Here is a 56,598-nt window from a genome sequence, read left to right as displayed (position 1 = left end):
GACGGAGCCAGGAGCCTTCGACCCTAAGCAAAATGGCCTTCGGCTGCTTTGCCTGCGCCGTCTCCTATCTGATCATGGCGGTGGCGGCCTGGCAGTCGGGTGGAGACAAGGCGAACTGGCTGTGGCTCCTTGCCTATTTCGTGATCATCACCATGGGCGAGCTTTACCTCTCGCCGATTGGGCTCTCGCTAGTCTCTAAACTATCCCCTGCCCGCATGGTCTCGGCGATGATGGGCTTGTGGCTCACCACAAACTTCGTTGGCAACCTCCTCGCCGGTTGGCTCGGGAGCTTTTGGAGCACCATGGACAAGATGAGCTTCTTTCTGATGATCGCTGCGCTCGCCAGCATCACGGGGATTGTGTTCCTGATCTTTAGGAAGCCGCTGCGGACGATGCTAAACGTCGAAGCATTTTAGGGCTCGATTTCGGAGTTCCACTGATCTTGGGCAGCTCAGCCTTAGCCTCAAACGGCCGCCGATCCTCAGCAGGCGTCCGACCAGCCCTTCGCCGAATCCGACGATCGCGCGAATGACTCCAGCGCCGTCATCAAGCCGAGTACGCCGGCCAGCGCGCCGAGAATGCCCGCTTGCTGGCAGCTCGGCTGCCGTGCCCGCCGGCGGCGGTTCGGCAAACAAACAACGGTAGGTCGGATTGAACTCGCCATCAGCATTTTTTCGTGGGCGCGGATCGTCGTCAGAAAATCCGTCGAACACTCCAAGCGCGGCAGTCACCAGCGGCTTCGTCGCCAGAAAGCACACATCCACCAGACAGCGCGTGGTGAAATTATCCGAGCCGTCGGCGATGTGCGCGGCGTTGACAAATTAGGTCATGTAGCGTCGGTTTGATGCGGGCGCGAGCGGAGTAAAAACCGTCCAGTGGCCAGGCTGGTTCCTTTTGGGGGTCGGCCGGGATGTTTGCTGTGGAAGTCTACGCCGCCGTCCGGCACTTCGTCTTCATCGAAGGCCACAGCCGTCGTGAGGCGGCACGGGTATTCGGGCTGAGCCGCGAGACGGTCTTGAAGATGTGCCGGTTCTCGCTGCCGCCTGGCTACACGCGCATGAAGCCGGTCGCGAAGCCGAACTGGGTGCGCTGTTGCCGGTGATTGATGCGATCCTGGAGGCGGACCGGGCTGGTCCGGTGAAGCAGCGGCACACGGCGAAGCGGATCTTCGAACGGCTGCGCGACGAGCATGGGTTCGGCGGCGGCTACACGGTGGTGAAGGACTATGTCCGGATCGCGCGGGCCCGAGGCCGCGAGCCCGGATTGAGCGCCGTCCGGCGCCGCTCGATCTCAGTGCCTATCCGCATCTGCCGAAGACCCACGTGAAGACGACATCGGCGGCCGATTACGCCGTCCTCGTTCCCGGGAGAGCGGCATGAATGGGAAGGCGAACGGCACCAGGCAGCGGTTGTCTGCGCCGAGCCACCGCTTCCAATGGGCGCTTGAGATGTTTCTGATGTTCGTGGTCCCGCTGTCCGGCTCCATACGTAGCAGTTCCTTGAAGTCGACAGTCTTGCCCTTGGCCTGCAGTTTCTCTGCGCGCTTTTTGGTGGCATCCATCAGCGCCTTTTGCGACGATGGCATGCCCCAGCGCGCCATCGCAATCTCGCGTCCAGAGGCGCCGTTGCGAACGATCGGCGCGGAATAGTCAGGGTAGATGCCGGGCATCGCCGGCAGATTGCCGGACGTGTCGTTCGAAGCGTCGACCTGAAACAGTCGCCGGATGGCTTCGATATTCGTGGTCATTGAGTAGAGATTGCAGATGTGGACGGCCCCCCACTTGTCAGTATTGTAGCAGACTTCTGGCCAGATCGCTTGCTATCAGATGTCCGGCCTGTTTGCGCGGACAAAGTCCGCTGGCCGAGATGGTGTTCGCTACGCACGCTCCAAGCACATGGGCGACACTCGTGGTGCCAGTGTAATCTTCGGAAGCTCGCGCGTATCGACCGATCGGTCCTTCCATCTACTGCGTCCTGCAAGTTCGTGGGCAATCCGCCGAGCAACCTTGCTCGCGGGCCGATTTCAGATCAAGTCGGTATGGCGACTACCGGCCGGTTGTACACGCCGCCCGATATCATCAAGCGCCAAGCGATGCGGGCAAACTTGTTGGCCAAGGCCACCGCGACCAACTTCGGCGGCTTTCGCTCCAGCAGCGAAGCGAGCCACGGTGTGGGCTTATGGCGACCCTTTCGGACATGCCTCAGCAGCGCGGTCGCACCGACGATCAACGTCGATCGCAGTGCAGAATCTCCGGCCTTTGTGATGCCGCCGAGTCTTTGCCGACCGCCCGTTGAATGATCCTTGGGCGTCAGTCCGAGCCATGCCGCAAAGTCGCGACCCGATCTGAACGTCTCAGGCGGCGGAGCCTTCATGCTGAGCATCGACGACCCAATCGGACCGATGCCGGGAATTGTCGCAATACGCCTGCTGATGTCATCCTCGCGATGCCACTTCATTAGCTTGGCTTCGATCTTCGCTAGGCGAGCTTGGACCGCGGCATACTCGTCCGCCTGAAGGCGGAAGAGATCCCGCGCCATTTCCGGAAGGCTATCGTCTTCGAGCACACGTTTGATGAGTGCCGCGACGTTCTGCCGGCCGGCGGGGCCGACGATACCAAACTCAGCGGCATAGCTCCTGAAAGCATTGGAGAGCTGCGACTTCACGCTGACCAGGCGTTCCCGCACGGTCATCAACATGCAGGCCGCTTGCCGTTCCTTCGATTTTACCGGTACGAACCGCATGCTAGGTCGGGTGACCGCCTCGCACAGCGCCTCGGCGTCGGCCGCGTCGTTCTTGCCACGCTTCACGTAGGCTTTCACATATTGAGGCGGGATTAGCTTTACCTCGTGTCCAAACGACTGCAGCAGGCGGCCCCAATGGTGCGAGCTGCCGCAAGACTCTATGGCGACGAGAACTGGCGGAAGCCGCTCGAAGTAGCGGATCATCTCGGCTCGCCGAAACTGGCGCCGGACGACCACTACCTCATTCTCATCAACACCGTGAAGCTGGAACACCGACTTCGAAGTATCCATGCCGATACGAATGGGAATATTCACTAGACTTTCCTCTCATCTATCTCTGACGCCGAGAGCGCCATAAAACCGTGGGGATGAGAGGCCGTCCACACCAGCACACCCGAAAAACTCCTACCGCCACATCCCGCGCATGCGGGCGCCGACGTCGATGCGCGCACCCTGGCCTGTGGCCCGCGCTGCGGCTGCGGTTCCGGCAATCGCAAGCGGCCACGTGGTCTTCTCGAACAATCCGAGCAGGCGGTCCGGTATAAACCGCGTCCTCGAGGCATAAACATGCCGGTCGCCCTGCGCATGCTGCCCGTGCGTGAAGAAGCGTTGCGGCACGACAAGATGCAGGTCGTCCTTCGCGCGCGTCATGGAGACATAAAGAAGCCGGCGCTCTTCCTCGATCTCTGCCGAAGTTCCGGCACCGAGGTCCGACGGTATGCAACCGTCGACGACATTAAGCACGAATACCGATTTCCATTCCTGTCCCTTTGCTGAGTGAATCGTTGACAGGATCAGGTAGTCCTCATCAAGGAGCGGCACGCCGGCCTGGTCGCTGGTGGCATCCGGAGGATCAAGCGTTAGTTCGGTGAGAAATTTTTCACGGGACGAGTAGCCGCTGGCAATTTGCTCGAGCTGGATCAAATCGGCACGCCGGGTCTCCGCATCTTCGTGGATGCGGTCAAGATGCGGTTCGTACCAGAGCCGCGCACGCTCAAGGTCGGAGGGCCATTCCGAATAGCGCAGTTCGCCAACGGCCTGTATAAAAGCCTTCCAGTCGTCGCCGGCGCGGGGCGGAGCGAGGATACTAGAGAGCGCGGCGATCGGATCCGCCGCTTCCGCCATGTGGTCGAGCACGCGTTGCGCCGATGCCGGTCCGACACCGGGTAGCAGATGCAGCAGGCGGAATCCGGCGACGCGATCCCGCGGATTCTCGATGAACCGCAGCAACGCCAGCATGTCCTTGATGTGAGCAGCGTCGAGGAACTTCAGTCCCCCAAACTTGACGAAAGGGATGTTTCGCCGGGTCAGCTCGACTTCGAGCGGACCGCTGTGGCTCGAGGTCCGAAACAGCACCGCTTGCTCCTTAAGCAGAGTGCCGGACTCGCGGTTTTCCAAAATGCGCTCGACGATGAAGCGCGCCTGGTCGGCTTCGTCACGTACCGTGACAAGTTGAGGTCTCGAGCCCGATGCCCGTTCGGTCCAGAGGTTTTTGGTAAAGCGCTCCTTCGCCAGATCGATCACGCCGTTTGCAGCGGCGAGGATGGTCTGCGTCGAACGGTAATTGCGATCGAGTGTGATGACGCTGGCAGGCGGCGAGAATTGCGTCGGGAAATCCAGGATGTTGCGCACCGTGGCCGCGCGGAACGAATAGATCGATTGTGCGTCGTCACCGACCACCGTGAGGCCATGGCCGCCAGGCTTTAGCGCCAGCAGGATCGACGACTGCAGTCGGTTGGTGTCCTGGTACTCATCAACGAGAACATGGTCGAAGCGGCCACCAATATCATCAGCCAGCGCCGGATCGCTCATGGTTTGCGCCCAGTATAGCAGCAGGTCGTCGTAATCGAGCACGTTCTGCTTTTGCTTGGCCTCGACGTAGGCCGCGAACAATTCCTTCAGTTCAGTCGCCCATCCGGAGCACCACGGATAGGATGCACCAAGCACCTGCTCGATCGCAGTCTCGGCATTGACGCAACGCGAATAGATCGAGAGACACGTGCCCTTGGTCGGAAACCGGCTCTCCGTTTTCGAGAATCCTTTCTCATGCCTGATGAGATTCATCAGGTCGGCGGAATCCTCGCGGTCGTGAATCGTGAACTGGGGATCGAGTCCGATCTGGTCTGAATAATCACGCAGCAGCCGGGCCCCGATACCGTGGAAGGTGCCAGACCAGGTCAACGCGTCGGTCAAAACGCCGGCATTGTCGCCCATCACTTTGCGGGCGATCCGTTCGACTCGCCTGGTCATTTCGGAGGCGGCGCGGCGCGAGAACGTCATCAGCAAGATGCGCCGCGGGTCGGCGCCATTGACGATCAGGTGCGCGACCCGATGCGCCAGCGTGTTGGTCTTGCCGGATCCAGCACCGGCTATCACCAGCAAGGGCGCGAAGGGACCCGGTCCCGCGGTGCCATGCTCCACGGCCCTGCGCTGTTCCGGATTGAGACTGTCGAGATAGGGGGCCGCCGGCTGCACGAGTTCGATCGTCCTTTAATGAAAAAACAGACTCCGCGATTCTTTTCGTCGTCACAACGACTTCCGCTTTTTTTTGCGCGAACTCGTCGCTTCGGAACCGGAACGGCCGGTTGACTCTTATCGAGCAATACGAACAAATCAAGAACAATACCGTCTCGAGAACGTTTGAAGAGGGCATGAGTGCTTTGGTCCAACCCGCCGTTCTGCGGCTTCGCGAGCAGATTCAACGTCTTGAGGGTGTGCCGTTGCGCGCCAGGACAGTGCTTCCGTTCGGCGTGGAGGCAATCGACAGCCGGCTACCGGGTGGCGGCCTTGCGCTCGGGGCGCTGCACGAAGTGGCGGGAGGTGGCAATGCCGCCATCAACGGCGCCGCGGCCGCCTTGTTCGCCGCCCGAATCGCCGCGCGCACCAAGGGCAAGATCCTGTGGTGCATCACCCGGCAGGATCTGTTCGCGCCGGCCCTGGCTCAGGTGGGTCTTCATGCGGACCGTGTCATCTACGTCGACGCCTGTGACGAGAAAACCGTGCTCGCGTGTTTTGAGGAAGGCGTCCGTCATGGCGGGCTGGGTGCCGTGGTCGCGGAGGTCGCGCGGCTTTCGATGACGTCGTCGCGGCGGTTGTCGCTCGCAGCCGAAGCATCGGGTTCGATCGCGATCGCGGTGAGACGGTGGCGACGGCAGACCGAAGCGGCGGATTTCGGACAGCCGACGGCGTCGGCGACGAGATGGCGGGTGTCGACGCTGCCATCGAGTCCATTGCCGGTGCCGGGCGTTGGCCGCGCCCGATGGCTGCTTGAGTTGATCCGATGCCGCGCCGGCGAAAGCGCGGACTTTGTAATGGATGCGTGTGATGTCCAGGGTCGTCTCGCTTTACCTGCCGACGTGGCCGACCGATCGGCTACGACGCAACATGGGCGCCGCAGCGCCTGATCCAGCGATGCCGCTTGTGCTGGTAGGCCAGGCCGGACGACGGCGCGAGGTTGTTGCGGCGAATGCCGTCGCGATACGGATCGGCCTGCGCGTCGGAATGCCCGCGACAAAGGCGCAGGCCCTGGTGAAGGAGCTGGTCATCCATCACGCGGATCCCGCTGCAGATGGCGAGGCGCTCGAACGTCTCGCTGTCTGGGCGCTGCGCTACTCACCGGTCGTCGCCATCGACGGTCCGGACGGCCTCGTCATCGATGCGACAGGTGCCAGCCACCTCCACGGTGGCGAGGACGCCATACTGGCCGACATGATTTCGCGCCTGGAAGGTGTCGGCATAACAGCGCGCGCGGCGATGGCGGACACACGAGGTGCTGCACACGCACTGGCTCGGTTTGCGGCCCAGTCGAGTTTGGTTATTCCCGAATGTGAAAGCGCCGAGAGGATCAAGCCGCTGCCGATCGCGGCGCTCCGGCTGACTGCCGACATCGTCGACGATCTTGGCCGGCTTGGTTTCGAACGGGTATCCGATCTGCTGGCGACGCCGCGTGCACCACTCACGTTAAGGTTCGGTCCCGAGCTCGGCCGCAGGATGGACCAAGCCACGGGCCGGACCGGCGATCCCATCGAACCCGTGCGGCCTCCAGACATCATCGAGACGCAGCAGCTTTTCGCCGAACCGATCGGCGCACCAGAGACCATCGCGCGCTATGTCGCCAAACTGACCATAAAACTCTGCCAGGAAATGGAGTTGCGGGGTCTCGGAGCCCGGCGCCTCGACCTTCTATTTGGGCTGGTCGACAACCGGGTGCAGGCGATCAGGATCGGGACTGCCCAGCCGGTGCGTGATGCGAAGCGGCTGACGCGATTGCTCTGTGACAAGATCGAGAAGGTCGACCCCGGCTTCGGCATCGAGATCATGCGGCTCGCGGCAACCGCAGCCGATCCGTTCAATACCAAGCAGACGATCTCGTCGCTGGTCGACGAGCCGGAAGCGGATATATCCGGGCTGATCGACATCCTCTCAAACCGGGTCGGTGAGACCCGGCTTTATCGGTTCGAACCTGTGGCGAGTGATGTTCCGGAACGATCATTCCGGCGAGTCGCCGCAGCCGCCCCGGCTTCCAAAGAGGGTTGGCCCGCGCATTGGCCCCGTCCTGCCCGGTTATTAGCCCCGCCCGAGCTCATCGAGACTGTCGCGCTGCTTCCTGACCATCCGCCGGTCAATTTCACCTGGCGGGGCTCGCGGCGGCGCGTCAGGAAAGCCGACGGTCCCGAGCGAGTATTCGGCGAGTGGTGGAAGCGCGACACCGAGCTGATCGCGGTCCGGGACTACTTCCAGGTCGAGGACGATGCCGGTGAACGTTTCTGGATTTTTCGCGCTGGCGACGGCGAGGACGCGGCGACCGGGTCCCACAAGTGGTTTCTGCACGGGATTTTCGGATGACGTCCCGTTATGCCGAGCTCCAGGTCACGTCGCACTTCTCGTTCCTGCGGGGAGCGTCGTCCTGCGAGGAATTGTTCGCGCATGCCGCGTCGCTCGGCATCGAAGCGCTGGCGATCGTGGACCACAACAGCCTCGCCGGCATCGTGCGCGCCCATGAGGCCGCCAAGGTGACCGGCGTGCGCCTGATCGTCGGCTGCCGCCTCGATCTCGCCGACGGCATGTCCGTCCTGGTCTACCCGACTGACCGGCCGGCGTACTCACGGCTTTGCCGGTTGCTTTCAATCGGCAAGACGCGCGGCGGTAAAGCGAAATGCATCTTGAACTGGGAAGATGTCGTCGACTGGTCCGAAGGTTTGATCGCCGCGCTTGTTCCGGACGTGGCTGACGATGCCTGCGCGCAGCGGATCCGCCGCCTGCGCGACACGTTCGGCGATCGCGCCCACATGGCACTGACGCTGCGCCGCCGCCCGAACGATCAGATGCGGATCCACGAACTGAACAATATGGCACAGCGTTTTCGGGTAGCGACGGTCGTCACCAACGACGTGCTTTTCCATGAGCCGGCGCGACGGATCCTGCAGGACGTCGTCACTTGCATCCGGCACAACGTCACGATCGACGAAGCCGGCTTTCGCCGTGAGCGCCACGCAGATCGTTATCTCAAGCCTCCGGACGAGATGACGCGACTGTTTGCGCGTTACCCGGAAGCCCTCGCCCGCACGGTCGCGATCGCCGGCCGGTGCACCTTCAGCATGGACGAACTCGCCTATCAGTATCCGGAAGAACGGACCATGCCGGGCCTGACACCGCAGCAGGCGCTGGAGAAGCTGACATGGGAGGGCGCGGCGGAGCGTTACCCGGAGGGCCTGCCCGACGAGGTCAGGCCCACGCTCGAGCACGAACTGAGATTGATCGAGCGGCTGCAATATGCCCCTTACTTCCTGACGGTGAATTCCATCGTCCGTTTCGCCCGCAGCAGGGACATTTTGTGTCAGGGCAGGGGGTCTGCCGCGAACTCTGCCGTCTGCTACGTGCTCGGCATCACTTCGATCGATCCGGAACGCAACGACCTCCTGTTCGAGCGCTTCGTTTCCGAGGAGCGCCGCGAGCCGCCCGACATCGACGTCGACTTCGAGCACGAACGCCGCGAGATCGTGATGCAGTGGGTGTTCGAGACCTACGGCCGCAACCATGCGGCGCTCTGCTCGACCGTCATCCGGTATCGCGCAAAAGGTGCGCTGCGCGACGTCGGCAAGGCGCTCGGACTGACCGAGGACCTGATCAAGCTGCTATCGTCGCAGATCTGGGGTTGGTCGGAGGAGGGGGTAGAGCCGAAGCACGCTGAAGAACTCAATCTGAATCTCGACGACCGACGGCTCAAGCTGGCAATCGTTCTCGCCCGTGAACTGATCGGGACGCCACGGCATCTCTCGCAGCATCCGGGCGGCTTCGTTTTGACCCATGACCGCCTGGACGAACTGGTGCCTATCGAACCGGCCGCGATGCCCAACCGCCAAGTGATCGAATGGGACAAGGATGACATCGATGCGCTGAAGTTCATGAAGGTCGACTGCCTGGCACTTGGCATGCTCACCTGCATGAAGCGCGCCTTCAACTTCCTGGCCGAAGCCAAGGGTACCGAACTCGATCTTGCGACCATCCCTTCCGAGGATCCTCGGACTTACGCCATGATCCGGAAGGCCGACACGCTTGGCACCTTCCAGATCGAGAGCCGCGCCCAGATGGCGATGCTGCCACGGATGAAGCCCCGGACGTTCTACGATCTTGTCATCGAGGTCGCGATCGTGCGACCCGGGCCGATCCAGGGCGACATGGTCCATCCCTATCTGCGCCGACGCGAGGGCAAGGAACCGGTCGTGTTTCCGAAGCCCGAGCTCGAGAAAGTGCTCGGCAAGACGCTGGGTGTGCCTCTCTTCCAGGAGCAGGCGATGCGGGTCGCCATCGAATGCGCCGGCTTCACGCCGGGCGAAGCCGACCAGCTTCGCCGCGCCATGGCGACCTTTAAGTTCACCGGTGGCGTGTCCAAATTCAAGGACAAGCTCATCAACGGGATGGTGGATCGCGGCTACGACAGGGAATTTGCCGAAAAGACTTTCAGCCAGCTCGAAGGTTTCGGGAGCTACGGATTTCCCGAGAGCCATGCTGCGTCTTTCGCGCTCATCGCCTACGCATCATCATGGATGAAGTGTTGGCATCCGGACGTGTTCTGCGCCGCGCTCTTGAACGCCCAGCCGATGGGATTCTACGCGCCGGCGCAAATTGTTCGTGATGCGCGCGACCATGGCGTCGAAGTCCGGCCGGTCTGCATCAACGCCTCGCGATGGGATTGCACGCTGGAGCCGATCAACGACGACGGATTCGCGGTCCGTCTGGGTTTCCGGCTGATCCGTGGGCTATCCAACAAGAACGGCGCGGAAATTGTCGCCGCCCGGGCCGACCAGCCATTCGAATCCGTCGACGATCTCTGGCGCCGTGCGGATATCCCGGTTGCATCGCTGGTGCAGTTGGCGAAAGCCGATGCGATGAATGAATCGCTAGGGCTGGCACGGCGGGAGGCGCTGTGGGCGCTCAAAGCGCTGCGGGATGAACCGCTGGAATTGTTCGCCGCCGCCACGCAGCGGGAGGCCCGGACCATCGAGGAAGTTCGCGAGCCGGCCGTGTCGTTGCGGCTGATGACGTCCGGAGGCGAGGTCGTCGAGGATTACCGGCACGTGGGCCTCACGCTGCGGCAACACCCGGCGAGCTTCCTGCGGGCGGACCTCTCAAGCCGTCGCATCGTTACCTGCGCCGACGCGATGAATGCCTGCGACGGCAAGTGGCTGACGACCGCCGGCCTAGTGCTGGTGCGTCAGAAGCCAGGGTCAGCCAAGGGCGTCATGTTCATCACGATTGAGGACGAGACCGGCGTGGCCAACCTGGTGATCTGGCCGTCGCTCTATGAACGCCAGCGCCGCATCATCCTCGCCGCAAGGATGATTGCCGTTCAGGGACGCATTCAGCGCGAGGGCGAGGTCGTGCACCTCGTCGCCAATCATCTGACCGACCTGTCGGCGGACCTCGCCGGCGTTGGAGACCGCGATGACGCATTCCCGCTATCCCTCGAGCGCGGCGACGAATTCCATCACGGCAGTTCCGGTATTGACCCGCGCAGCGTGCCGAAGGGGCCGAGCTCCCGGGACATCTACGTGCCGGACCTGCGCACCGACAGCATCAAGGTGAAGTCGCGGGATTTCCGGTAGCGGTGAGACGCCCTCGGCCTTGAATGGTCGAGAGTCTATGCGGCCCGTTGACATGAAGGGCGGCATGCGAATTGCGCAAAGTATCTCTCAAGACGGCTATTGCGCATTCAAAGGTACGTTGTCGCGGCGCGGGATTGGCTGTCGCGGAGTCCATCACACTCGTTCTTGGAGTGGCGATCGGCCTGGCTTTCGTCGCAAGTTTCGTCCTGTTTCGCGACGCTCATTCGAACGGGAAATCAATCGGCAAAACGGTCGCTAAGGCATTGGTCGAGCGCATTATCATCGCCGAGTCCAATGGTGACCCGAATTCAAGGAACAAGCGGTCGAGCGCGACCGGCGCCGCTCAGTTTCTCGACGACGCGTGGCTCGAAGCCGTTCGAAAGCACCGACGCGATCTGATCCAAGGGCGCAGCGACAAGGAAGTGTTGGACTTGCGGCGAGATCCCGAGCTTGCGCGAGAGATCGCCGTGAGGCTGCTCAAGGAATATGCCGCGATGCTAAACAAGCGCGATCTGCCGATTACGCCCGGTTCTCTCTACCTTGCCCATTTCGCGGGACCCGCGGGCGCCGTGGCGTTATTGTCCAGCGCAGAAAATGCCGAAGCTGCTTCCCTTATGGCAGCCGCTGACGCGACGGCTCGGACCACACGCGAAAAGCTGGTCAAAGCCAATCCGTTCCTCCACGTGCTAACGGTCGATGGCATCAGGAGTGGGCCGATCGCAAGATGGCAGCAAAATTCGCCGGGGCACTTGGAAAAGGAGCGCTTCGCCAGATTGCTGATCGAGCAATATTGGTCAAAGGCCGCAATTATGTCCTTCTTTGCCGACTCCGGTCTTGAAGTGCCCGAATTCGTTGCGGACCTGCCGGCGTGGCCGGGCCCCAGCTGTTTGTTTTGACGCGTTTTCTTGACGGGAACCGGTGCCCGTCCTCGGGTCAAGCCCAAGTGCTTTGCTCGAAAACGAGACCTGAAGAAGGCGTGCGCGAAAGTACGCGGGTCTGTTCCAATCCTCGCGGTTAGGGATGAGCGCACGTGGAGTAAGCCATTTTCAAACGTCGCGTTCTTGGACATAATCGGCCGGGTTGAACTGGCGCAAGCGGTCCAACAAGAATTTACGGTCGAGTCCCCTTCGAGCTGGAACCTTAGGCCCGCAATCTTATTACGCGGTGCCGCCTGTTGAAGCGAGAAGGCGAGGCATCTCACCGGCACGACCCAGTTCGCGGAGCTGAAGGTTTGGATCAGTCGGCCCATGCCAGGCAAGCTTGCCCGGATTCACAAGATAGAAACCATAGAAAATTATTCGAAGATTTTAGCGGAACGACCCGGGCATTTGAGCGTCGGTTTGCCAGAGGGCAGACGCGATGACAGAGAGCGCCAGTTCTGAGAATCTAGGATCGCGCGTTGTAGGTTCTTGGAGCAGGAGGTGACCGATCCGTTTGCTGCTTGTCTGGTACACCTCATGAATCTTAGAGGTTGAGGCTGATCTCAGTATCGTACGGCCAATCAGGCAACCACGGGGCAGAGGCACGCCGCAACTAAGTAACTCCAACCCAAGCTGATGAACGGGCTCGCACATAGAAGCAAACTAAAGGGCAACGTGTTGCTATAACGACGCTTAGTGCAACGTTGCTTTCTCGGCGACGATCACTTCTCAAGCTGGAGGCGCACCGAGTTCGCCGCGCTGGTTCTCGGCACCCGGCCGGATCACTTCGTGCCGTCCCAACCTGCCGCTGCTGGCGAGCGGATCGCGGCCGGTGAGCTGGCTGCAGCCTATGTCGTCGCCATGGTTGCCGGTCTGGCAGGCCGAAGTCCGGGCGCTGACGACGCTGGCGCGAATGGCGGGCCTATCGTCCGGCGCCGGGCGTCTTCGGACTTAAAGGACTGACCTCCTGACTTGTCTTCGAGGACCGAGACCTCTGCCTGAATGACGGCCACCACAAGCACGAAATGGGAGGTGCCTCATGCCCCGCTTCATCGTCCGATTCCTGAAGGAAATACTCGGCGAAAACGGCCGGATATCCGAGGTCTGCCAGACCACCGTCGAACTAGAGGCCCAGGACGAGAGCGACGCGGAACGGAAGGCCAAGCTGAGGTTCTGCGATATCCATGGGATTCATGATTGGTCTCTGCATGCGGATCGCCTTAAGATCGACCCGGCCGACTTTCCCTCGTAGTCCCGGGTATCGCGGATCCAACCGACTACATCCGCTCGTTCAAGTGAAGGGCCGGGCTATCCCGATGAAGACGCGTGGCTCTTCGTCATGGCGGGTAGCCTTCAGTCGGCCGTTTCGCTTGCGCCAGTGACTTGTCGATCGGATGTGGACTATGGTCATAGCCGCGTTTGAGGGCGCCGATCACGTTGGGCGATGCACTCCGGGCCGTAGCAACGTTGGGGCGGCGGCTACTCGACGACGAACGTCACGGGCGTCCCCTTGGATACCCGTTGGGCCACGCGTTCGGCGTCCCAGTTCGTAAGACGGACGCAGCCGTGCGACTCCGACTTGGACACCTTTCCGGGGAATGGGGTACCATGGATGCCGTATCCCTCGATGGAAAGGTTGATCCATATCGTACCAACGGGATTGTTCGGCCCCGGTCTGATGGTGAACGGCTTGCGGGAATGGACGCCCTTGAAGTGGTAGGCCGGATTATAGCGGTAGGTCGGATTGCGGTTGATTTCCGTCACTTTCACTGTGCCGGTGGAGACGGCTTCTCCTCGCTGCCGACCGTCGCGGGGTAGAATCCGATAAGCGCGTTTGATTCGTCGAAGAGCTGCACGGTCTGCCGGTTCTTGTCGACTTCCACCTTGGCCGCCTTCTCGGACTTTTGATCGGCACCGGTGTCCACCACTGCGATGGTTTCCCCGGCGCGATCGAAGTGCCTTCCCGGGTTCAAGGCCGACAGCAGATCCTCGCTCATGTGAAACTTTTCGGCTAGACCCTCGCGCGCGCTGGTGTAGGCCAGCCTGGGGATGTCCTTCATATCTTCCAGCTTGGCCGGGAGCTTGCGAAGGAACGGCCCTGCGACGTCGTTGTCCGAGATGGTGTAGCTCGTGATCACTGGGCGGTCGTCCTTCGCAAGCTTCGCCCAGACGTCGGTGCTGACCTCGTCCGAACTCGGCAACTGCTCTGCCTCTTCGTATGCCCGCAGCGCCTTTTTCGCATTCTCTCCGAACCTGCCGTCGATCTCCCCCGGCGAGAAGTGCGCGCGGTCCAGCAGGACCTGCAGCCTGATCCCTACCGGGGTCGGCTTTGCGTTCGACAGGGTCTTCTTCGAGGGTTTGGCGGAATTGATCGCCGCGGGGTTGATTTCGGCACCGAGCGCGGCGCCAGCCACGGATGCCAGGACAAAACCGATGAAGATGCACTTCAAAGGAAAAAACGTTGGCAGGATCGCACATGAGATGGGTTTTGACAGCGGCTTGCGCCACCCTGCTTTCGTTCGCTCTTGCGCCCGCTGCGGACGCCAAAGGCTGCATCAAAGGGGCCATCGTCGGCGGCGTCGCGGGCCATGTGGCCGGACATGGCAAGCTGGGTGCCGCGGCAGGCTGCGTCGTCGGCCATCACGAAGCGAACAAGGCTGGCAAGGCGAAAGCCCAGGCGCCCTCGGGTCAGAAGTGATCCGGAAGCCGTCAGGTACCGGCGGTTGACGGGGCGCGTTCTTAGGATTGATGGAATCGCGGACAATCCGCTTCGGGTCTGGACCTACGAAGCGGTGCGCGACGTTCTGAAGGATCGCCACGGCATCATATTCCTCTATCCGAACAAGGCGCACGGCGAAGACGTGACGCTGAAGAATTGAAACGCGCCGGCCGACTAGCCCGGTGGTCGTGCTTCCTTCTTGGCCTTTGCCTCCCGCAGGCTTTCCAGCCAATCCAGCTTGATGACCCGTCGCACGTTCTGAACCTCTGCGGGGTCGGCCGTCGGCACCGGGCTCTTGCCGGAAGCCGCATTGGCGCGGGCGTAATGCTTGCTCGCCGTGTCGTCGCTTCCGTGCCCGGAGAGCGCGGCGACGACCGCCAAGGCCTCCAGCCGTTCGGCAGGGCCTTGACCTTTGCGCACATAGAACGCCTTCCAACCGGCGATAGCGACGTGGCGGGCCGAGTACAGGGTCGGCCATTCCTTGCGGCGAGGCCACAGCGCCCGCGTGATTTCCCAGAGTTGATGCCCGATCGTGTTGAGGCGGCGATCGTAGTCGCCGTCCTGCGCGATCGTGATCCAGGTGAGGATATCCTCCACGACGTCCAGCGCCAGCTCTTCCCAGTGCAAGGTCCGGACCGGTCCGTGGGCACGGCCGTTCGTGGCCTTGGCGTTTTCGACGACGAGCATCCAGCGATAGCCGTCGCGGGTGGACTCGCCGAAGCGCGCGCGAGGCCATTCGCAGGGTCTCAAACCCGTCGGCAGGCTCGCTTTGAAGTATCGCACCAGCTCGATCGCGCTCTGCGTCTGCCTAGCCAACGCCGCGTGCTCGATCCGCACCAGGTCATTCGCTGCCGGCGATTTGTCCTTGGTGCGCGACGTCACCGGCTTCTTCTCCCCTTCGGGGGCCGGTTTCTCCTGCTTGAGCCGTTCGATCGCGGTCTTGATCTCCTTGGCGACGGGTTCGTCGACCAAGGCAGCGGTCTGCTCCAGCGTGCTGATTACGGCGCTGCGGACGACACGCCACGAGTTTGCCAGATAGTCGCCCTTCTTGCCGATGACGAAGGAGACGAGCATGCTCGGCGTCAGGTCGATGGTATCCGCCCGCTGTCCCGTCGCTTTCGCGAGTTCGCGTTGCGCCGCCGCTGCAAGCTGCCGGCAGCGACGCGCATAATCCTTTTTGGTGCGGAGAGATTGCGGCGGCGAGGGAGTGGCTTTCGGCTCGGACATGTTCACCTACCAGTGCAGCCGGTCGCGCACGGCCGCGGCATGACGACGGAGCGCGACGAGGCGCAGAAGCAGGGGTGCGAGCCCGAGCCGATGCTCGAGCTCGCAGAGGAAGATCAGCGCGTAGACGCGGCGCCGCGGAAGCAGGCAGGTCACAGCGGCGTGCGGCGGCCGGCGATGGACGCGGTAGTGGCCGCGGATCCGCTCTTCGGCCCCGCGCCGCAGCGCCGGCGCCTGGGACTCGATCGCGGCCAGACGCTTCAGGAATCTAGCTCGTCGGGTCCGCATCCGCGCCCGCCAGAACCCGCAGCATCTCGCTCTCGGCGGCCCTCCAGAACGCCGCAACGTGCATCTGGAAGGCCGTCACCAGATAGCGGCTCTCACTCCCGAACCGCTGCCTGAGCACGGTCGGCTTCATCTCGATGACCTCGTGCATGGTAAGACCGGCGGCCTGGCACGCCTGCCAGCTTTCTCCGGAGACCGCCGGCACTTTGATGACAGGCAGGCCTTTCGCCGCTTTCATGAGATCCCTGAAAACGCGCTTCTCTTCAGTTCCGTCCACGAAGGCGAAGTTGCCGGTCCGGCGATTGAGCAGCAGCGCCACGTCGATACCGGGTACGATGTCTCGGGTCAGTTCGATCAGCTCGCGCGCCTGAGCCATCCGGTCGCTCAGGCAGGTCGTAGTCACGACGCTGAGACCGCGCATGCCCAGCTCCGAGAGCTGGGAGTCGAACTGCGTCGCCGCGTAAATCTGGGCACGCAGCGAAGAAAGGCCGCCGCCCCAATCGAGAACGATCACCGGACGCGCCTCGTCGAGAGCCGCCGCCTCGATGATCTCGAAGACCGGCCGAAGCACGGCCGCCTCCGCGCCGGGGAGGCGGGCCGCCGCCGCGAAATTCTCCGTGTCGATGTGGACGACGTCGCCCGACTGTCGCGACCGAGCCGCTTTGGACTCGATCCGGATCGCCTTGATCGGGATGCCGAACTGGACGAGCAGCTGCGTCGTGAAGTCGGCGAGCGTCGACTTGCCGACATGGGAGGCGACTGAGACGAACTCGAGGAAGCGATACGCGGGAACGAACTCGGCGACGGCGGCGGTCGAAGTCTTGGGGGCGGCGATCGTGATGGGGTCGGTCATCTAGTCCTCCATGGAAGCGCGAGCGAGAAAATCGATCAGCCGCGTCTTGTGGTCGGAGCGGCGGACTTCGGGGGCCTCATGGCCCGAAGAGGAAACCTGCGTGCCGAACACCAGGTCGATGTCGTTCGGCGCGACGGTCCGCGGGGGCGCGGATTGGCTCGCAAAGACGAGGTCGGGCTTTGGATCACCGACATCGGCATGCCGGCGATGGAGCCTCGATACGGAGGAGGGGGCGGCGGTACGAGCAGGGAGCGCGATCTGGGCGCGGCGCTTGGAGCCGCGGGAGCGGACATCGGCCCGGGCGCGGGCCCGGCTGATCGCCGACGACAGCGTGGCTGCGGTCAGCGCGGCGCCGTCCGGTCCTGTGATGCCGTAAAGGCCGAGCACCTCGACCATGTCGGCGTGGGTGGCGTGGTACTCGCGCCGGAGCCGGAGCAGCAGGGCCAAATGATCGTCGACGATCTGCTGGGTTTGAGCGCGGCCGAATGGGCCGCGGCCGATCTCCCGGATCTCATCGAACTCCCGCCGGATGTCCGGGGGCAGCGCGTCCAGGCACGCCCGAAGCTCCAGCGCGGTCATGACCTGACCTCGCCGAAACGGTCTGCCGGCTTATGCACGGCCGAATGGGAGCAGCGGCGCCCATGATCGGCTTTTGCACGCAATCTGCACGCAGGGCAGTTCTGGCGCCCGAATTTCGGAAATTCGAGGTAGTCTGAAGTCGTCTTAAGTCGTTGAAAATCCGGGGAGTAGAGATCCGGCCGGTGCGTTCGGGACGCAGGGGTCGCAGGTTCGAATCCTGCCACTCCGACCATTATTTCAACGACTTATAATTTCGATGCGTCGGCCGCGCAACGCAGCGCGCGACGAATTGACCCGTCACGCGTGCCTGGGCCGTATGCTAGAGCGGGATGAGGAGTGTGTAGCGGTTTTCCGCCCGCATCCCACTCTAAAATATTGGAATCGATCACGTTCATGCATTGGAAGCGTTGACCGAGCGAGCGCGTTTTGCGGGATCATCGATCAATGGCCGATAGCGAACGGCACGAGCTCAAAAGGCGCCGGAGCAATTCATTTAACCGGCGCGGGCCTTGGGTCGGTCCAAGCGGCGCCAGTCGGCGTTTGCGGCAAGAACTGCTTGCCGTTGGCGACCAGAAAGTCGAGCATTTCCTGCGCCGGAGGAAGCAAGACCTTGTCTTTCCTCCGGACAACGAACCACTGTCGCACGATCGGAAGACCGGCGACATCGAGCGTGATCAGCCGGCCCTCCTTCAGTTCGACGGCCACCGTGTGCGCGGAGATGAAGGCGATCCCGAGACCGGCGATGACCGCTTGCTTGATGGTCTCGTTGCTGCCCATCTCCATGCCGATCTGGGGTTCAAGATAGCTGTTCTCAAAAAACTGTTCCATCAGGAACCGGGTGCCGGAACCCGGTTCGCGGGACATGAACGTTTCCTGCGCCAGATCGACCGCCGCAAGTTCGGAAGCGTTTGCAAGCCGATGTCCTGCCGGCGCGATGACGACATGCGGATGGTCGCCGACCAGATGGATGTCCAGTTCGATGTCGGGAGGCGGGTGACCCATGATCGCGAAATCGAGCGCATAGCCGCGCAATGCCTGACGTATCTCCTGGCGGTTGACGATCGTCAGGCTGATGTCGGTTCCCGGATGGAGCTTCGAGAAGGCGGCGATCGCAGACGGGACGAAATACTTTGCGGTGCTGACCGCGCCGATCGATATGCGCCCGCCGGTTCGACCTACGATCATGTCGAGCGATGTCGCGCAACTGTCGATCGCAGCTTCAATGCGTTCGTAGAGAGCGTACAGTTCTTGTCCGGCCGGCGTAAGGATCATCCCGTCGCTGGTCCGCTGAAGCAAAGGCAAACCGCAAAGTTGCTGAAGGTTTCGGATCTGGAGCGTGACCGCGGGTTGGGTCAAATGAAGCTTGTTGGCGGCAGCCGTTACGCTGCCGCCGGCGGCGACCGACGCCAGTGCGCGAAGCTGACGAAAAGTAACGTCTCGAAGATTCGAGATCATATAAGAAAAATTTTGGTTCGATGAAGCATATTGAAATTGTACTTATTACGTGTAACGAGTCAATGATCATCAACGCTCTAGAAAACGGCAAATCGGCATTCTGCCGATCGTGGCCGAGGGGAGGCAACTGAATGAGCCGAGAGCTGACACTGCAGGAGAGGTTGGACGGAGAAGCGGGACCGGATCCGCTTCGCCAAGCAGTGAAGAAAGCCGTAGCTGCGCTTGCGCAGGCTGCGATCGATATTTCCGATCTGACGTGCCGCGGCGCGTTGGCCGGGATCACCGGAGAGGCACAAGGACGCAACACCGACGGGGATGTTCAGAAGGATCTCGATGTTCGCGCCGATCAAATCATCCGCGACGCTCTCGGCGCTCTGCCGATCGCCGTGCTTGCCTCGGAGGAAATGGCGGAACTGGACATTCTGAATCCGGGCGCGCCGATTAGCGTTGCGTTCGATCCGCTGGACGGCTCGTCGAACATCAACACGAACATATCGGTGGGTACGATTTTCTCAATCATGCCCACTCCACCCGATGCCAGCGCCGCCTTTACCCAACCTGGCAGCGCGCAGCTTGCGGCTGGTTTCGTTGTCTACGGCCCGCAAACCTCTCTCATCCTCACCCTCGGGCAGGGTGTCGATATCTTTACGCTCGATCGCGTCGAGAGGGTGTTCAAGCTCACGGGATCGATGATGCAGATCCCGGCGGATGCAACCGAGTTCGCTATCAACACCTCGAACAGGCGGCACTGGGATTTACCGGTTCGCGCCTATATCGATGAATGCCTCATGGGAGCCGATGGGCCGAGCGGCAAGAATTTCAACATGCGTTGGATCGGCTCGCTGGTCGCGGAGGCTTTCCGCATTCTCGTTCGCGGCGGCATATTCCTGTATCCCGGAGACGCCCGGGATGGCTACGAAGATGGCCGCCTGCGCCTGGTCTATGAGGCGCACCCGATGGCGTTCATCATCGAGCAAGCGGGCGGTGGCGCCTCCACCGGACGAAAACGAATTCTCGATATCGTGCCCGGCAGCCTCCATCAGCGAGTTCCGCTGATCATGGGTTCGATCAAGAACGTCCGGCGGCTCGAAGATATGCACACGGGACCTAACGTCGCTTTGGAAGCGAATGCACCGTTGTTCGGGCATCGCGGCCTGTTTCGCGTTTGAATTGAGGGGCTGTCGCAATCGTGTCCAGAAAGTATCCTATCATATCAATCACGGGTTCGTCGGGCGCCGGCACGACATCCGTCAAGCGGACTTTCGAGCAGATTTTCCGCCGCGAGAATGTCGTGGCTGCGTACATCGAAGGAGACGCGTTCCACCGTTACAACCGTGCCGACATGCGCACGCGCATGGCCGAGGAGTCGGATCGGGGCAACAAGCATTTCAGTCACTTCAGTCCCGAGACCAATTTGTTCGACGAACTGGAGGCTGTGTTCCGGAGCTATAGCGAAAGCGGAACCGGCAATACGCGTTACTATGTCCACGACGATGTGGAATCCGCGAAGCACGGTGTCCCTCCCGGGACGTTCACCGACTGGCAGGCGCTGCCGGAGAACTCGGACCTGTTATTTTACGAAGGTCTGCACGGGGCGGTCGTGACCGACAAGGTGAATGTTGCCCAATACGCGGATCTCAAGATCGGCGTCGTTCCCGTGATCAACCTCGAATGGATCCAGAAGCTGCATCGGGATCGCAGTGCGCGGGGCTATTCCACGGAGGCGGTCACCGACACCATCCTTCGGAGGATGCCGGATTACGTCAACTATATCTGTCCTCAGTTCGCCGAGACGGACATCAACTTCCAGCGCGTGCCGACGGTGGATACTTCAAATCCGTTCATCGCCCGGTGGATACCCACGCCCGACGAATCGATGGTCGTGATCCGTCTCAAGAACCCGCGCGGCATCGACTTCCCGTACCTGCTGTCGATGATTCCGAACAGCTTCATGTCGCGCGCGAACTCGATTGTCATTCACGGGTCCAAGATGGATCTCGCGATGCAGTTGATCCTGACGCCGCTGATCCTTCAGCTTATCGACCGGAAGAGGCGGGCATGAGTGAACTGATCGCATTTCCGCAAGCGGCAGCCTCGGCCGCGTCGAAACGGGGCGTGACCAAAAATATGATCGCGCGAAGCGCGACGTCTTATCAGGGCAGCCAAATGGGGAGGGAACCGACATGGCGCGCATAACACTGAGACAGTTGCTGGATCATGCCGCGGAGCACGGCTACGGCGTACCGGCGTTCAATATCAACAATATGGAGCAGGGGCTTGCCATCATGGAGGCCGCGGCCGCCGTCGACGCGCCGGTCATCCTCCAGGCCTCGCGCGGCGCGCGCTCCTACGCCAACGACATCATGCTGGCGAAAATGATCGACGCGCTGGAGCAGATGTATCCGCAGATTCCGCTGTGCATGCATCAGGATCACGGCAACGAAGAAGCGACTTGCGCCACCGCGATCAAGTACGGCTTCACCTCGGTGATGATGGACGGCTCGCTCAAGGCCGACGCCAAGTCCGCCGCCGACTACGAGTACAACGTCGATATCACCCGCCGCGTCGTCGACATGGCGCACTGGGTCGGCGCTTCGGTGGAAGGCGAACTGGGTGTGCTCGGCTCGCTCGAACACGGCGGCGGCGAGCAGGAGGACGGGCATGGTATCGAAGGCCCGGTCAGCCACGATCAATTGCTGACCGATCCGGATCAGGCCGTCGATTTTGTTCGCGCGACCAAGGTCGACGCCCTGGCGATCGCGATGGGCACCTCGCACGGCGCCTACAAGTTCTCGCGCAAGCCGGACGGCGACATTCTCGCCATGAAAGTGGTCGAGGAGATTCACCGCCGCCTTCCGAATACGCATCTGGTGATGCACGGCTCATCCTCGGTGCCGCAACATCTGCAGGATGAATTCAATAAGTTCGGCGGCGAGATGCCGCAGACTTGGGGCGTGCCGGTCGAGGAGATCGTTCGCGGCATCAAGCATGGCGTCCGCAAGGTCAATATCGATACCGACTGCCGCCTGGCGATGACGGCTGTATTTCGGAAGATCGCGACCAGCAACAGAAGCGAATTCGATCCACGCAAGTTCCTAAAACCGGCGATGGATGCGATGCGCGACCTCTGCCGCGAGCGCTTCGAACAGTTCGGCACTGCCGGAAATGCCGCGAAGATCAGGGTGATCCCATTGTCTGAAATGGCCAAGCTCTATCGCGCCGGCAAACTTGATCCGCGTATCGGCGAAACAGCCGTCGCCGCGGAGTGAAATACGATCCGAATCTGTCGCGGATCACACAAAGAGAGACAGAAAAGAGAAGGAGAACAACATGAACGTCCTTAACGAGAAGTCGCTGACGGTTCGCGGCAAGGACCGTTATAAATCCGGTGTCATGTCCTACAAGAAGATGGGCTATTGGGAGCCCGACTATACGCCGAAGGACACGGACATCATTTGTCTGTTTCGGGTTACGCCGCAGGACGGCGTCGACCCGATCGAAGCGGCTGCGGCGGTGGCCGGCGAATCCTCGACCGCGACCTGGACCGTGGTGTGGACGGATCGTCTGACGGCGGCGGAAAAGTATCGCGCCAAGTGCTACCGCGTCGATCCGGTCCCGGGGGCGGAAGGCCAGTACTTCGCCTATATCGCCTACGATCTCGACCTGTTCGAATCCGGCTCGATCTCCAACCTCACCGCGTCGGTCATCGGTAACGTGTTCGGCTTCAAGCCGCTTAAGGCCCTGCGCCTCGAGGACATGAGGCTGCCGGTCGCCTACGTCAAGACGTTCAAAGGACCGCCCACCGGCATCGTCGTCGAGCGCGAGCGTCTCGACAAGTTCGGCCGGCCGCTGCTCGGCGCCACCGTCAAGCCGAAGCTCGGCCTGTCCGGCCGCAATTACGGCCGCGTGGTCTATGAGGCGCTGAAGGGCGGTCTCGACTTCACCAAGGACGACGAGAACATCAACTCGCAGCCGTTCATGCACTGGCGTGAACGTTTCCTCTACTGCATGGAAGCGGTCAACCGCGCCCAGGCAGCGACCGGCGAAGTCAAGGGCAGCTACCTCAACGTCACCGCGGCGACGATGGAGGACATGTACGAGCGTGCCGAGTTCGCCAAGGAGCTAGGGTCGGTGGTCGTCATGATCGATCTGGTGATCGGCTACACCGCGATCCAGTCGATGTCGAACTGGGCGCGCAAAAACGACATGATCCTGCATCTGCATCGCGCCGGTCATTCGACCTACACGCGGCAGCGCAATCACGGCGTGTCGTTCCGCGTCATCTCCAAATGGATGCGGCTCGCCGGTGTCGATCACATCCACGCCGGAACCGTGGTCGGCAAGCTGGAAGGCGATCCGCTGACCACGCGCGGCTACTACGATATCTGCCGCGAAGAGCACAATCCGATGCAGCTCGAGCATGGCATCTTCTTCGACCAGAACTGGGCGAGCCTCAACAAGATGATGCCGGTTGCTTCCGGCGGCATTCATGCCGGCCAGATGCACCAGCTCATCCAGCATCTCGGTGAGGACGTAGTGTTGCAGTTCGGCGGCGGCACCATCGGTCACCCGATGGGCATCCAGGCCGGCGCGATCGCCAATCGCGTGGCGCTGGAGGCGATGATCCTCGCCCGCAACGAGGGCCGCGATTACGTCAGCGAAGGTCCGGATATCCTGGCCAAGGCAGCCGCAAGCTGCACGCCGTTGAAGCAGGCGCTCGAAGTGTGGAAGGACGTCACCTTCAACTACCAATCCACCGACGCGCCCGATTATGTAACGACCCCGGCCGTAGCGTAAAGGAGGACATTATATGCGTATTACTCAAGGTTGTTTTTCGTTCCTGCCCGATCTGACCGACGAGCAGATTTCCAAGCAGATCCAGTACTGCCTCACCCAGGGCTGGGCGGTGAACATCGAGTTCACCGACGATCCGCATCCCCGCAACACGTATTGGGACATGTGGAATCTGCCGATGTTCGACCTGAAGGACGCGGCAGGCGTGCTGATGGAACTGAACGAGTGCCGGAAGGTCTATGGCGACCGCTACATCCGGATGTCTGCATTCGATTCCAGCCATGGCTGGGAGTCGGTGAAGATTTCGTTCATCGTCAACAGGCCCAAGGATGAGCCGGGCTTCCGGCTCGAGCGCCAGGAGTCCGACAACCGCAACATCCGGTACACCACGACGTCGTATGCGGTGACCGCACGTCCCGAGGGTCAGCGTTACTCCTCGTGACATGATTCCATCCGGTTCAAACTAGGGCGATCCATCCTCCCGATCGTCCAGTTCCGGATGTACTGCTCCGTCGTCTCGCATGGCGACGGAGCTTTTCTCCCCCGAGCGGTTTCAAAAGAAGCCACCGACCGAGGCTATCAGGACCACCGTCGATGCAAGAAAAAGTCAACATTCGCGAGGAACTCGAAGCCGTCGGAATCGGAGAGATTCTCGCGCAACTCGATCGAGAGCTTATCGGTCTCAAACCCGTCAAGACGCGTCTCCAGGAAATTTCCTCTCTGTTGCTTGTCGAACGGATACGCAAGAAAATGGAACTGACGTCGGAGACTCCGACGTTGCATATGTCGTTCACCGGGAATCCCGGCACCGGCAAAACCACCGTTGCCTTACGGATGGCCGATATTCTCCATCGCCTCGGTTATGTGCGCCGTGGTCATGTCGTGTCGGTCACGCGCGACGAATTGGTCGGACAGTATATCGGTCACACCGCGCCGAAGACCAAAGAGATATTGAAAAAGGCGATGGGCGGCGTGCTGTTCATCGACGAGGCCTATTACCTCCACCGGCCCGACAACGAGCGCGACTACGGCCAGGAAGCCATCGAGATCCTGCTTCAGGTCATGGAGTCGCAGCGCGAGGACCTGGTGGTGATTCTCGCGGGCTACGCCGACCGTATGGAAAAATTCTTCTCCAGCAATCCCGGCTTCCGCTCGCGCATCGCGCATCACATCGACTTCCCCGACTACAGCAACGACGAACTGCTCGCGATCGCGGAAGTCATGCTGAGCAAGATGAACTATAAATTCAACCCCGAAGCCCGCGAGGCGTTTGTACGCTACATCGCCTTGCGCAAGGCCCAGCCCTTGTTCTCCAACGCGCGTTCGATCCGCAACGCGTTGGACCGTATCCGCCTGCGTCAGGCCAATCGCCTGGTCGCGGACCAGAACGCCGTTCTCTCTGTCGAGGATGTCAAGTCGATCACAGCGTCCGACGTTCTTGCCAGTCGCGTGTTTGAGACGTCGCAGCCTGCCGTCGTCGAGCAACTGATGGACAAGAGGAAGCGGTAGCCAATTGCGGGACCGGCCATTGCGGCCGCGTCCCGTCTTGCCGCAGATGTCGCACATCTCGGAGAAGTGAGACGAGAGATCGATGCCGCCGGCGTCGATCGGCCCATTGCGGCACGATAAATCGCGGCCGCGCCGGCAACGCAACTGATGCCCGGCATAAATCCGGCATGGCGATTCAATCGAAGTCCTTTAGAAGGAGATGCTCCGTAAGAACAAGACCGCCACCCTTGAAATGGGGGCCGCATCCCGTGAGAATGAATAAACGGGAGAAATGCCATGAGCATTCAGGAGAAGAGCCGCTACCGCGAGGTCTACGCCCGCGCGCTTAGCGATCCCGACGGGTTCTGGGCCGACGCCGCGCGCGACATCGACTGGATCGAGCCGGCGAAAAAGACCTTCGACCCCGCGATGGGGCTTTATGGCCGCTGGTTCGCCGGCGCCGTGGTCAATACCTGCTACAACGCGCTGGACCGCCATGTCGCCGCCGGCCGGGCCGATCAGGTCGCGCTGATCCATGATTCGCCGCTGGCCAATCCGGGCGGGCCGAGCGTCATTACCACCTTCACCTATGCCGAACTGCTCAAGGAGGTGCAGACGCTCGCCGCGGTCATGCAGGATTTCGGCGTCGCCAAGGGCGACCGCGTCGTACTTTACATGCCGATGGTGCCCGAGGCGGTGGTGGCGATGCTGGCCTGCGCGCGGATAGGCGCGGTGCACTCCGTGGTGTTTGGCGGCTTTGCGGCCAAGGAGCTTGCGACCCGGATCGACGATGCCAAGCCGAAGCTGATCTTTTCAGCGAGTTGCGGCCTGGAGCCGGGCCGCATCGTGCAGTACAAGCCGCTGCTCGACGAGGCACTGAAACTTGCCACCGCCGGGCCCGGCGCGTGCATCATCCTGCAACGGCCGCAGCAGCGCTGCGACTTGATCGCGGGCCGCGATCACGACTGGACGACGCTGCGCGATGCCGCGATGGCGGCGAAGAAGTCCGCGCCTTGCGTGCCGGTGCTCGCCACCGATCCGCTCTATATTCTCTACACTTCCGGCACCACCGGGGTGCCGAAAGGCGTGGTGCGCGACAATGGCGGCCATCTGGTCGCGCTGAAATGGTCGATGTTCAACCTCTATGGCGTCAAGCCCGGCGAGGTCTGGTGGTGCGGCTCCGATATCGGCTGGGTGGTCGGCCACAGCTACATCGTCTACGGGCCGCTGATTCACGGCACGACCACGATCATGTACGAAGGCAAGCCGATCGGCACGCCCGATGCCGGGGCGTTCTGGCGCGTTATCGCGCAGCACAAGGTGGTGGCGTTCTTCACCGCGCCGACCGCGTTCCGCGCCATCAAAAAGGAGGACCCGGACGGGGCCTTCATCCGCAAATATGATCTGTCCGAATTCCGCACGCTGTTTTTGGCTGGTGAGCGCGCCGATCCGCCGACGGTGGAATGGGCGGAGAAGCAGTTGAAGGTGCCGGTGATCGATCACTGGTGGCAGACCGAAACCGGCTGGGGCATCGTCGGCAACCCGGTCGGGCTCGGGCAACTGCCGGTCAAACACGGCTCGCCCACGGTCGCGATGCCGGGCTATCAGGTCGATATCGTCGATGAGGCTGCGAAGCCGCTGCCGGCCGGCACCATGGGTTCGATCGTTATCAAGCTGCCGCTGCCGCCGGGCTGCCTGCCGACCTTGTGGCAGCAGGACGAACGCTGCAAGGAAGCCTATTTCAACGAGTTTCCCGGCTACTACAAAACCTCCGACGCGGGCTACAAGGACGAGGACGGCTACATCTTCGTCATGGGCCGCACCGACGACATCATCAATGTCGCCGGTCATAGGCTGTCCACCGGCGGCATGGAGGAAATTCTCGCCTCGCATCCCGATGTCGCGGAATGCGCGGTGCTCGGCATCAGTGACACCATCAAGGGCGAGGTGCCGTGCGGCCTCTTGGTGTTGAAGGCCGGCGTGACGCGCGACGGCGCCGAGATCGAGAAGGAGGTCGTGGCGCTGGTGCGCGAGAAGCTCGGTCCGGTCGCGGCATTCAAGCTCGCGATCACGGTGAACAGGCTGCCGAAGACGCGCTCCGGAAAAATCCTGCGCGGCACCATCAAGAAGATCGCGGATGGCGAGGCATGGACGATGCCCGCGACCATCGAGGATCCGAAGGTGCTCGACGAGATTCAAAGCGCGTTAAAGAGCAGGATGTAGCAACGTCATGCCGGGGCGCCGCTGATGCGGCCTCGAGAACGACAGCGAGCGTTTTTTACAGCGAGCGTTTTTTAATGACCTGCCGGGTTTATCGGGACTTACAATCCCCGCAATTGGGTTCGAACAGTCGTCAAAGCCTTCCACTTCTGATGAAACCAGAAGTGGGGCTCTATGATTTTGATTTGACGCGTTTTCCTTACGCGAACCGGTATCCGATTCGCTCGAAAACGCTATAATCTGCGGCAGTCCGGGGACGATCATGCGACCGAAGACATTCTTGCACCTCGCGGCTCTCGCCCTGACCGCGCTGTCGCTCAGTGGCTGCGCCAATCTTGAGCGGCACAATCCGAGCGCGGTATCGCAGACCGATGACGACGCCTATTGCCAGGCGCACGGTGGCCCGCAGGGTTCCGCGGCCTATACCGCCTGCCGCAAGGATCGCGACGTCGCCGCCACCCGGTCGGACCGGATGGAGCGCACCCACCGCGATCTCGCCGAGCGGATGCTGAACGGGCAGTAGGCATTCAGCGATGCGCTTATAGCGTTTTCGAGAGAAGTGGATACCGGTTCGTGTGAAGAAAACGCGTCAGATCAAAATCATAGAGCCCCGCTTCTGATTCCATCAGAAGCGGAAAGGCTCTGGCGCATATTTGGCCGTCATGCCCGCGAAAGCGGATATCCGGTACGTCGCAGTGTTCGGATTGTATCGCCGACGTTTCCGGTAGTGGGTCCCCCGGATGCGCGGGACGACAACAAAGTCTGACCGGCTTTACTCGTTTTCCCCTTCGTCCTCGGCTTTCTTGCCGCCGATGGTTTTCAGCTTGGCGAACACGGCGTCGACGTTGAGATCGTCGCGCTGTTTTTCCGTCGGCTCGAATTCGGCGTCCTTGCGCGTGGTCTCGGACGCCGGCAGCAGGGTGGCGCCGCCATACTGCTGATCGGTTGGCTTTTCCTTGGCCGCGCGCTGCACCTCGAAGTCGAGTTCGATCTGCGAGCAGAGGCCGAGCGTCACCGGGTCCATCGGCGTCAGGGTCGAGGCGTTCCAGTGAGTGCGGTCGCGGACCGCGGCGATCGTGGTCTTGGTGGTGCCGACCAGACGCATGATCTGCGCGTCCTTCAATTCCGGGTGGTTGCGGACCAGCCAGAGGATCGCGCTCGGCCGCTCGTGACGGCGCGACACCGGGGTGTAGCGCGGACCCTTCTTCTTGGCGGCGGGCGGCAGTACCACCCGGCTCTCGCTGAGCCTGAGGCGGTAGTCCTGGTCCTTCTCGCCCTTCTCGATCTCGTCACGGGTGAGCTGGCCGGTCGAGATCGGGTCCATACCCTTGATGCCCTGGGCGGCGTCGCCGTCGGCGATGGCACGGACTTCCAGTGGGTGCATTTTGGTGAAATCGGCGACCTGATCGAACGACAGGGCGGTATTTTCGACGAGCCACACGGCAGTGGCCTTTGGCATCAGCGGTGCATTGCTCATGGCAAATCTCCTTTGCGCTTCGCCAATCCCTCAGGGACAAAGCTTGTTGGTTATCGACGATGACGGGAATTCGGGTTTATATAAGCCTGCGGGGGCCGGCCGCGCAATGGTTTGCTCTTGTTCCCTTTGGCTTCCGGAACAGCCTTGACAGCGTCTGAAAGCCGTCCAAAGTCGTTACCCTTATTGGCCGTTCCCGCCCTGCCGGTGTGGGGTGATTCGGTCCCCGGATCGCCTTATGAATGCCACCATGAATGCCAAACCGAAGCTTAAAATCGTGCTTTGTTCGCCCCGCGGCTTTTGCGCCGGAGTGGTCAGGGCGATCGATACCGTGGAACGTGCGCTGACGCTGTACGGCGCGCCGGTCTATGTGCGCCACGAGATCGTCCATAACCGCTATGTGGTCGACAGCCTGCGTGCGAAGGGGGCGATTTTCGTCGAGGAACTGGCGGAAATCCCCGATGACACCAAGGCGCCGGTGGTGTTCTCCGCCCATGGCGTACCGAAATCGGTGCCGGCCGACGCGCAGAAGCGCAATTTCTTTTCGCTGGATGCGACCTGCCCGCTGGTGACCAAGGTTCACCGCGAGGCGGCGATCCATTTCAAGCGCGGGCGGGAGATCCTGCTGATCGGCCATTCCCATCACCCGGAAGTCGTCGGCACGGTCGGGCAATTGCCGGCGGGCGCGGTGACGCTGATCGAGACCGCCGAAGATGCCGCCACATTCATGCCGAAGAATCCCGAAAACCTCGCGTTCGTGACCCAGACGACGCTGTCGATCGACGACACCGCCGAGATCGTTGCGATGCTGAAGCAGCGGTTCCCGAACATTTCCGGCCCGCACAAGGAGGACATCTGCTACGCCACCACCAACCGCCAACTCGCGGTCAAGAAAGTGGCGCCGGTGGTGGATGCGCTGATCGTGGTCGGCGCGCCGAACTCGTCGAACTCGCAGCGGCTGCGCGAGGTCGCCGAGCGCGAGGGCTGCAGGGTGTCGGTGCTGGCGCAGCGCGCCAGCGATCTCGACTGGAACAGCTTCGAGGGCATTAAGAGCCTCGGCATCACCGCAGGCGCCTCGGCACCGGAAGTGATCGTCGAGGAAATCATGGGTGCGTTCGCTGCGCGCTATGACCTCGATGTCGAGACGGTCTCGGCTGCGGAAGAGAACGAGTTTTTCCCGCTGCCGCGCTCGCTGCGGCCCGACGCGGCCTAGTGGAATGAATTTGACATTTGCTACCCACTTTGCGGCAAATCCGGCAAGCGAATGTCAAATTCAAAACTCCACTAGAAACCTATATTTGCTAGTGGTCCTGTGATTCTAACATTTGCAAGAGTGCCTGCCGCAACGGGATGCAAATGTTAGAATCGGACCACGGTGGCGCGATCAGCAAACGTGGATTCCGGTTTTGCGTCGAATCGCGCTCTGAAATATATCGCGCTCTGAAATATCGAGAATGCGCATGATCTTTTCGCCAAACCGCTCACACATTGGCGGATCATGCGCGAATGGGGACACGAGATGGCGGTCTATACCGACGTCGCCGCCGATGAGCTTGCGGATTTTCTGAAGGCCTATGACATCGGCGAACTGCTGTCCTACAAGGGCATCGCCGAAGGCGTCGAGAATTCCAACTATCTGTTGCACACCACCGCCGGGTCGTTCTTCCTGACGCTTTATGAAAAGCGCGTCGCGGTTGACGATCTGCCGTTCTTTCTCGGTCTCATGGGCCATCTCGCGACGCACGGCATCGTGTGCCCGCAGCCGGTCAAGGCCCGCAACGGCGAAGCCCTCGGCTGCCTCGCAGGGCGACCCGCCGCCATCATCGATTTCCTCGAGGGCGTGTGGCCGCGCAAGCCGAACGTCACCCATTGCGCCGCTGTCGGCGCAGCGCTGGCGAAACTGCATCTCGCCGGCCGCGATTTCCCCATGCGGCGCGCCAACGCGCTGTCGGTGTCCAGTTGGCGGCCGCTGTTCGAACAGGCCACGCCTTGCATCGATACCGTGCAGCATGGGTTGCACGATTTTCTCAAGGCCGAACTCGATCACCTCGAACGGCACTGGCCGCAAAATCTGCCGGCCGGCGTCATCCACGCCGACCTGTTTCCGGATAACGTTTTATTTCTCGGCGACAGGCTGTCGGGGCTGATCGATTTCTATTTCGCGTGCAATGATTTTTTTGCCTACGACGTCGCGATCTGCCTCAACGCCTGGTGTTTCGAGCCGGATCATTCCTTCAACGTCACCAAGGCGCGGGCGCTGCTCGGTGCCTATAATCGCGAGCGCGCGCTGTCCGAAGCCGAACAGGCGGCGCTGCCGCTGCTGGCGCGCGGCGCCGCGCTGCGGTTTCTGCTGACGCGGCTGGTCGATTTTCTCAACGTGCCCGCCGGCGCGCTGGTGAAGCCGAAGGACCCGCTCGAATACGTCCGCAAGCTGCGCTTCCAGCAAAGCGTTGGCAACATCCGCGAGTATGGCGTCGCCGCGTCGGGGCTGGTGGCGTGAATTCGTCGGCGCTTCCGCATGTCACGATTTTCACCGACGGCGCCTGCTCGGGCAATCCGGGGCCCGGAGGCTGGGGCGCGATCTTGCGGTTCGGCGAGATCGAGAAGGAATTGAAGGGCGGCGAGCCGCACACCACCAACAACCGGATGGAGCTGCTGGCGGCGATCTCCGCGCTGGAGGCCTTGAAGAAAGCGGCGTCCGTCGATCTCACCACCGACAGCCAGTACGTGCGGCAAGGCATCACCAGCTGGATTCACAACTGGAAGCGCAACGGCTGGCGCACCGCCGACAAAAAGCCGGTGAAGAACGCCGACCTGTGGCAGCGGCTCGACACGGCGCTGCAACCGCATCAGGTGCGCTGGCACTGGATCAAGGGTCACGCCGGTCATGACGAGAACGAGCGCGCCGATCAGCTCGCGCGCGAAGGCGTGGCGCTGGCGAGACTGAAATAGTCGGCTTGATTTAGCTAGAGCCTTTTCGCTTCTGATGGAATCAGAAGCGGGCTTTATGATTTTGATTTGGCGCGTTTTCTTCCCGCGAACCGGTACCCATCCCCGGGTCAAGCCCGAGGACATGCTTCGCTCGAAAACGTTGGGAGTAGTTCTGGATTGAGATTACGCGTATCCGGCGCGGGCGAAGTAGTTTGCGCATTGGTCTGCTGTGAAGAGGTGGATGATCGATTCGATGATGCTGTCCCAGGGGCAGGCATGGATCGTTCGGCGACCTTATATCCCCGTGCTGTGTTCGTCTCAAATCAGCGAGGCTACCGCCTCCAGCCCGATAATGCGGGCGAGCGCGCGTGCCTCGCGCTTCTGGTCCTCGCGCAGTCTCGACAGCAACGGTCGGACGGAGGTCTTGATCTGCTCGATCTCGCCTGGACTGAGGGCGGCCTGCCGTCCCGCTACCGCACGCCGCTCGTGAATTTTGCGGGCGACGTCGCGCAACGCGCTTTCGACGGCCGGCCAGTAGGGCTCCTGCGCGGACGTGAGTTGCAGCCGCCCTTTCAGCGCCGCGATCTGCATGTCGCTAAGCAGCGAATAATTCTTCTGAACGAGCTGGTTTGCGAGCTTCGGTCGGGAACGCGGCAGCGGCGGCTCCTCGATCGGCGCTGTCGGCGGCAAAACCTCGACATCGACGGGACCATCGGTGACGGGACCATCGGTCGTAACCGCCTGCCGCAGCGGTGCAGCCAACGTCGAATCCTCGCCGGCATCGGGGGCCGCGGCCTGCGTGGCGACCGCAAGCCTGTCGGCCTTGCGCGCGCGGTTGGCGGCCGGTTCGGCTTCCGCAGGCGGCGGGGGCGGCGATGCAGAAAACCGGACGACCAGAACGTTGCCGCGGCCGAAAACCTCCGCCAGCGCCACCCCGGTGACGATGCAGCACGCAAGCGCCAAAATCGTCATCGTCCGTGTCAAAAAAGATCTCCGGTTCGGCTCACAAACGGCCGCCGATTGTCCTCACAAATCGATACGAATTAAGGCTGGCCCACGCAAGGCGGGGGCTGTGCGGCTGTTTTTCACGCAAATTGTGCAGGCCTCGACCGTACCGTCGGCCGTCAGAGCGCGATCAGCAAAAGCCTGCTTCTGATTCCATCAGAAGCGAAAAGAATCTATGCCGCCAGAACATAGGCGTCCTGGATGTCGGCGACGAGTTCGGACGCCTCCCAGATCGCGTCGGGCGGAACCGCGCTCATGCTGACGGTCCAGTTGGCACCGCTACGGGACTTCGGTGTGCTGACGATGGCGAACTGCACGTCGCGGCACAGCGGATGCCTGCCGAACGCGGCGGCGACCCGAGCCTGCAATTCCTTGATGGTCGCCGGTATCTTTTCCGACGCGATGTCGCGATCCATCGCCTTATGCCCGTTCCGACCGGTATCTGGCGCCTTTCGCGACAAATCCAGACCGGCCCTCGAGGGCCGAAGGTGCCTCAGTCACAGTTAATGAGTCGTTAACCCCGGAACCAGCTCGTCGAACCGGCACGAGCCCCTCCTGGCCGACGCACTTCGGACCGCGTCCGGAACAATTACTTGGTCCGTTTGAGTTCCGCCAGCACCTCGTCGATGGTCGCAAGATGCGTTTCCACGGCTTGGCGAACCAGCGTGTAGGGTTTGGGGTCGTCCGGATCGTCGGCCCTTCGAACAACAAGGCCACGCTTGAACGCTATCGCCCTCGCTTGTCTGAATTTTTCCAGGTCGTCACTGATCGTCATCATACGGTCCTCCCTGCTCCGCCGAAGCTAATAGCGTCGTCTTGCCTTCATTGGAATTGCGGCCTCTCATCCATCTATTCCAACTCCGGCTTGTTCATCAACGCAATGGTTTCCGCACAATGCGCGGACCGCGTCAAATGAGGGTCGGGCTGGGTCGCCTCGTCAACGCCCGCCGCCGCCCGGTGGCATTGGTCTTTCCGGAGAAATCGGACCAATAGAGCGTTTTTGAGCGAAGTGGGTACCGGTTCGCGTCAAGAAAACGCGTCAAAACAAAAAGCTAGAGCCCGGCTTTGATTCCATCAGAACGGAAAGCCTCTAGATCAGGCGGAACGCGATCACGAATCCGAGGACGACGACGGCGGCGCCGAACGCCACCCACAGGCCGAGTCGCTTCTCGATCTCCTGCCGGATGACGTCGCCGTAGCGATTGAGCACAATGGCGACGATAAAGAAGCGGCCGCCCCGGGCGATGATCGAGCACAGGATAAACAGCCAGATATCATATCCGGCGAAGCCGGAAGTGATGGTGACGAGTTTGTAGGGGATCGGCGTCAGACCCTTGCCGATGATGATCCAGGCTCCCCATTGCGCATACGACTCGCGAAACGCCTCGACCTTGCCGCCGAGTCCGTAGAGATGAATGAGCCACTGGCCCAGCGAGTCGTAAAGCAGCGCCCCGATCGCATAGCCGAGCACGCCGCCGGCGACCGAGGCGACCGTGCAGAGCGCCGCGAACAGCCAGGCGCGTTTCGGCCGCGCCAGCGCCATCGGCAGCAGCATGATGTCGGGCGGCACCGGAAAGAACGAGCTTTCCGCGAAAGCGATCGCTGCCAGAATCCATAGCGCGTAGGGCTTGTCGGCGGCGGCGATGCACCAGTCGTAGGTTCGTCTCAGCATGGCGCGATCAACCATTGCGCGGTGGATTTGTCCATGGCTGAGGTGAGGATTTCAGCGGGCGCTTGCACAACCGATGGCGTCGAGTGCGACGATCGGCCGCCGGGTCGCCCTTGCGAGGACTTGACCGCTTCGCCGCGGCATTCGGCAACTTCTCGGCGATGCCGAACATGCGCTCCCGGCGGTCCAACTCGGCCCGCGGCCGACATGTTAACGGTCGGCGTCCAAAACGGCGACGCCGACCGCCATCGCAGCCGGCGTCCGTCATCCGCTCTTTGGCCCGAGCGGGAATATCCTCAGTAAGGGGCGTAATAAGCGCCGCCATAAGGTGACGGATAGCGGGGTCCGCCGTAGTAGTAGCCGGGCGGCGGGGCATAGTAACCTGGGCCGTAGTCATAATAGGCGTCGCGACGAGCCTGGGATGCTGCGATCGCGCCGACGGTGCCGATGATCCCAGCGAACGCGGCGGCTGCCGCAGCATCGCCACCGCCGCGATAATGACGGCGATGATCATAGTGCCGGCGCGCCGCGCTGAAATCCGTGGCGCCGGATGGTCCCGTCGCCGAGATCTCCTTGGAGACGGGCGCAGACGATCCGGCGAAAGAGGGGCCGGCCGCCGCCAGGGCCATCGCCGCAACCGTCGCCAAAACGACGCTCCGGCCTGTCGAAGATTTGAAATTCCTGCGCGTCAACATCTGAAATACCTCTATGATGTTTCCGGGCCGTTTCAGGCCATTCTTGAGACAACCGCCGGTTTCACGTCGGGTTCCGGGTTCCAATGTAATCTGAACAATCCGTGGCAAGTCGTGGCGGTCATCGCGCATTCAGGTTACCTCTGCTAGAGTGAACCATCTTATGGAACCCGCGCGCGTTCGCGCGAACTCCCGCAACCCGCTCCATTGCCGCAAGATCCCATGCAAGCACGTTCGATGCGTCGTTTCTGGTTTGCCTTGTTTGTGCTCCTGGGCGCTGTCGGCGTTGCAGGCCTTGGCCTCGCGGACAGCCGGGCCGATGCCGGCGCGCCGATCCAGATCGAGTTTTCGCTCGATCGCCCGATCGATGCCGCCGCGGCCCCGCTGGTGCTGGCATCGACCCGCGGCCTGTTCCGCGCGGAGGGCTTGAACGTCACGACGACGGTCGCGTCTGACACGACGGACGCCATTGCGCGCGTCGCGGTCGGTACGAGCGAACTGGCGCTCGCCGACCTCAACGCCCTGATCCGGTTTCGCGACCAGCCGGGCGTGCGGCCGGTCAAGGCGGTATTCGTGCTGTTCGACAAGGCGGCCTATGCCTTCATTGCGCGCAAGAGCCGGGGTATCAACGCGCTTGCCGACATCGAGGGCAAGACGGTCGGCGTCACCGACGGCGACCTGTCCATCAGGCTGTGGCCTGCGCTCGCCCGGAAAAACGGACTGCAACTCAAGACCGTGAAGCTGCAGCAGATCGGCCCCGCCGTTCGCGAACCGATGCTGTCGGCGGGCCAGCTCGATGCCATATCCGGCCTGTCGTACCTGTCGGCGATCGACCTGCGCGATCGCGGTATCCCGGCCGACGATCTCACCGTGCTGCGATTTGCCGACTACGGCTGCGCCGCCTACGGCAAGGTTCTGATCGTCAACCCGGAATTCGCCGCCGACAAGCCGGAAGCGGTCAAGGCGTTTGTGCGCGCGGTGATTGCCGGTCTGCGCCTCACCATCAAGGCGCCCGAGCAGGCTGTCGACGATGTGCTGGCTCAGATGGATAACGGATCGCGCGCTGTCGAGCTGGAGCGCCTGCACGCGGTCCTGAGCGACAACATTCTGACCAGCGAGGTCAGGCACAGCGGCATCGGGGATATCGACCCGGCCCGGTTCGAGACGTCGCTCGACCAGATCGCCGACGATTTCAAATTCCGCAAACGCCCGGCGGTCGCGGATATTTTCGACGACAGCTTTCTGCCGCCGGCCGGCGACCGCAAGGTCACGCAGGCCGAATAAAAGCGGCACAAGTGCCGCCGATCTGTTCGCGCTGCCGGAATGCTGCCGTTGCGATCCGCAAGAGCGTTTTTTCGATGTCGATGCTCCGCCTTTATACCCGCGTTCTTGAACTGCTCGGCAAAGAAGCGCGGCTCGGCTGGATCCTGGCGGGCGCCAATCTGCTGCTGGCCGGCGCGCAGTTCGCCGAACCGGTGCTGTTCGGACGCATCGTCGACGTGCTCTCCGGCAGTCCCGCCGCGGGTCCTTTCGGGATGACGTCGACTTCGCCGTGGCCGCTGCTGGCGGTTTGGGTGGTGTTCGGCCTGTTCACGATTCTGTGCGGCGTGATCGTGGCCTTGCAGGCCGACCGTCTTTCGCATCGCCAGCGCCAGGCGGTGCTGACGGGCTATTTCGAGCACATCATGCAATTGCCGCTCACCTACCATGCCGGCACCCATTCGGGCCGGCTGATGAAGGTGATGCTGCAAGGCACCGACGCGCTGTGGCGGCTGTGGCTCGGATTCTTCCGCGAGCATTTCGCGGCGATGATGTCGCTCGTGGTGCTGCTGCCGCTGTCGCTCACCATCAACTGGCGGCTGGCGATCCTTTTGTTCGCGCTCTGCATCGTATTCACGATGCTAACGACGCTGGTGGTTCGCAGGACCTTCGACATGCAGAACGAGGTGGAGGCGCATTTCAGCGATCTCTCCGCGCGCGCCTCCGACGCGCTCGGCAACGTCGCGCTGGTGCAGAGCTTCGTGCGCGTCGATGCCGAGGTTCAGGGCCTGCGGTTCGTCGTCGACAAGCTGCTGGCGGCGCAGATGCCGGTGCTGTCGTGGTGGGCCGTCGTCACCGTGATGACGCGCGCCTCGACCACCATCACCATTCTGGCGATCTTCGCGGTCGGTATCGTGCTGAACCAGCGCGGGATGACGTCGGTCGGCGAGATCGTCATGTTCGTGAGCTTCGCCACCATGCTGATCCAGAGGCTCGAGCAGGTCGTTTCCTTCATCAACAGCGTTTTCATGGAAGCGCCGCGGCTCAAGGAGTTCTTCAACGTCCTCGACGCCGTTCCGGCGGTGCGCGACCGTCCCGACGCCATTGATGCCGGGCGATTGCAGGGGCTCGTCGAATTCCATGACGTGTCGTTTTCCTATGACGGCAAGCGGCCCGCGGTCGAGGATCTGTCGTTCGTCGCGTTGCCCGGCCAAACCATTGCGCTGGTCGGTCCGACCGGCGCAGGCAAGTCCACCGCCGTCGCGCTGCTGCACCGCGCGTTCGATCCGCAGTCCGGCATCATCAAGATCGACGGCATGGACATCCGCGGCCTGACGCTGGCTTCGTTGCGACGAAACATCGGCGTGGTGTTTCAGGAGGCGCTGCTGTTCGACCGCTCGATCGCGGAGAACCTGCGCGTTGGCAAGCCCGATGCATCCGAGGAGGAGATGCGGCTTGCGGCCTCCCGCGCCCAGGCGCTGGGCTTCATCGAACGCGCCGACAGAAAGTTCGACACCCATGCCGGCGAGCGCGGACGCATGCTGTCCGGCGGCGAGCGGCAGCGGCTGTCGATCGCCCGCGCGCTGTTGAAGGATCCCCCGATCCTGATCCTCGACGAGGCGACCTCCGCGCTGGACGCCGTGACCGAGGCCAAGGTCAATGCCGCGCTCGACGAGGTGATGAAGGGACGCACGACATTCGTCATCGCGCACCGGCTGTCCACCATTCGCAACGCCACCCGCATTCTGGTTTTCGAGAACGGGCGCGTGATCGAAAACGGAACCTTTGACGAACTGCTGGCACGCGGCGGCCACTTCGCCCGGCTTGCGAAAGCGCAATTCATGACCCAGGACGGTTCCCGCATCGGCCAGCCGTCATAGCAAACCGCTCCGAGCGTCGAAATTCGGCCCCTTTCATCGGGGAATTAAACTGCGGACCACTGTTCTGGCTGGCCGAGCCGGTATAGGCTGCAGCCGCCGCGACCGACGGCGCCGGACACGCTTGAAACCCGAAAAGCAGGCCTCCTTGCCAAAGGCGGGTCTCAAAGGACCGGAACGACCGTGCATTCTTTCATCGTCCCGCTTCGCAAACCCATCGCCCTGTTTCGCAAATCGTTGCCGGTCTGGATCGTCCTCGCGGCCGGATTGATCGTTGCGATCGCACCGTTGCGCGCGGCTCACGCCACCGAAGCGCATCTTCTGATCGAGGCCGACACCGGCAAGGTGCTGGAGGCCGAGAACGCCACCTATCCCTGGTATCCGGCCTCGCTCACCAAGATGATGACCGCTTACGTCACGCTGACGGCGGTCAAGCAGGGACGCATCACGCTCGACACGCTGTTCACGGTATCGCCGACCGCAGCCGCGCAGTCGCCTTCGAAGATGGGCTTCCGGCCGGGCACGCAGGTGACCGTCGACAACGCGCTGAAGATGATGCTGGTGAAGTCGGCGAACGACATGGCGGTGGTGCTGGCGGAAGGCGTCGGCGGTTCGATCGACGGTTTCTCGGCCGAAATGAACGCGACCGCGCAGCGGCTCGGCATGACGCAGACGAGCTACGTCAACCCGAACGGGTTGCCGGCCGACGGCCAGATCACCTCGGCGCGCGATCTCGGCATTCTCGCCCGCGCGATCATTCACGATCTTCCCGAGTACGAATATTTCATGCGCATCCCCTCGATCCGCTACGGACGCAGGGTGACACGCAACTTCAACAAGCTGATCGGGCGCTTTCCCGGTGCCGACGGCTTCAAGACCGGCTTCATCTGCGCGTCCGGCTACAATCTCGTCGGCTCGGCCACGCAGAACGGCAAGCGCCTGATCGCGGTGGTGCTCGGCGCATCGTCCGGCACGATGCGCGCGGTGCGCGTCGCGCAGATGCTGGAGCGCGGCTTCGCCAACAACACGCTGTCGTGGCTGCGTCCGGCGCTCGGCACGGTCGACAAGCTGGCGCCGATCGCAGCCGCGCCTCCCAATCTGCGCGATGAAATGTGCGGGCCGAAACGCAAGCATCCTGCCAGCGACGAGGATGACGATGTGGCCGCCAACACGACGGCGACCAGCGCCGCCGTGATGTCGTTCTTCGCAACCGGCGTGCAACCGCCGGCGTTGCGGCCGGTGGATATGATCGCGGCGGCGCCGGCGCCCTCGGACCCCGTTATTGTCTATACCGGCCCGACGCGGACCGGCGCGGCCATCGCCGCCGCCGCAGAAGCCGATGCCGCGCGCGACGCTCCGCCCAAGAGCAAGAAACGCAGCAAGACCACAGCGAATGCGACGGCAACGCCCCACCCAAAACCAAGGCCCGACGGGAAATCGAAACACCGGGTTTCGGTGACGATCAATCCCAAGGCGGCGAAGTCCGCGGCCGCCGGTTCGGCCGCCAAGCCGAAACCGGCTGAAAACGGCAAGAGCAAGCCAAAACCGTAGGTCTCTCATCCCTTCGTCGCCGCCGAGGCAAGCTCTCACAGTCCATGACGGCAGCATTGATGCGTCGTTACCGCGCACCGCTTGCCTTGGACAACCGCCTTGCTCAATACTCCCTGAACAAGACATTCCTCCCTTGAACGACGGGATGATCCCGGGGAGTCACATGGATCGCATCTGGCTCAGTCAATATCCCGCAGGCGTGCCCGCCGACATCGACGCGTCGCAGTACGCCTCGCTGGTCGCGTTGCTTGAAGAGAGCTTCGCCAAATTCCGCGATCGCAAGGCCTTCATCTGCATGGGCAAGGCGATCACCTATCGCGAGATCGACGAGATGTCGCTTGCACTCGGCGCCTGGCTGCAAGGCCGGGGACTGAAAAAGGGCGCGCGCGTTGCGCTGATGATGCCGAACGTGCTGCAATATCCGGTCTCGACGGTGGCGGTGCTGCGCGCCGGCTATGCCGTGGTCAACGTCAACCCGCTCTACACACCGCACGAGCTTGAGCACCAGCTCAAGGATTCCGGCGCGGAAGCGATCATCGTACTGGAGAATTTCGCGTCGACGGTGCAGCAGGCGATCGGCAAAACTAACATCAGGCACGTCATCGTCGGCAGCATGGGCGACCTGCTCGGCTTCAAGGGCCTGATCGTCAATTTCGTGGTTCGTCATGTCAGGAAGATGGTGCCGCCGTCATCGATCCCGGGGGCGGTCAAGTTCAACGACGCCCTCGCGGCCGGGCGCGGCATGACGCTTGCCAGGCCGAACCTCGCGCCCGACGACGTCGCCTTCCTGCAGTATACCGGCGGCACCACCGGCGTCGCGAAGGGCGCGACGCTGCTTCATCGCAATATTCTCGCCAACATGCTGCAGAACGACGCCTGGCTGCAGCCGGCGCTGAGGAAACCGCCGGTGGTCGATCAACTCTTCGTCGTCTGCGCGCTGCCGCTCTATCACGTCTTCGCGCTGACGGCGTGCTTCATGCTGGCGATGCGCGCGGGCGGCGTCAATCTGCTGATCCCGAACCCGCGCGACATGCCCGGCCTCGTCAAGGAATTGATGAAGTATCAGATCAACTGCTTTCCGGCGGTGAACACGCTCTATAACGGCCTTCTCAATGCGCGCGGTTTCGACAAGGTCGACTTCTCGAAACTCAAGGCTTCGGTCGGCGGCGGCATGGCGGTCCAGAAGGCGGTGGCGGAGAAGTGGCTGAGGGTGACAGGATGCCCGCTACTGGAAGGCTATGGCCTTTCGGAAACCTCGCCGACGCTGACCTGCAATCCCGCCGACACCGGCAAATTCTCCGGCTCGATCGGGCTTCCCATGCCGTCGACATACATTTCCATCCGCGACGACGACGGCCGCGAGGTGCCGCTCGGCGAGGCGGGCGAAATCTGCGCCAAGGGTCCACAGGTGATGCCGGGCTACTGGAACCGGCCGGACGAAACCGCAAAGGTGATGACGGCGGACGGCTTCTTCCGTACCGGCGACATCGGCGTGATGTCAGCCGACGGCTACACCAGGATCGTCGACCGCAAGAAGGACATGATCCTGGTCTCCGGCTTCAATGTCTATCCGAACGAGATCGAGGACGTGATCGCGAGCCATCCGGGCGTGCTGGAATGCGCGGTGATCGGCGTCAAGGACAGGAAGTCGGGCGAGGCGGTGAAGGCTTTCGTGGTCAGGAAGGACCCGACCCTCACGCGCGCGGACATCATCAAGTTCGCGCATACGCAGTTGACCGGCTACAAGGTGCCCAGACAGATCGAGTTCCGCGACTCCCTGCCGAAAACCAACGTCGGCAAGATCCTCCGCCGCGAACTGCGTGACGAGAAAAAAGCGGCGGCGTGAGGCATTCCTGAAGATATGGCCGTCCCAGCCAAGTGCGATCTTCGCACGCGCGCAGGAACCGATACGGCGCGGATTCTGATTTCGGTCGATGACGTCGACCTTTTCCATCTTAGAGCCTTTTCGCTTCTGATGGAATCAGAAGCGGGCTCTATGATTTTGATTTGACGCGTTTTCTTCATGCGAACCGGTACCCACTTCGCTCGAAAACGCTCTAATTGACGTCAGGGTTATGGATTCCCGCGTGCGCGGGGACGACGACAGAAAGTGTTGTGTGTGATGAACTCCGATAATTCGTCCGCTTCCATCTCTTCCCCCGCCGACGTCCTCGCCTTCTGGCGCGCCGCCGGCCAGAGCAAATGGTACATCAAGGACGACGCGTTCGACGCCGAGGTGCGCCGCCGCTTTCTTGGATTGTGGGAAGTAGCCCGCGCGGGCGAACTCTCCGGTTGGGAGGAGACCGATGACGGCGCGCTGGCGCTCGTCATCGTGCTCGACCAGTTTCCGCGCAACATGTTCCGCGGCGACGCCCGCAGCTTTTCGACCGACGACGACGCTTGCGCCGTCGCCGACCGCGCCATCGCACGCAGTGCCGACACGCGCATCGACCCTGACCTCGTCGAATTCCTCTATGTCCCCTTCATGCATTCCGAACGTCTCGCGGATCAGGAGCGCTGCGTCGCGCTGTTTCGCAGCCGTGGACGGCCCGACAACCTCAAATTCGCGGAAATCCACGCCGACATCATTCGCCGGTTCGGCCGCTTTCCGCATCGCGATCGAATGCTCGGACGCACGACGAGCCGGGAAGAACAGGCCTTTCTCGACGCGGGCGGGTTTGCCGGCTAGCGCTATTTCGGCTTTGCTGGAATCAAAGCCGGGCGCCAGCCTTTTGATCCTCGGGTTCAAGCCCGAGGGCGTGCTTGCTCGAAAACGCTCTAATGACGGTACGGTGAAGAGCCGACCGTTGTCGTTTCGCGGCCGTGGAATATTGTGCCGGACACCTATCTGGCCCAGATACAACGCACATTTCAAGGAGATTTGACCATGACCATCAAAGTTGGCGACCGCCTGCCCGACGCGACCTTCCGCATCATGACGGATGACGGCGTTCAGGTGAAAAGCACCGGCGACATCTTCAAGGGCAGGAAGGTGGCGCTGTTCGCGGTGCCCGGCGCCTATACCGGCACCTGCCACAAACAGCATCTGCCGAGCATTTTTCTTAGCGCCCGCGCCATCAAGGACAAGGGCGTCGACGAGATCGCGATCGTCTCCGTCAACGACGTCTTCGTCATGAACACCTGGAAGCGCGATACCGACCAGCGCAACGAGGCGACCTTCCTCGCCGACGGCAACGCCGACTTCGCCAGGGCGATCGGCATGGAATTCGATGCATCCGAAAAGGGCCTCGGCATCCGCTCCAAGCGCTATTCAATGCTGGTCGAGGACGGCGTGGTAAAGACGCTCAATCTTGAACCGAACCCAGGCAAGGTCGAGGTCTCCGGCGGCGACACGCTGCTGGGACAGCTTTGAGCTGATTACCGAGCGATTTCTTTTCCTCTCCCCTTGTGGGAGAGGGTGGCGAAATCGAGCGTCGCGAGGTTGAGCCGGGTGAGGGGTTTTCTTCCTGCCAAGCTCTCACGACCCCTCACCCGCCTTCGCTTCGCTCAGGCCGGACGAGAGCCCAATAACGACAGGCTTGTGGCCGGAGAAGCTCGCAGGCATCTTGGCAGCGGCGTATGCGGTGCAGTAGGGAACGAACAGTTGCGCCACCGACCGTTGAAACGGGAGTGACCGTATGATCGAGGTTCAGCGCGTCGGTGAGGGCGACCCGCTCGATTTCGAGGTTGTGGTCCGCGAAGGAGAGAGCGAGACGCGTCACCGCGTCACAATGTCTGACGTGAAGAGCAAGCAACTGACAGCCGGCAAGCACACGCCCGAGCGCTGCCTCGAGGCCGCCTTTCGCTTCCTGCTTGACCGGGAGCCCAAGGAGTCGATCCTCGCTCGCTTCGATATGTCTGTGATTTCGCGCTACTTCCCTGAATTCGAACAGGAGCTGCCCCGTTATCTCTCGCGGCTCTGATGGTATTGCGTGCTGGCCGTATTTCGCGGCAACGCAGGCGAACGCGTCCCCGGTTGCACGGAGTGTTTCGCTGTGCTTGTTTGGGAGATCATCGGTGCCTCCCGCGGGAGGTGAAACGGGAATGCGGTGCGGGGATACTGCCCCCAATACCGCGGCTGCCCCCGCAACTGTAAGCGGCCATCCGTATCCATTCGGCCACTGACCATGCCATGCATGTGCGGGAAGGCGGATCCGGATAACGGCCGCGAGCCAGGAGACCGGCCGGTGACGCATTCTTAGGCGTTCGACGGCGGGTCGGCGGAAAGGGTCGTCATGGGTCTCCCGAACTATGCTGCCGGGCCGGCCGGCCCGGCGATTTGCACGGCTTTCAACGCCACATCTTTCAACGCCACATGGTGACGACAGCCATCGCGGCCCGCCAGCGAACGGTCGTGACGGTCGCGCTGTGCGCGGGGGTCACGATACTGACGCTGGTGTCGTTGGGAGTGGGTCCTGTGAGGTTGTCGCCGGTCACTGTTCTCGATGCCTTGTTCGGCGGCGGCAGCGACGTCCAGCGGATCATCGTACAGGATATCCGGTTGCCGCGCGCGATCCTCGCCGTCGCCATCGGCGCCATTCTCGGTTTGTCGGGTGCGGCCTTGCAGGGCCTGCTGCGCAACCCCCTGGCGTCGCCCTCGCTGTTCGGCGCCCCGCAGGCAGCGGCGTTCGGCGCCGTGCTGATCATCGCGGTCGGATCGGCCGACGTGCGTTCCTTCGTACTGCCGGTCGCGGCCATCGTCGCGGCATTCGCTTCTGTGTTCGCACTGCTCGCGATCGCGGGGCGTAATGCGAGCCTGCTGATCCTGATCCTTGCGGGGCTTGCGATCTCGTCGTTGGCCGGCGCGGCGACGTCGCTGACCATGAACCTGTCGCACAATCCGTTCGCGGCGCTGGAGATTGCATTCTGGTTGTTGGGCTCGCTGGAAGACCGCAGCTTTCGCCACGTCACGCTGGCACTGCCGTTCATCGTCGCGGGAGCCGCGATCCTGATGAGCCAGCGCCATGCGTTTCGCGCGCTCAGTCTGGGTGAGGAATCCGCGCAGAGCCTCGGCGTCGATGTCGGCCGGTTACGGCTGTGGGCGATCCTCGGCGTTGCGCTCGGCGTCGGCGGCGCGGTTGCGGTGGCCGGTGCCATCGGCTTCATCGGCCTGATTGCGCCGCATCTGATGCGGCCCCTGATCGGCTACGACCCGGCGCGGCTGCTGGTGCCGAGCGCGCTGACCGGCGCGGCGCTGCTGCTCGCGGCCGATATCGCGGTACGCGTCATTCCCTCGACCTCGGACATCAAGGTCGGCGTCCTGACCGCGCTGATCGGCGTGCCGTTCTTCCTGTACCTGATCGTGCGCGAGCGGCGCGCGCTGGGTGGAGGCGTCGCATGAGCGAAGCCGTCGTTCTCATCGCATCGTCGCTATCGGCTAATCTTGGAAAGAGAGTTGTCCTGAGCGACATTTCGCTGTCGCTCCCAGGCGGATGCCTTGTCGCGCTGGTCGGGCCGAATGGCGCCGGTAAGACCACGTTGCTGCGGGCGCTGGCGGGCCTGCTGCCATCGGAAGGGACCATCGAGGTTTGCGGCGACGCGCTGCCATCGCTCACCCTTCGAGAGCGCGCGCGCCGTTTCGCCTACCTGCCGCAAGGCCATCAGATGCATTGGCCGTTGCCGGCGAGGGATATCGTGGCGCTTGGCCGGTACCCGCACGGCGCGGTCGATCCGGCGCGGCTGACGGAACAAGATGCCGCGGCGGTGATGCGGGCGATGCAGGCGACCGACGTGGTAAGTTTAAGCGATCGTCGCGTGACGGAGTTGTCCGGCGGCGAGCGCGGCCGGGTGGCGCTGGCGCGGGTGCTGGCCGTGGAAGCGCCAGTGCTGCTGGCCGACGAGCCGACCGCATCGCTCGATCCGCGCTATCAGATCGAGGTCGTGACCAGACTGCGGACCGCGGCCGACAGTGGGGTGCTGGTCATCGTGGTGACGCACGATCTCGGGCTCGCGGCGCGGTTTGCGGATATCGTTCTCGTGCTGTCCGACGGGCGCCTGGTATCGCAGGGACCGCCTGCCGGCGCGCTCTCGGAGACCGTCATCGCCGACGTCTTTCGCGTCAGGACCTATCGGGCCGACTATCAATGCGAAACCGTGATCGTGCCGTGGGCGGAGGTGTGATCGCGATGTCGCTGTTGGCGCGGTTGCAGCGCCTCAGTGAGGCGATCCGGGCCGGCATCGCCGGACGCAGATGCGGCGGTCTTGCCGCGGCCGCTCTCGCATTGACCGCCGGGGTCGTCACGCAGACGCAGGCCGCCGATCCGCAGCGCGTCGCCTCGATCAACCTGTGCACCGATCAGCTCCTGATGACGCTTGCCGATCCCGCCCAGATCCTCGGCCTCAGCCCTTATTCGCGGGATGCAGCGCGCTCCTGGGCCGCGACGGAGGCGAAGAAATATCGGCGGCTTTCCGGGGAGGCGGAGGATGTGCTGATGCTCAGGCCGGATGTTGTCGTCGCCAGCCGCTACATGAAGCGAACGACGCGCGAGTTGCTGAAACAGCAGGGGATGCGCGTGGCCGAGTTCGATATCGCAAAATCGATCGACGACGTGAAGGAGCAGATTCGCCGGATGGGCGATCTTGTCGGGCACCCGGATCGCGCGGAAGCCCAGATCGCGCGGCTCGATGCGGCGATTGCCCGCGCGAGGGAGGCAGTGGGGCGCAAGCCCTATCGGGTGCTGGCGCTGTCGCGACGCGGCTGGGTTTCGGGCGATGACAGCGTCACCAGCGCGTTGCTCTCGATCACCGGGTTGTCGAATGCCGCGTCCGGCCTTGACATCAGCTCCGGCGGGTTTGCCAAGCTGGAAACCATTGTTGCCGATCGGCCGGACTTTATCCTGATATCCGACGACAGCGACGTCGCGGATGACGAAGGAAGCGCGCTGCTGCTGCATCCGGCGCTGGAAAAACTGTATCCGTCGTCGCGGCGCATCGTGATTCCCGAAGACCTCACGGTGTGCGGCGGGCCGATGCTCGCCGATGCGCTGGACCGGCTGGTCGCGGAGCTGAAGCGCGTCGGGGGCTAGGCGCGGGGCCTCAACAGGTTGTCCTTGAAGAGGCTTGGAGCGTTTTCGAGCGAAACATGTCCTCGGGCTTGACCCGGGGATGGGTACCGGTTCGCGGGAAGAAAACGCGTCAAATCAAAATCATAGAGCTCGCTTCTGATTCCATCAGAAGCGAAAGGCTCTAGTCTGCTGATTGGAGTGCGATGTTTTATACCGCCAAGAGGCCGATGCCAGTTGTATCGGTGCAGCCAGAGTTCCGCGGCGCGGCGACCTGATGTGGGAGAAAGGCACGCCGCTCCCCGCACGGGTCTCCATTGCTGTCTTTCTCGACAAGGACAATTGGAACGCTGACCGCCGCCGCGGCGCAGGCCAGCCCGGCCCGCACCGAACCATGTCATTAGACCTACGTCTCCACTTTGAGGCGCAACAGCCGCAGTGCGTTTGCCGTCACCAATACGGTCGCGCCGGTGTCGGCCAGGATAGCCATCCAGAGCGGCGTCGCGCCAAATAGCGTGGTGACCAAGAAAACGCTTTTTAGGCCGATCGCGATAGCGATATTCTGCCAGATGTTGGAGAGTGTCGCCCGCGATAGCGCGATTAACTCTGCGACGCCGGCAACGCGGTTTTTCAAGAGAACCACGTCCGCGGTCTCCAGCGCAACGTCGGTCCCGCCTCCCATGGCGATGCCGACCGAGGACGCGGCAAGCGCCGGAGCGTCATTGATGCCGTCGCCGACCATGGCGATAGGGCCTTCGCCTTTATAAACCGCTATCGCGGCGAGCTTGGCATCTGGCAGTAGCTCGGCTCGGGCTTCAAGGCCGAGCGCACCGCCGATCGCAGCGGCGGTACGAGCATTGTCGCCCGTTAGCATGATCGGACGAACGCCAAGCGCGCGCAGCTTGGCAAGACCGCCGGCGGCATCCGGACGTGGCTCGTCGCGCAATGCGATCAGTCCGAGGAGGGGCTTGCCTTCGCTAACGACAACGACAGTCTTGCCTTGACGCTCCAGCGCTCCGACCTGCTTCTTGATCTCATCCGAGATGTCGCCCTGCTCGGCCGCATGACGAGGCGATCCAACCGACACGAAGCCAGATTTGAGGCGGGCCGTAACTGCCTTGCCGGGCGTCGCGATCCCGCCGCCGAATGCTTTCGGGATATCGAGACCACGCCTTTCGGCCTCAGAGACGATGGCTACTCCGAGTGGATGGCTGGAGCCGCGCTCGACGGCGGCAGCTTTCGCCAGCATCTCGGTTTCGGTGCCCTCGATCACGACAATGTCTGTGATCTGCGGGTGTCCGCTGGTCAGCGTGCCGGTTTTGTCAAAGGCAACGGTTTTGACCTTGCCGAGTGTTTCCAAGGCCGCGCCACCTTTGACGAGGAGGCCGCGTCGTGCGCCGCTCGCCAACCCCGCCGCGATCGCGGCCGGAGTTGAGATGACCAGTGCGCAGGGGCAGGCGATCAGGAGCACCGCCAGCCCGCGATAGATCCAGGTGAACCAGTCAGCGCCAACCAGCAGCGGAGGGACGAAGACAACGAGCGCCGACATAATCATGGCCACCGGCGTGTACCAGCGACTGAAGCGGTCGATGAAGCGAGCAGTGGGCGCCTTCGAACCTTGTGCTTCTTCGACCATATGGATGATGCGGGCAATCGTGTTGTCGGCAGCCGTCCGGGTGATCTCGACATGCAGTTCGCCGTTGGCATTGATGCTGCCGGCGTAAATCGTCGATCCGGGCTCCTTGCTGACCGGGACGGATTCGCCGGTCACCGGCGCCTCATTGACCTCCGATAGGCCCTCAATCACGGTTCCGTCCGAGGGAACACGGTCCCCGGGGCGGACAATTACGGTGTCGCCGACTCGAAGATATTCGACCGGTACCGTTTCCACATTCGAGCCGTTTTGACGAAGCGCCGTGCGCGGAACCAGACCTATCAACGCCTCGATGCCGGCACGCGCCCGGCCGGCCGCGATCCCTTCCAGCAACTCGCCGACTGCAAACAGGAACACGACGACAGCCGCTTCTTCCGCCGCGCCGATCGCGACGGCGCCGATCGCGGCGATCGACATCAGCGTCTCGATGCTGAACGGTGTGCCCGACACCGCGCCGGCGAGCGCCCGTCGTCCGATCGGGATCAGACCGACCAGCGTCGCGGCGATATAGGCCCAATTCGACCAGCCCGGTTCGACATGAGATACGGCAAAAGCCAGCGTCATCAGGGCGGCACTGCCGATGACCAGCCGTCCCTTCGGCGACGACCACCAGGCGCTTTCCGTCGCGTCACAATTATTGTCGCGGAGGGCAGAGGCGATGGGCCCGGATTGATCGACAGGTGCATATCCGAGCGCCCTGATCCTGGTCTCGATCGCGTGCCGGGAGGTGCGGTCTTCGTCGACCACCAGTGAAAGCGACTGCAAGCCATAATTGACGTCGATGTCGCTGACGCCGGGCAGCCGCCTCATCGCGTTCTCGATTTTTACCGCGCAGGCGCCGCAATCCATGCCTTCGACGCGCAACTTCAACGGAACGGCGGCAGCCATGGAAATCACCTCGACAAGTTCGACATGACCATCCATATGGACCCTGTAGTAACTATAGGGTCAAGGCCATGACAGGCGGCTTCCTTGCGATAGGCGAGCTGGGGCGCAGAACCGATACCAAGGTCGAGACCATCCGCTATTACGAGCGGATCGGTCTGCTTGCCGCGCCGAGTCGGACGGCCGGCAATTATCGCGCCTACGGAGCAGAGCACCTGAATCGCCTCAGCTTCATCCGACGCTCGCGCGACCTTGGATTTTCGCTCGACCAGGTGCGTGCATTGCTCGATCTGGCCGATCAGCGCGACCGGTCTTGCGACGCCGTCGATGCCATTGCCAAGGCGCATCGGGCGGAGGTCGATCGAAAGATTGCTGACTTGCGAGCGTTGCGTCGCGAACTGGACAGTATGATCGATCAATGCCGCTGCGGCACCGTTGCCGATTGCCGCATCATCGAAGCTCTATCGCCTCAAGCTCACCTCCGACCAAGATAACTGGGCCGTTCCTCCTCCCGGATTGCCACACTGGCCCTAAAGAATTCTGGTGATGATCTGATCGGCCCGCGTCCCTTCCCGATAGAGTGAGCGGACCAACATGGCGGCGACAATCCCGGTCGAGGCTCCGCCGAGAACGTCGCCGACATAATGTGTTCCGACATAGACCCGGGAGATCGTCACAAGCACGGCGGCGGCTAGAAACCACACACCGAGCCGCCGCATGCCGTGCAGCAGAAAGGCCGCGGCGATGGCAACGGTCGCGGTGGCGTGATCAGAGGGGAATGACGGATCGGCGCTGCGGTCGATCAGAAGATGCGTGATGCCGCCGTCATATGGCCGTATCCGATGGACGAACAAGAGGATGATCTGGTTGATCGCAAGGCCAAGGAGAAAGGAAAACCCCGCGGCGACAAGGACGTGCCTGTTATGCGATCGGTCCGGACCCCGCCACCATTGTCCGGCGACAGCCAGGACAAGAAGCGGTATGCCGACCGCCGAGATCCAGATCATCAGGAAATCGATCGTGGTGCTCGCTCCGGCGAAGCTGTTGATCGCGTGAGTCGCCGCGGCGTCAACGTCGTATAGCTGCAAAGCTGAATCCTCATCTTGTTGCCGACGCTTTATGAACGTGTCGGTACGTTGCGTGAATGATGCCTTGTCAGACTTAGCGTAGACTTTTCGGCCGGCCGCGAACGGGCAGGGAACGCCTCAGCATAGGTGAACTTCCCGTTCCCTCGCTCCTTCGCTATTTCGCCGTCAAAGTCGTCGCAGCGGCTGATGAATTCGCGATAGGCCTCATCTCGCTCGGCCGAAAACCGAGCGATCACCTTCTGCTCCTGTACGTGGTCAAGCCCAACGGTTTCGAGAAGCACTGCGTTGCCAGCCGCGCGGCGCGCGCCCGTTCTGCCAGCAGCATCGCCTTGAGCGTGCCCGGATCGTCGGGAAGCGTGTCGGCAGTCATCGTCATGCTGCGATTAGATCACGCGCGGACGAGGGCGTGACTACGGCGGGAACGAACATCGACGGCTCGGGAGGCGCAGGTCTCGCAGCCGGCTGTCGCATCAGACGCCGTCACGTGAACAGCTGTTGCGGCGACAAGCCGTGCCGTCGCGCCACCTCCGACACCACAGCGCCCGGCGCCAAGCCGTCTTTCATCGCTTCGCCGGCGCGACTTTATAGCCGACAATACGTGTGTTCCAGACGCAGGGCGCGGCATCGTTAGCCCACTGCTGTGTCGCCCACAATGTTTCGCGATCCACGGGGTCGAGCGCAGTCAGCGTCCCGGCCGAATTCCCCATCGGCACCATGTTCTTTCGGTTCAGGCAGGTATAGGGCTGCGTGCCGGCGACGATCGTTGTCGGGCCACTGAAAGTGTTGGCCGGATCCCCCTGTCGACGGGTCCAGAGAAGAACCGACATATTCTCGCGCGCGCTCGATGAGGTGCCGACGATGCCCATGTTCCCTGCATCATCAACGCCAACGGTGCCAAACTCAACGTGATAATCCGGGCTTGAAATCTTCGCCGTCTGGTTGACCACGCAGGCGGCCGAATCCGAGCAGTCCAGGTCTACCCAGACCAATATGTTGTTGGCGTCCGCGCCCTGCGATCCACACGACTCAGTACACGGCCCGGACCCGAGGACCCCGTGCAGATGCGAACCGTGCTGGACGACATTCATCAAGCGATGACTGGCCGCGGCGCGAAGCGTGATCTCGCTGCCGGACTGCGGCACGGACATGGTCGGACCACAGCATGGCGAGTTGTAAAGCCACTTGTTCTCTTTCGAGCCGATGTCGGTCTTGATGACCTGCTGGGCGCCACCCGAATTATAGGTGCCCGTGACCCCGCTCCACGTGAATGTGTTCACAATCCAATGAAACGAGAAATTCGTGGAGCGCTGACAGGCGTACTGCGCTGCGCGGTCGCAGCTTTTGTTGGCAAAAAACGCCGGAGCAGATGCAGCCTTCGATTGGTTGTGATCCACCGCCGGGACGATATCGAGCGGCATGTTGTGGCTTCGGTTGACATGGGCTGGCGGCGTGCCTTGCGCGATCGCTTTGACCTCCTCCGGCGGCAACGCAAAGCAGTCGTAGGACACGCCCGGCACTGTAGCGGGATTATCGTCGCCGATGTGCCCTCCGCAGATGTACACACCATTCTTGTCGTAACCCAGCTTGACGGCAGGGTTGCGGTCGAGGCAAGAGCCGCCATGCAAGCAGGACAAGTAGGTGCCGCCCCACGCTCCCGTTGCATCGGAGGCCGCGCTCACAAGCGTGCAGTCGTTCTTGCAGGTAACGGTGATGATCCAGCGTTCGATGAACTCGTTGTAAACGATATGCGGCTCGAACTGCCGCCCATTGCCTTTCGACAGGTTTGGATCGAGCCCGGCACTCCGAATGAGTTCGGACAAGGGTGTGGATTTCAACAGATTTCCAGACGTGTCATACACGTTCACATTCTGCCACGTGATCTGGACGACCTGCTTACCGTTGGTAGCGATGTCCATTTCGGCCCTGTCGCAGTGAATCGGGGCGCCGTTTGAGTTGCACACCTCCAGACCCGGCCCTCGGTCGCCTTCGAACGAGTTGACGACCGGTGCTCCCGCCGCTCCGTCAGGCAACAGGGCGTGCAGGGCGATCAGCAGGACGCCAAGCATCAGTTGCTTTCCCGTTTGGCGGATACACATCGTTCGTCTCCTTGGGTTGGGTAGCTGCTCGCTTGGCGACCCTTATGGGCGCAGTCTTCGTCGTGACGGACCGGTCTGAATGCCCATTTTTCATACTCGGGCGGGAATGATGGCAAGCGGCTTGAGAAGCCGCGGTCGTAGCGAGAGCGTCGCGACGACACCGCAGGCAGCGACGATAAGCTGCGTCACCCAGAGCAGCGGGCCATAGTCCGCCCCCTCGCGCCACACCACGATCGCGCATCCCGCGGCGAGACAAACAATCCCGCCGACCTTTAGAAGCTCCTTGCCACCAAGCGCGCAGTCGTGAGTACCTGTCACCGCCTGCCAATGCCGCTTTTGCACCAAGGCGAAGCTGGCAAAGGCGAGATAGGTCACCGCGAACGCAGCAAACAGACAGAGTGCATCATCCATGGCTGCCCGCGCGGCTAAAACCGGGCGCTATAGCTCCGGCTGGACGTTCGGCGCGTAACAACCAGCGGCTCACTCCGAATGCAGTGGAGGCCAACGCCAGCAAGCCGAAGTCCACGCCGGCCACCGGCCACAGATGCGACACGGAAATGCTGCGCAGCAAGTGATCCCCGGTGGTGACCCAGTTCAGGGCGACGGCGAGCACAGCAAGTGCTGCGATTGCAAGACATTGCCCGGCCCAGGCCGCTTGCGGCCGCCACCACGCATGGGCGAAGGTCGCGAGCCAGACCAGATAGAACACCCAGATCTCCAGCGCATATCGCTCGATCCCCATGACGGACACGCCAAGCGGCAGAATCCGGTTGGTCACCATGAAACTGATCGAGGCGACAATGATGCCGGCCGTGGAGCCGACTGCAACCGCCTCGACGACGCGGACGCCGGGCCGACCCTCGGCTGCGTGGCGACGCCGTCGCGATTGCAGCCAAAACAGAAAGCCGGTCAGAATCAGCACGCATCCGAACAAGCCAAGCGCGAAATACAGAGCCCGCAGCATCCAATGCCGGAACTGGATCTGGTGCATCCCCGAAAGGAAGCGCTGCGCCTGGGCAATCGGCCGCATCTCGTGGCTCTGGTGCAGTACGGCGCCGGTGGCCGCATCGAAATGGATCGCCGGTGCACTTCGAACGATACCGAGATCAAACGACTGATAGACAGTGACGAACGCGGCCGCATCACCGGGATGCTGCACCACGATCGCCCATGGCTTGCTTCCGTCCCATATCTGCTGCGCCTTCTGTGCAAGCTCGTCGAGCGACACCAGAGTCCCAGGCTTGTTCGCTTTCGGGCGCGAATATGCGCTGTAGGCCTCCTCGTTGAAGGATTTCTTGTCCGGATAGGATGATTGCCATCCGCTCGGAAAAAATGTGATGGACAGGATGATAAGGCCGGACAATGCGATCATGAAATTGAACGGCAGACCAAGCACGCCGGCAACGGTGTGTAAGTCGAGCACCATCCGTGCCGACTTCTGCCGTGTCCGCAACGTAAAGAATTCCGCGATCATCTTGCGGTGAATCACAATGCCCGACACGCAGAGCAGCAGCATGGCCATCGTGGCGATACCGACCAGCCATTCGCCGATGTCCCATGCCTTCAGGTGAAGCCGGTAGTGGAACGGATAGAAGAAGCGCGTGCCAGCCCAGGTTCCCGTCTCGGGCAATGCCGCGCCAGTTACCGGATCGAAGTACCGCGACACCAGTTCGGGTCCATCGCGATAAACGATCCGCACGACTGGCTGCCGCTCGGTCGGTTGCAGCATCGTCCAGGAGCGTGCGCGGGCTGCCACCGCCGCATCGTAGGTGCCGCGCAAGGCATCGAAGGATATCGGCTTGTCCGGCATGGCAACGCGGGTCATCGGCGCCATCCAGCGGTCGATCTCGTTGTCGTAGACCGACAGCGTCCCCATCCAGAAGATCGCGAACAGCAGTGCTCCCACCACCAGGCCGGCCCAGGTGTGCAGGACGTTCATGGATGAGCGGAAGCCCTGCTCCATCTTAAACCCGCATCGCCATCATGAGAGCAAGACCGAATCCGCCAGCCAGCGTGAAACCAAGTACCAGGCGTGTGAGGTGCGGCTGGGAGAATCCCCAGATCAGGAGAGCTAGATAAAATCCAAAGCCGCACATCGAAACGAGTGCGACCGCTTCGCTGCGGGCGAGGCCCGTTGCCGGCAGCACGTGGGCGGTTCCGGCGACAAGCGCCGACGCCGCGGCATAACCACCGACAATCAAGACGAGCAAGCGCAACGCGACAAGCCACCAGCGCCGGGCGCCGGTAGCGGGGTCGATTATCGAGGTTCGTTCAGCCATCTTTAGAAGTTGAAGGTTGTGGACAGCAGATAGGTTCTCGGCGCACCGAGAAAGACGTATCTGTTGGTGTTCGCACCCTGCCAGTAGTTGTTGTCGAGGAGGTTCTCGACCTGGAATCGCACAACCACCGGCTTGCTGTTCCATGGCGACGCAAAGGTATAGCGTACACCGGCGTCGTAGCGGGTCCAGTTCGAGACCAGCAAACTGTTCGCTTGATCTGAAAAGAAGCTGCCGGTGTGGATCGCGCGTCCGGTCAACGTGAATCCGCGAAGGAACGGCAGGTCCCACTCGCCGCCGAGATTGAGCTGGGTGTCGGGGACGCTGAAGGTACGATAACCATCATACTGCCCAGCCTGGGTCTTCTCCTGCCGCGCATCGATGAGCATGATTCCGCCGAGCAGCCGAACGCCCGGGGCCAACTCACCGAAAGCGTTAAGCTCGACGCCGCGGTTGCGGCTCTCGCCATCCTGCGTCAACGTATTGCTGGCAAGGTCGACAAGCTGCAGCGGCCGGGTAATGTCGAAGGCGCTGAGGGTCGTGGTGACCCGCCCCCAATCGACTTTGACGCCCGCCTCATATTGCCGGGTCCGATACGGTGACAACACCTCGCCGGCATTGGCGTATTGCGCGCCAACCACGGTGCCGGATTCCAGCCCCTCGATGTAGTTCGCATAGAGGGAAACGTTTTCCAGAGGCTTGACGACCAACGCATAAGCGGGGGTCGTTGCAGAGGCATCGTAACCACCGGTGCGCGATCCCGTGGTCGCGCTGAACGAATTGCTCTCGACATATTGTTGGCGTACGCCGACCGTCAACTGAACGCGCTTGTCCCACATCGAAATCGTGTCGGCGATGCCCAAGCTCGACAACCGCGAGTCTGAAATTTTCGGGGGAGCGCCGACCGAAATCAGTGGCATCGGGCTCGGACGTGGATTGTAGAGATTGGACGAAAACGCCGTACCTCGAGTGTTGATGATGCCAACTACACCCTCGGATATGGTCGCGTTGAGGTTGATCGCGTGATTGAACGGTCCGGTATCCACAGAGGCACGAAGACCAGTCTGCGCTGCCACCTGCTCGCGCGTCTGGCTATTCAATCGCGGCGAACCATCGAAATTACCGTTAAGGTTGGTGAGCGTAATATCCGAGTACCGATATTTACTCTCACTACTGACCACACCCGCCTGCGCATAGGCAGTAAGGTTCTCGGTGAGATCGACCTCGCCCTGTACGAGGCCAAACTTGCCCTCACTCTTCCAATAACCCCAACTCGGCACGAAGCTTGCGCGAGCATCCGGCGGTACTGGCACAGCAGTCAGAGCGGGGCCAAACACGACGAAACGCGTCATCGCATCGACGTAGTTCTTCTCGTAACCAAAATCCGCCGATAAACGAACGCGCTCGCCGCGATAATCGAGGCCAAGCGCCGCCGTTCCAAGTTCCTGACTCTGGTTGGCGAGTTCGGTAGCGCCGTTGCGATAGCTGCCATTGAACCGTACGCCGAATTCGTCAGCCTCGCCGAACCGGCGGCCGACATCAACATGCGTGCCAAACTGCCCGCGTGAGGCATAGGTGTTGGTCATCCGCGCGATCGGGTTGTCGCCGGCTCGCTTGGTGACAAGATTGATACTGCCGCCCACACCACCATCCGGCGGCATGCCACTCAGCACCGCGCCGGGCCCTTTCAGCACATCGACACGCTCGATCGCTGCAAGCGACGAGAAAGAGAAGGCTGATGCAAGGCCGTACAGCC

Annotated in this window: 54 protein-coding genes, 5 pseudogenes and 1 riboswitch (2 of these 60 running past the window's edge); of the genes and pseudogenes, 32 read left to right on the top strand and 27 right to left on the bottom strand. The window is 62.2% G+C overall.

Translation table 11 applies throughout. The features are described from left to right. Positions 1–416: the 3' portion of a peptide MFS transporter gene (locus NHAM_RS19345; protein ID WP_049769376.1), read on the top strand. The gene continues 964 nt to the left of window position 1, outside the view; the window shows 416 of its 1,380 coding nt (coding positions 965–1,380); the start codon falls outside the window, past its left edge; it ends in the stop codon at positions 414–416. Between the two features lie 51 nt (positions 417–467). On the opposite strand, the pseudogene NHAM_RS28425 reads toward NHAM_RS19345, so the two are convergent. Then, positions 468–803: pseudogene (locus NHAM_RS28425) on the bottom strand (ThiF family adenylyltransferase); the annotation flags it as partial. Between the two features lie 107 nt (positions 804–910). Between NHAM_RS28425 and NHAM_RS25275 the strand changes: the two are divergent. Further along, positions 911–1,257 (top strand): annotated as a pseudogene (locus NHAM_RS25275) (IS21 family transposase); the annotation flags it as partial. 132 nt (positions 1,258–1,389) lie between these two features. On the opposite strand, the pseudogene NHAM_RS19335 reads toward NHAM_RS25275, so the two are convergent. From NHAM_RS19335 to NHAM_RS19325, 3 genes and pseudogenes are all read right to left on the bottom strand, one after another. Continuing rightward, positions 1,390–1,764: pseudogene (locus tag NHAM_RS19335) on the bottom strand (SOS response-associated peptidase); the annotation flags it as partial. A gap of 263 nt (positions 1,765–2,027) precedes the next feature. Further along, on the bottom strand, positions 2,028–3,032 hold the full coding sequence (locus NHAM_RS19330; protein WP_041357943.1) for an IS110 family transposase: 1,005 nt from the start codon (positions 3,030–3,032) through the stop codon (positions 2,028–2,030). 114 nt (positions 3,033–3,146) lie between these two features. Further along, positions 3,147–5,216 carry an ATP-dependent helicase gene (locus NHAM_RS19325; RefSeq protein ID WP_011512124.1) on the bottom strand — a complete coding sequence of 690 codons (2,070 nt, stop codon included), beginning with the start codon at positions 5,214–5,216 and terminating at the stop codon, positions 3,147–3,149. A 176-nt stretch (positions 5,217–5,392) separates the two neighbouring features. Here NHAM_RS19325 and NHAM_RS19320 point away from each other — a divergent pair, with 176 nt between their 5' ends. The 6 genes from NHAM_RS19320 to NHAM_RS19295 all read left to right on the top strand — a co-directional run bounded on the left by NHAM_RS19320 (position 5,393) and on the right by NHAM_RS19295 (position 13,018). Continuing rightward, positions 5,393–6,145, top strand: a complete 753-nt coding sequence (locus NHAM_RS19320; protein WP_041359271.1) for an ImuA family protein — start codon at positions 5,393–5,395, stop codon at positions 6,143–6,145. Continuing rightward, on the top strand, positions 6,066–7,586 hold the full coding sequence (locus NHAM_RS19315) for a Y-family DNA polymerase (RefSeq protein ID WP_041358387.1): 1,521 nt from the start codon (positions 6,066–6,068) through the stop codon (positions 7,584–7,586). Before NHAM_RS19320 ends, NHAM_RS19315 begins: the two co-directional genes overlap by 80 nt. Continuing rightward, entirely contained in the window at positions 7,583–10,846 is a 3,264-nt protein-coding gene (locus NHAM_RS19310) for an error-prone DNA polymerase (RefSeq protein ID WP_011512121.1), read from the top strand. Before NHAM_RS19315 ends, NHAM_RS19310 begins: the two co-directional genes overlap by 4 nt. 170 nt (positions 10,847–11,016) lie before the next feature. After that, positions 11,017–11,742 (top strand): transglycosylase SLT domain-containing protein, encoded by a 726-nt coding sequence (locus NHAM_RS24155; protein WP_049769375.1) that lies wholly within the window; start codon positions 11,017–11,019, stop codon positions 11,740–11,742. 720 nt (positions 11,743–12,462) lie between these two features. Continuing rightward, entirely contained in the window at positions 12,463–12,729 is a 267-nt protein-coding gene (locus NHAM_RS19300) for a hypothetical protein (protein WP_011512119.1), read from the top strand. 76 nt (positions 12,730–12,805) lie between these two features. After that, positions 12,806–13,018, top strand: coding sequence for a hypothetical protein (locus NHAM_RS19295; protein WP_011512118.1), 213 nt, complete (start codon positions 12,806–12,808; stop codon positions 13,016–13,018). Between the two features lie 227 nt (positions 13,019–13,245). Here the strand turns inward: NHAM_RS19295 and NHAM_RS29095 are convergent. Next, positions 13,246–14,153: pseudogene (locus NHAM_RS29095) on the bottom strand (L,D-transpeptidase family protein). A gap of 89 nt (positions 14,154–14,242) precedes the next feature. Here NHAM_RS29095 and NHAM_RS19285 point away from each other — a divergent pair. Beyond that, on the top strand, positions 14,243–14,464 hold the full coding sequence (locus NHAM_RS19285; protein WP_011512117.1) for a hypothetical protein: 222 nt from the start codon (positions 14,243–14,245) through the stop codon (positions 14,462–14,464). Positions 14,465–14,489: 25 nt separating this feature from the next. Beyond that, complete coding sequence (locus NHAM_RS26930) at positions 14,490–14,645, top strand: hypothetical protein (RefSeq protein ID WP_157043688.1); 156 nt, start codon at positions 14,490–14,492, stop codon at positions 14,643–14,645. 14 nt (positions 14,646–14,659) lie between these two features. Here NHAM_RS26930 and NHAM_RS19280 read toward each other — a convergent pair whose 3' ends face one another. The 5 genes from NHAM_RS19280 to NHAM_RS19255 all read right to left on the bottom strand — a co-directional run bounded on the left by NHAM_RS19280 (position 14,660) and on the right by NHAM_RS19255 (position 18,881). Beyond that, positions 14,660–15,712 (bottom strand): hypothetical protein, encoded by a 1,053-nt coding sequence (locus tag NHAM_RS19280; RefSeq protein ID WP_011512116.1) that lies wholly within the window; start codon positions 15,710–15,712, stop codon positions 14,660–14,662. Positions 15,713–15,718: 6 nt separating this feature from the next. Then, entirely contained in the window at positions 15,719–15,997 is a 279-nt protein-coding gene (locus NHAM_RS19275) for a hypothetical protein (RefSeq protein ID WP_011512115.1), read from the bottom strand. Then, positions 15,978–16,847 carry a hypothetical protein gene (locus tag NHAM_RS19270; RefSeq protein WP_011512114.1) on the bottom strand — a complete coding sequence of 290 codons (870 nt, stop codon included), beginning with the start codon at positions 16,845–16,847 and terminating at the stop codon, positions 15,978–15,980. Before NHAM_RS19270 ends, NHAM_RS19275 begins: the two co-directional genes overlap by 20 nt. After that, positions 16,848–17,426 (bottom strand): hypothetical protein, encoded by a 579-nt coding sequence (locus NHAM_RS19265; RefSeq protein WP_011512113.1) that lies wholly within the window; start codon positions 17,424–17,426, stop codon positions 16,848–16,850. Positions 17,427–17,915: 489 nt separating this feature from the next. Beyond that, positions 17,916–18,881, bottom strand: a complete 966-nt coding sequence (locus NHAM_RS19255) for a LysR family transcriptional regulator (RefSeq protein WP_011512112.1) — start codon at positions 18,879–18,881, stop codon at positions 17,916–17,918. A 131-nt stretch (positions 18,882–19,012) separates the two neighbouring features. Here NHAM_RS19255 and NHAM_RS19250 point away from each other — a divergent pair, with 131 nt between their 5' ends. From NHAM_RS19250 to NHAM_RS19215, 8 genes are all read left to right on the top strand, one after another. Continuing rightward, positions 19,013–20,050: a class 1 fructose-bisphosphatase gene (locus tag NHAM_RS19250; RefSeq protein ID WP_011512111.1), complete on the top strand. Its 1,038-nt coding sequence runs from the start codon at positions 19,013–19,015 to the stop codon at positions 20,048–20,050. 20 nt (positions 20,051–20,070) lie between these two features. Continuing rightward, positions 20,071–20,943 (top strand): phosphoribulokinase, encoded by an 873-nt coding sequence (locus tag NHAM_RS19245; RefSeq protein ID WP_011505024.1) that lies wholly within the window; start codon positions 20,071–20,073, stop codon positions 20,941–20,943. A 121-nt stretch (positions 20,944–21,064) separates the two neighbouring features. After that, positions 21,065–22,150, top strand: coding sequence for a class II fructose-bisphosphate aldolase (fba, locus tag NHAM_RS19240; RefSeq protein ID WP_011505023.1), 1,086 nt, complete (start codon positions 21,065–21,067; stop codon positions 22,148–22,150). 61 nt (positions 22,151–22,211) lie between these two features. Beyond that, complete coding sequence (locus NHAM_RS19235; RefSeq protein WP_011512110.1) at positions 22,212–23,678, top strand: form I ribulose bisphosphate carboxylase large subunit; 1,467 nt, start codon at positions 22,212–22,214, stop codon at positions 23,676–23,678. A gap of 13 nt (positions 23,679–23,691) precedes the next feature. Further along, positions 23,692–24,117, top strand: a complete 426-nt coding sequence (locus NHAM_RS19230; protein WP_011505021.1) for a ribulose bisphosphate carboxylase small subunit — start codon at positions 23,692–23,694, stop codon at positions 24,115–24,117. 152 nt (positions 24,118–24,269) lie between these two features. Next, entirely contained in the window at positions 24,270–25,184 is a 915-nt protein-coding gene (cbbX, locus tag NHAM_RS19225; RefSeq protein WP_011505020.1) for a CbbX protein, read from the top strand. Positions 25,185–25,460: 276 nt separating this feature from the next. Beyond that, positions 25,461–27,386, top strand: a complete 1,926-nt coding sequence (locus tag NHAM_RS19220) for a propionyl-CoA synthetase (protein ID WP_011512109.1) — start codon at positions 25,461–25,463, stop codon at positions 27,384–27,386. Between the two features lie 259 nt (positions 27,387–27,645). Continuing rightward, a complete protein-coding gene (locus NHAM_RS19215) occupies positions 27,646–27,906 on the top strand; it encodes a hypothetical protein (RefSeq protein ID WP_011512108.1) in 261 nt (86 codons plus the stop codon). A gap of 249 nt (positions 27,907–28,155) precedes the next feature. Here NHAM_RS19215 and NHAM_RS19210 read toward each other — a convergent pair whose 3' ends face one another. Continuing rightward, a complete protein-coding gene (locus NHAM_RS19210) occupies positions 28,156–28,860 on the bottom strand; it encodes a DUF1013 domain-containing protein (protein WP_011512107.1) in 705 nt (234 codons plus the stop codon). Between the two features lie 247 nt (positions 28,861–29,107). Here NHAM_RS19210 and ispH point away from each other — a divergent pair, with 247 nt between their 5' ends. The 3 genes from ispH to rnhA all read left to right on the top strand — a co-directional run bounded on the left by ispH (position 29,108) and on the right by rnhA (position 31,809). Then, positions 29,108–30,070 carry a 4-hydroxy-3-methylbut-2-enyl diphosphate reductase gene (gene ispH / locus NHAM_RS19205; protein ID WP_041359268.1) on the top strand — a complete coding sequence of 321 codons (963 nt, stop codon included), beginning with the start codon at positions 29,108–29,110 and terminating at the stop codon, positions 30,068–30,070. A gap of 306 nt (positions 30,071–30,376) precedes the next feature. Next, a complete protein-coding gene (locus NHAM_RS19200; RefSeq protein ID WP_011512105.1) occupies positions 30,377–31,357 on the top strand; it encodes a homoserine kinase in 981 nt (326 codons plus the stop codon). Further along, positions 31,354–31,809, top strand: coding sequence for a ribonuclease HI (rnhA, locus tag NHAM_RS19195; RefSeq protein WP_011512104.1), 456 nt, complete (start codon positions 31,354–31,356; stop codon positions 31,807–31,809). The genes NHAM_RS19200 and rnhA overlap by 4 nt, the downstream gene beginning before the upstream one ends. A gap of 297 nt (positions 31,810–32,106) precedes the next feature. Here the strand turns inward: rnhA and NHAM_RS19190 are convergent, their stop codons facing one another. The 5 genes from NHAM_RS19190 to NHAM_RS19170 all read right to left on the bottom strand — a co-directional run bounded on the left by NHAM_RS19190 (position 32,107) and on the right by NHAM_RS19170 (position 35,109). Next, positions 32,107–32,760: a hypothetical protein gene (locus NHAM_RS19190; RefSeq protein WP_157043796.1), complete on the bottom strand. Its 654-nt coding sequence runs from the start codon at positions 32,758–32,760 to the stop codon at positions 32,107–32,109. A gap of 206 nt (positions 32,761–32,966) precedes the next feature. Then, the gene (locus tag NHAM_RS19185) at positions 32,967–33,209 is read right to left on the bottom strand and encodes a hypothetical protein (protein WP_041358383.1); all 243 of its coding nucleotides are present in this window, start codon (positions 33,207–33,209) and stop codon (positions 32,967–32,969) included. A 173-nt stretch (positions 33,210–33,382) separates the two neighbouring features. Continuing rightward, positions 33,383–33,571 carry a hypothetical protein gene (locus tag NHAM_RS19180; RefSeq protein ID WP_011512101.1) on the bottom strand — a complete coding sequence of 63 codons (189 nt, stop codon included), beginning with the start codon at positions 33,569–33,571 and terminating at the stop codon, positions 33,383–33,385. Positions 33,572–33,883: 312 nt separating this feature from the next. Then, on the bottom strand, positions 33,884–34,465 hold the full coding sequence (locus NHAM_RS19175; RefSeq protein WP_041359267.1) for a YqaA family protein: 582 nt from the start codon (positions 34,463–34,465) through the stop codon (positions 33,884–33,886). 293 nt (positions 34,466–34,758) lie between these two features. Continuing rightward, positions 34,759–35,109, bottom strand: a complete 351-nt coding sequence (locus NHAM_RS19170; protein ID WP_430707689.1) for a hypothetical protein — start codon at positions 35,107–35,109, stop codon at positions 34,759–34,761. A 267-nt stretch (positions 35,110–35,376) separates the two neighbouring features. On the opposite strand from NHAM_RS19170, the gene NHAM_RS19165 reads away from it, so the two are divergent. The 10 genes from NHAM_RS19165 (at position 35,377) to NHAM_RS19120 (ending at position 46,867) form a co-directional block, all read left to right on the top strand. Continuing rightward, positions 35,377–36,438, top strand: a complete 1,062-nt coding sequence (locus tag NHAM_RS19165; RefSeq protein ID WP_011512098.1) for an ABC transporter substrate-binding protein — start codon at positions 35,377–35,379, stop codon at positions 36,436–36,438. Positions 36,439–36,512: 74 nt separating this feature from the next. Further along, positions 36,513–38,294 carry a glucan ABC transporter ATP-binding protein/ permease gene (locus tag NHAM_RS19160; protein ID WP_011512097.1) on the top strand — a complete coding sequence of 594 codons (1,782 nt, stop codon included), beginning with the start codon at positions 36,513–36,515 and terminating at the stop codon, positions 38,292–38,294. Positions 38,295–38,474: 180 nt separating this feature from the next. Continuing rightward, positions 38,475–39,842 (top strand): D-alanyl-D-alanine carboxypeptidase family protein, encoded by a 1,368-nt coding sequence (locus tag NHAM_RS19155; protein ID WP_011512096.1) that lies wholly within the window; start codon positions 38,475–38,477, stop codon positions 39,840–39,842. A 163-nt stretch (positions 39,843–40,005) separates the two neighbouring features. Further along, a complete protein-coding gene (locus NHAM_RS19150) occupies positions 40,006–41,688 on the top strand; it encodes a long-chain fatty acid--CoA ligase (RefSeq protein ID WP_011512095.1) in 1,683 nt (560 codons plus the stop codon). A 276-nt stretch (positions 41,689–41,964) separates the two neighbouring features. Continuing rightward, the gene (locus NHAM_RS19145) at positions 41,965–42,531 is read left to right on the top strand and encodes a DUF924 family protein (RefSeq protein WP_041359264.1); all 567 of its coding nucleotides are present in this window, start codon (positions 41,965–41,967) and stop codon (positions 42,529–42,531) included. Positions 42,532–42,729: 198 nt separating this feature from the next. After that, positions 42,730–43,215: a peroxiredoxin gene (locus NHAM_RS19140; RefSeq protein WP_011512093.1), complete on the top strand. Its 486-nt coding sequence runs from the start codon at positions 42,730–42,732 to the stop codon at positions 43,213–43,215. Between the two features lie 265 nt (positions 43,216–43,480). Further along, complete coding sequence (locus NHAM_RS19135) at positions 43,481–43,765, top strand: hypothetical protein (protein ID WP_011512092.1); 285 nt, start codon at positions 43,481–43,483, stop codon at positions 43,763–43,765. A gap of 75 nt (positions 43,766–43,840) precedes the next feature. Continuing rightward, a riboswitch (cobalamin riboswitch) is annotated at positions 43,841–44,045 on the top strand. Between the two features lie 112 nt (positions 44,046–44,157). Then, positions 44,158–45,183: a FecCD family ABC transporter permease gene (locus NHAM_RS19130; RefSeq protein ID WP_011512091.1), complete on the top strand. Its 1,026-nt coding sequence runs from the start codon at positions 44,158–44,160 to the stop codon at positions 45,181–45,183. Then, on the top strand, positions 45,180–45,962 hold the full coding sequence (locus tag NHAM_RS19125; protein WP_011512090.1) for an ABC transporter ATP-binding protein: 783 nt from the start codon (positions 45,180–45,182) through the stop codon (positions 45,960–45,962). The genes NHAM_RS19130 and NHAM_RS19125 overlap by 4 nt, the downstream gene beginning before the upstream one ends. A gap of 5 nt (positions 45,963–45,967) precedes the next feature. Next, entirely contained in the window at positions 45,968–46,867 is a 900-nt protein-coding gene (locus tag NHAM_RS19120) for an ABC transporter substrate-binding protein (RefSeq protein WP_011512089.1), read from the top strand. Positions 46,868–47,028: 161 nt separating this feature from the next. On the opposite strand, the pseudogene NHAM_RS28420 reads toward NHAM_RS19120, so the two are convergent. Both NHAM_RS28420 and NHAM_RS19115 read right to left on the bottom strand, forming a co-directional pair. Beyond that, positions 47,029–47,127, bottom strand: a pseudogene (locus NHAM_RS28420) (IS481 family transposase); the annotation flags it as partial. A 122-nt stretch (positions 47,128–47,249) separates the two neighbouring features. Next, positions 47,250–49,385, bottom strand: coding sequence for a heavy metal translocating P-type ATPase (locus NHAM_RS19115; RefSeq protein WP_011512088.1), 2,136 nt, complete (start codon positions 49,383–49,385; stop codon positions 47,250–47,252). A gap of 68 nt (positions 49,386–49,453) precedes the next feature. Here NHAM_RS19115 and NHAM_RS19110 point away from each other — a divergent pair, with 68 nt between their 5' ends. Then, positions 49,454–49,876, top strand: coding sequence for a MerR family transcriptional regulator (locus NHAM_RS19110; protein ID WP_011512087.1), 423 nt, complete (start codon positions 49,454–49,456; stop codon positions 49,874–49,876). Positions 49,877–49,912: 36 nt separating this feature from the next. On the opposite strand, the gene NHAM_RS19105 is transcribed toward NHAM_RS19110, so the two are convergent. The 9 genes from NHAM_RS19105 to NHAM_RS19075 all read right to left on the bottom strand — a co-directional run. Then, positions 49,913–50,470: a phosphatase PAP2 family protein gene (locus NHAM_RS19105; RefSeq protein WP_041358380.1), complete on the bottom strand. Its 558-nt coding sequence runs from the start codon at positions 50,468–50,470 to the stop codon at positions 49,913–49,915. Positions 50,471–50,499: 29 nt separating this feature from the next. After that, positions 50,500–50,751: a Chromate resistance protein ChrB gene (locus tag NHAM_RS29090; RefSeq protein WP_347336419.1), complete on the bottom strand. Its 252-nt coding sequence runs from the start codon at positions 50,749–50,751 to the stop codon at positions 50,500–50,502. Then, the gene (locus NHAM_RS26925; RefSeq protein ID WP_157043687.1) at positions 50,703–50,846 is read right to left on the bottom strand and encodes a hypothetical protein; all 144 of its coding nucleotides are present in this window, start codon (positions 50,844–50,846) and stop codon (positions 50,703–50,705) included. The genes NHAM_RS29090 and NHAM_RS26925 overlap by 49 nt, the downstream gene beginning before the upstream one ends. A 104-nt stretch (positions 50,847–50,950) precedes the next feature. Next, positions 50,951–51,034: a transposase gene (locus NHAM_RS29355; protein WP_086008328.1), complete on the bottom strand. Its 84-nt coding sequence runs from the start codon at positions 51,032–51,034 to the stop codon at positions 50,951–50,953. Beyond that, complete coding sequence (locus tag NHAM_RS19095) at positions 51,031–52,536, bottom strand: hypothetical protein (protein WP_245269945.1); 1,506 nt, start codon at positions 52,534–52,536, stop codon at positions 51,031–51,033. Before NHAM_RS19095 ends, NHAM_RS29355 begins: the two co-directional genes overlap by 4 nt. A 120-nt stretch (positions 52,537–52,656) precedes the next feature. Next, the gene (locus NHAM_RS19090) at positions 52,657–52,977 is read right to left on the bottom strand and encodes a DUF3325 domain-containing protein (RefSeq protein ID WP_011512084.1); all 321 of its coding nucleotides are present in this window, start codon (positions 52,975–52,977) and stop codon (positions 52,657–52,659) included. Next, the gene (locus tag NHAM_RS19085) at positions 52,970–54,505 is read right to left on the bottom strand and encodes a PepSY-associated TM helix domain-containing protein (protein WP_245269944.1); all 1,536 of its coding nucleotides are present in this window, start codon (positions 54,503–54,505) and stop codon (positions 52,970–52,972) included. The genes NHAM_RS19090 and NHAM_RS19085 overlap by 8 nt, the downstream gene beginning before the upstream one ends. Positions 54,506–54,530: 25 nt before the next feature. Then, positions 54,531–54,845, bottom strand: coding sequence for a hypothetical protein (locus NHAM_RS19080; RefSeq protein ID WP_011512082.1), 315 nt, complete (start codon positions 54,843–54,845; stop codon positions 54,531–54,533). Positions 54,846–54,847: 2 nt separating this feature from the next. Then, positions 54,848–56,598, bottom strand: partial view of a TonB-dependent receptor gene (locus NHAM_RS19075; RefSeq protein WP_157043686.1) — the 3' portion only. Its footprint extends 268 nt past the window's final position; the window shows 1,751 of its 2,019 coding nt (coding positions 269–2,019); the start codon falls outside the window, past its right edge — the gene reads right to left on this strand; the stop codon is at positions 54,848–54,850.

Source organism: Nitrobacter hamburgensis X14 (assembly GCF_000013885.1).
GTDB classification, from domain to species: Bacteria; Pseudomonadota; Alphaproteobacteria; order Rhizobiales; family Xanthobacteraceae; genus Nitrobacter; species Nitrobacter hamburgensis.
This window is presented reverse-complemented; position numbering and strand designations above follow the sequence as displayed.

What these genes read in the sequence shown, in the direction of transcription:
- NHAM_RS19160 (WP_011512097.1), top strand. Translation starts at nt 36,513, where the DNA reads ATGTCGATGCTCCGCCTTTATACCCGCGTTCTTGAACTGCTCGGCAAA.
- NHAM_RS19200 (WP_011512105.1), top strand. Translation starts at nt 30,377, where the DNA reads ATGGCGGTCTATACCGACGTCGCCGCCGATGAGCTTGCGGATTTTCTG.
- NHAM_RS19180 (WP_011512101.1), bottom strand. Translation starts at nt 33,571, where the DNA reads ATGATGACGATCAGTGACGACCTGGAAAAATTCAGACAAGCGAGGGCG.
- NHAM_RS19110 (WP_011512087.1), top strand. Translation starts at nt 49,454, where the DNA reads ATGACAGGCGGCTTCCTTGCGATAGGCGAGCTGGGGCGCAGAACCGAT.
- NHAM_RS29355 (WP_086008328.1), bottom strand. Translation starts at nt 51,034, where the DNA reads ATGAAAGACGGCTTGGCGCCGGGCGCTGTGGTGTCGGAGGTGGCGCGA.
- NHAM_RS19280 (WP_011512116.1), bottom strand. Translation starts at nt 15,712, where the DNA reads ATGTCCGAGCCGAAAGCCACTCCCTCGCCGCCGCAATCTCTCCGCACC.
- NHAM_RS26925 (WP_157043687.1), bottom strand. Translation starts at nt 50,846, where the DNA reads ATGACGATGACTGCCGACACGCTTCCCGACGATCCGGGCACGCTCAAG.
- NHAM_RS19220 (WP_011512109.1), top strand. Translation starts at nt 25,461, where the DNA reads ATGAGCATTCAGGAGAAGAGCCGCTACCGCGAGGTCTACGCCCGCGCG.
- NHAM_RS19185 (WP_041358383.1), bottom strand. Translation starts at nt 33,209, where the DNA reads ATGGATCGCGACATCGCGTCGGAAAAGATACCGGCGACCATCAAGGAA.
- NHAM_RS19145 (WP_041359264.1), top strand. Translation starts at nt 41,965, where the DNA reads ATGAACTCCGATAATTCGTCCGCTTCCATCTCTTCCCCCGCCGACGTC.
- NHAM_RS19310 (WP_011512121.1), top strand. Translation starts at nt 7,583, where the DNA reads ATGACGTCCCGTTATGCCGAGCTCCAGGTCACGTCGCACTTCTCGTTC.
- NHAM_RS19095 (WP_245269945.1), bottom strand. Translation starts at nt 52,536, where the DNA reads ATGCTTGGCGTCCTGCTGATCGCCCTGCACGCCCTGTTGCCTGACGGA.
- NHAM_RS19090 (WP_011512084.1), bottom strand. Translation starts at nt 52,977, where the DNA reads ATGGATGATGCACTCTGTCTGTTTGCTGCGTTCGCGGTGACCTATCTC.
- NHAM_RS19235 (WP_011512110.1), top strand. Translation starts at nt 22,212, where the DNA reads ATGAACGTCCTTAACGAGAAGTCGCTGACGGTTCGCGGCAAGGACCGT.
- ispH (WP_041359268.1), top strand. Translation starts at nt 29,108, where the DNA reads ATGAATGCCAAACCGAAGCTTAAAATCGTGCTTTGTTCGCCCCGCGGC.
- NHAM_RS19150 (WP_011512095.1), top strand. Translation starts at nt 40,006, where the DNA reads ATGGATCGCATCTGGCTCAGTCAATATCCCGCAGGCGTGCCCGCCGAC.
- NHAM_RS19275 (WP_011512115.1), bottom strand. Translation starts at nt 15,997, where the DNA reads ATGCGGACCCGACGAGCTAGATTCCTGAAGCGTCTGGCCGCGATCGAG.
- NHAM_RS19230 (WP_011505021.1), top strand. Translation starts at nt 23,692, where the DNA reads ATGCGTATTACTCAAGGTTGTTTTTCGTTCCTGCCCGATCTGACCGAC.
- NHAM_RS19140 (WP_011512093.1), top strand. Translation starts at nt 42,730, where the DNA reads ATGACCATCAAAGTTGGCGACCGCCTGCCCGACGCGACCTTCCGCATC.
- NHAM_RS19315 (WP_041358387.1), top strand. Translation starts at nt 6,066, where the DNA reads ATGTCCAGGGTCGTCTCGCTTTACCTGCCGACGTGGCCGACCGATCGG.
- NHAM_RS19125 (WP_011512090.1), top strand. Translation starts at nt 45,180, where the DNA reads ATGAGCGAAGCCGTCGTTCTCATCGCATCGTCGCTATCGGCTAATCTT.
- NHAM_RS19210 (WP_011512107.1), bottom strand. Translation starts at nt 28,860, where the DNA reads ATGAGCAATGCACCGCTGATGCCAAAGGCCACTGCCGTGTGGCTCGTC.
- NHAM_RS19085 (WP_245269944.1), bottom strand. Translation starts at nt 54,505, where the DNA reads ATGAACGTCCTGCACACCTGGGCCGGCCTGGTGGTGGGAGCACTGCTG.
- NHAM_RS19115 (WP_011512088.1), bottom strand. Translation starts at nt 49,385, where the DNA reads ATGGCTGCCGCCGTTCCGTTGAAGTTGCGCGTCGAAGGCATGGATTGC.
- NHAM_RS19255 (WP_011512112.1), bottom strand. Translation starts at nt 18,881, where the DNA reads ATGATCTCGAATCTTCGAGACGTTACTTTTCGTCAGCTTCGCGCACTG.
- NHAM_RS19120 (WP_011512089.1), top strand. Translation starts at nt 45,968, where the DNA reads ATGTCGCTGTTGGCGCGGTTGCAGCGCCTCAGTGAGGCGATCCGGGCC.
- NHAM_RS19270 (WP_011512114.1), bottom strand. Translation starts at nt 16,847, where the DNA reads ATGACCGACCCCATCACGATCGCCGCCCCCAAGACTTCGACCGCCGCC.
- NHAM_RS19190 (WP_157043796.1), bottom strand. Translation starts at nt 32,760, where the DNA reads ATGACGATTTTGGCGCTTGCGTGCTGCATCGTCACCGGGGTGGCGCTG.
- NHAM_RS19135 (WP_011512092.1), top strand. Translation starts at nt 43,481, where the DNA reads ATGATCGAGGTTCAGCGCGTCGGTGAGGGCGACCCGCTCGATTTCGAG.
- NHAM_RS19320 (WP_041359271.1), top strand. Translation starts at nt 5,393, where the DNA reads ATGAGTGCTTTGGTCCAACCCGCCGTTCTGCGGCTTCGCGAGCAGATT.
- fba (WP_011505023.1), top strand. Translation starts at nt 21,065, where the DNA reads ATGGCGCGCATAACACTGAGACAGTTGCTGGATCATGCCGCGGAGCAC.
- NHAM_RS19080 (WP_011512082.1), bottom strand. Translation starts at nt 54,845, where the DNA reads ATGGCTGAACGAACCTCGATAATCGACCCCGCTACCGGCGCCCGGCGC.
- NHAM_RS19285 (WP_011512117.1), top strand. Translation starts at nt 14,243, where the DNA reads ATGAGATGGGTTTTGACAGCGGCTTGCGCCACCCTGCTTTCGTTCGCT.
- NHAM_RS19130 (WP_011512091.1), top strand. Translation starts at nt 44,158, where the DNA reads ATGGTGACGACAGCCATCGCGGCCCGCCAGCGAACGGTCGTGACGGTC.
- NHAM_RS19330 (WP_041357943.1), bottom strand. Translation starts at nt 3,032, where the DNA reads ATGGATACTTCGAAGTCGGTGTTCCAGCTTCACGGTGTTGATGAGAAT.
- cbbX (WP_011505020.1), top strand. Translation starts at nt 24,270, where the DNA reads ATGCAAGAAAAAGTCAACATTCGCGAGGAACTCGAAGCCGTCGGAATC.
- NHAM_RS19175 (WP_041359267.1), bottom strand. Translation starts at nt 34,465, where the DNA reads ATGCTGAGACGAACCTACGACTGGTGCATCGCCGCCGCCGACAAGCCC.
- NHAM_RS19215 (WP_011512108.1), top strand. Translation starts at nt 27,646, where the DNA reads ATGCGACCGAAGACATTCTTGCACCTCGCGGCTCTCGCCCTGACCGCG.
- NHAM_RS19265 (WP_011512113.1), bottom strand. Translation starts at nt 17,426, where the DNA reads ATGACCGCGCTGGAGCTTCGGGCGTGCCTGGACGCGCTGCCCCCGGAC.
- NHAM_RS19165 (WP_011512098.1), top strand. Translation starts at nt 35,377, where the DNA reads ATGCAAGCACGTTCGATGCGTCGTTTCTGGTTTGCCTTGTTTGTGCTC.
- NHAM_RS19250 (WP_011512111.1), top strand. Translation starts at nt 19,013, where the DNA reads ATGAGCCGAGAGCTGACACTGCAGGAGAGGTTGGACGGAGAAGCGGGA.
- NHAM_RS19295 (WP_011512118.1), top strand. Translation starts at nt 12,806, where the DNA reads ATGCCCCGCTTCATCGTCCGATTCCTGAAGGAAATACTCGGCGAAAAC.